Annotated in this window: 57 protein-coding genes and 1 tRNA gene (2 of these 58 cut by a window edge); 37 read left to right on the forward strand and 21 right to left on the reverse strand. The window is 69.2% G+C overall.

Translation table 11 applies throughout. From position 1 onward, the window contains the following. Positions 1-302, forward strand: the final stretch of a protein-coding gene (locus ACWDAG_RS34490) for a styrene monooxygenase/indole monooxygenase family protein (protein WP_450699483.1). 949 nt of this gene lie to the left of the window's left edge; 302 of the gene's 1251 nt are visible here — the last part of the coding sequence; the start codon falls outside the window, past its left edge; its stop codon occupies positions 300-302. On the opposite strand, the gene ACWDAG_RS34495 is transcribed toward ACWDAG_RS34490, so the two are convergent. The 4 genes from ACWDAG_RS34495 to ACWDAG_RS34510 all read right to left on the reverse strand — a co-directional run bounded on the left by ACWDAG_RS34495 (position 299) and on the right by ACWDAG_RS34510 (position 3505). Then, positions 299-1351 (reverse strand): NlpC/P60 family protein, encoded by a 1053-nt coding sequence (locus ACWDAG_RS34495; protein WP_450699484.1) that lies wholly within the window; start codon positions 1349-1351, stop codon positions 299-301. The genes ACWDAG_RS34490 and ACWDAG_RS34495 overlap by 4 nt on opposite strands. 104 nt (positions 1352-1455) lie before the next feature. Then, positions 1456-1770, reverse strand: a complete 315-nt coding sequence (locus tag ACWDAG_RS34500; RefSeq protein ID WP_450699485.1) for a hypothetical protein — start codon at positions 1768-1770, stop codon at positions 1456-1458. Positions 1771-1780: 10 nt separating this feature from the next. Then, positions 1781-2428 carry a TetR/AcrR family transcriptional regulator gene (locus ACWDAG_RS34505; protein WP_450699486.1) on the reverse strand — a complete coding sequence of 216 codons (648 nt, stop codon included), beginning with the start codon at positions 2426-2428 and terminating at the stop codon, positions 1781-1783. Positions 2429-2566: 138 nt separating this feature from the next. Further along, positions 2567-3505, reverse strand: a complete 939-nt coding sequence (locus ACWDAG_RS34510; RefSeq protein WP_450699487.1) for an AurF N-oxygenase family protein — start codon at positions 3503-3505, stop codon at positions 2567-2569. Between the two features lie 127 nt (positions 3506-3632). On the opposite strand from ACWDAG_RS34510, the gene ACWDAG_RS34515 reads away from it, so the two are divergent. Next, positions 3633-4748 carry a ferritin-like domain-containing protein gene (locus tag ACWDAG_RS34515; RefSeq protein WP_450699488.1) on the forward strand — a complete coding sequence of 372 codons (1116 nt, stop codon included), beginning with the start codon at positions 3633-3635 and terminating at the stop codon, positions 4746-4748. Here ACWDAG_RS34515 and ACWDAG_RS34520 read toward each other — a convergent pair. From ACWDAG_RS34520 to ACWDAG_RS34550, 7 genes are all read right to left on the reverse strand, one after another. After that, positions 4745-5254 carry a DUF3291 domain-containing protein gene (locus ACWDAG_RS34520; RefSeq protein WP_450699489.1) on the reverse strand — a complete coding sequence of 170 codons (510 nt, stop codon included), beginning with the start codon at positions 5252-5254 and terminating at the stop codon, positions 4745-4747. The two genes, ACWDAG_RS34515 and ACWDAG_RS34520, sit on opposite strands and share 4 nt — an antisense overlap. Positions 5255-5356: 102 nt before the next feature. After that, complete coding sequence (locus ACWDAG_RS34525) at positions 5357-6832, reverse strand: penicillin-binding transpeptidase domain-containing protein (RefSeq protein WP_450699490.1); 1476 nt, start codon at positions 6830-6832, stop codon at positions 5357-5359. Further along, positions 6832-8211: an FtsW/RodA/SpoVE family cell cycle protein gene (locus ACWDAG_RS34530; protein ID WP_450699491.1), complete on the reverse strand. Its 1380-nt coding sequence runs from the start codon at positions 8209-8211 to the stop codon at positions 6832-6834. Before ACWDAG_RS34530 ends, ACWDAG_RS34525 begins: the two co-directional genes overlap by 1 nt. 43 nt (positions 8212-8254) lie before the next feature. Further along, entirely contained in the window at positions 8255-8653 is a 399-nt protein-coding gene (locus ACWDAG_RS34535) for an SH3 domain-containing protein (RefSeq protein ID WP_450699492.1), read from the reverse strand. Positions 8654-8876: 223 nt separating this feature from the next. Continuing rightward, positions 8877-10124, reverse strand: coding sequence for an ATP-binding protein (locus tag ACWDAG_RS34540; RefSeq protein WP_450699493.1), 1248 nt, complete (start codon positions 10122-10124; stop codon positions 8877-8879). Beyond that, on the reverse strand, positions 10121-10852 hold the full coding sequence (locus ACWDAG_RS34545; protein ID WP_450699494.1) for a hypothetical protein: 732 nt from the start codon (positions 10850-10852) through the stop codon (positions 10121-10123). Before ACWDAG_RS34545 ends, ACWDAG_RS34540 begins: the two co-directional genes overlap by 4 nt. 69 nt (positions 10853-10921) lie before the next feature. Next, positions 10922-11428 carry a protein-tyrosine phosphatase family protein gene (locus tag ACWDAG_RS34550; RefSeq protein ID WP_450699495.1) on the reverse strand — a complete coding sequence of 169 codons (507 nt, stop codon included), beginning with the start codon at positions 11426-11428 and terminating at the stop codon, positions 10922-10924. A gap of 110 nt (positions 11429-11538) precedes the next feature. On the opposite strand from ACWDAG_RS34550, the gene ACWDAG_RS34555 reads away from it, so the two are divergent. Beyond that, positions 11539-12342 (forward strand): nuclease-related domain-containing protein, encoded by an 804-nt coding sequence (locus tag ACWDAG_RS34555; protein ID WP_450699496.1) that lies wholly within the window; start codon positions 11539-11541, stop codon positions 12340-12342. Positions 12343-12465: 123 nt separating this feature from the next. On the opposite strand, the gene ligD is transcribed toward ACWDAG_RS34555, so the two are convergent. After that, positions 12466-13347, reverse strand: a complete 882-nt coding sequence (ligD, locus tag ACWDAG_RS34560) for a non-homologous end-joining DNA ligase (protein WP_450699497.1) — start codon at positions 13345-13347, stop codon at positions 12466-12468. Positions 13348-13428: 81 nt separating this feature from the next. On the opposite strand from ligD, the gene ku reads away from it, so the two are divergent. Further along, positions 13429-14469 carry a non-homologous end joining protein Ku gene (gene ku / locus ACWDAG_RS34565; protein ID WP_450699498.1) on the forward strand — a complete coding sequence of 347 codons (1041 nt, stop codon included), beginning with the start codon at positions 13429-13431 and terminating at the stop codon, positions 14467-14469. A gap of 36 nt (positions 14470-14505) precedes the next feature. Here the strand turns inward: ku and ACWDAG_RS34570 are convergent, their stop codons facing one another. After that, complete coding sequence (locus ACWDAG_RS34570) at positions 14506-15789, reverse strand: MFS transporter (RefSeq protein WP_450699499.1); 1284 nt, start codon at positions 15787-15789, stop codon at positions 14506-14508. Between the two features lie 105 nt (positions 15790-15894). Here ACWDAG_RS34570 and ACWDAG_RS34575 point away from each other — a divergent pair, with 105 nt between their 5' ends. The 3 genes from ACWDAG_RS34575 (at position 15895) to ACWDAG_RS34585 (ending at position 17574) form a co-directional block, all read left to right on the forward strand. Further along, positions 15895-16287 (forward strand): ArsR/SmtB family transcription factor, encoded by a 393-nt coding sequence (locus tag ACWDAG_RS34575; RefSeq protein WP_450699500.1) that lies wholly within the window; start codon positions 15895-15897, stop codon positions 16285-16287. A 121-nt stretch (positions 16288-16408) separates the two neighbouring features. After that, positions 16409-16882, forward strand: a complete 474-nt coding sequence (locus tag ACWDAG_RS34580; protein ID WP_450699501.1) for a hypothetical protein — start codon at positions 16409-16411, stop codon at positions 16880-16882. Continuing rightward, complete coding sequence (locus tag ACWDAG_RS34585) at positions 16882-17574, forward strand: tyrosine-type recombinase/integrase (protein ID WP_450699502.1); 693 nt, start codon at positions 16882-16884, stop codon at positions 17572-17574. The genes ACWDAG_RS34580 and ACWDAG_RS34585 overlap by 1 nt, the downstream gene beginning before the upstream one ends. Positions 17575-17685: 111 nt before the next feature. Here ACWDAG_RS34585 and ACWDAG_RS34590 read toward each other — a convergent pair whose 3' ends face one another. Then, positions 17686-18387, reverse strand: a complete 702-nt coding sequence (locus ACWDAG_RS34590) for a hypothetical protein (RefSeq protein ID WP_450699503.1) — start codon at positions 18385-18387, stop codon at positions 17686-17688. 352 nt (positions 18388-18739) lie between these two features. Next, positions 18740-18811: transfer RNA gene (locus ACWDAG_RS34595), tRNA-Arg, on the reverse strand. A gap of 504 nt (positions 18812-19315) precedes the next feature. On the opposite strand from ACWDAG_RS34595, the gene ACWDAG_RS34600 reads away from it, so the two are divergent. The 26 genes from ACWDAG_RS34600 to ACWDAG_RS34725 all read left to right on the forward strand — a co-directional run bounded on the left by ACWDAG_RS34600 (position 19316) and on the right by ACWDAG_RS34725 (position 47259). Beyond that, positions 19316-19786 (forward strand): response regulator, encoded by a 471-nt coding sequence (locus ACWDAG_RS34600; protein ID WP_450699504.1) that lies wholly within the window; start codon positions 19316-19318, stop codon positions 19784-19786. A gap of 171 nt (positions 19787-19957) precedes the next feature. Further along, complete coding sequence (gene nrtL, locus ACWDAG_RS34605; RefSeq protein WP_450699505.1) at positions 19958-20935, forward strand: ArgS-related anticodon-binding protein NrtL; 978 nt, start codon at positions 19958-19960, stop codon at positions 20933-20935. Positions 20936-20951: 16 nt separating this feature from the next. Further along, complete coding sequence (gene lysA / locus ACWDAG_RS34610) at positions 20952-22343, forward strand: diaminopimelate decarboxylase (RefSeq protein ID WP_450699506.1); 1392 nt, start codon at positions 20952-20954, stop codon at positions 22341-22343. Positions 22344-22511: 168 nt separating this feature from the next. Further along, complete coding sequence (locus ACWDAG_RS34615) at positions 22512-23804, forward strand: homoserine dehydrogenase (RefSeq protein ID WP_390672202.1); 1293 nt, start codon at positions 22512-22514, stop codon at positions 23802-23804. 6 nt (positions 23805-23810) lie between these two features. Continuing rightward, a complete protein-coding gene (gene thrC / locus ACWDAG_RS34620) occupies positions 23811-24869 on the forward strand; it encodes a threonine synthase (RefSeq protein ID WP_450699507.1) in 1059 nt (352 codons plus the stop codon). Positions 24870-25141: 272 nt separating this feature from the next. Continuing rightward, a complete protein-coding gene (thrB, locus tag ACWDAG_RS34625; protein WP_450699508.1) occupies positions 25142-26059 on the forward strand; it encodes a homoserine kinase in 918 nt (305 codons plus the stop codon). 414 nt (positions 26060-26473) lie between these two features. After that, entirely contained in the window at positions 26474-28474 is a 2001-nt protein-coding gene (gene rho, locus ACWDAG_RS34630; protein ID WP_450699509.1) for a transcription termination factor Rho, read from the forward strand. Between the two features lie 123 nt (positions 28475-28597). Continuing rightward, positions 28598-30469 (forward strand): trypsin-like serine protease, encoded by a 1872-nt coding sequence (locus ACWDAG_RS34635; protein ID WP_450699510.1) that lies wholly within the window; start codon positions 28598-28600, stop codon positions 30467-30469. A gap of 211 nt (positions 30470-30680) precedes the next feature. Beyond that, the gene (locus ACWDAG_RS34640) at positions 30681-31820 is read left to right on the forward strand and encodes an LCP family protein (protein WP_450699511.1); all 1140 of its coding nucleotides are present in this window, start codon (positions 30681-30683) and stop codon (positions 31818-31820) included. A 199-nt stretch (positions 31821-32019) separates the two neighbouring features. Further along, positions 32020-32244, forward strand: a complete 225-nt coding sequence (gene rpmE, locus ACWDAG_RS34645) for a 50S ribosomal protein L31 (RefSeq protein WP_019753312.1) — start codon at positions 32020-32022, stop codon at positions 32242-32244. Between the two features lie 106 nt (positions 32245-32350). Continuing rightward, positions 32351-33427, forward strand: a complete 1077-nt coding sequence (gene prfA, locus ACWDAG_RS34650) for a peptide chain release factor 1 (protein WP_450699512.1) — start codon at positions 32351-32353, stop codon at positions 33425-33427. A 39-nt stretch (positions 33428-33466) separates the two neighbouring features. Continuing rightward, a complete protein-coding gene (gene prmC, locus ACWDAG_RS34655; RefSeq protein WP_450699513.1) occupies positions 33467-34312 on the forward strand; it encodes a peptide chain release factor N(5)-glutamine methyltransferase in 846 nt (281 codons plus the stop codon). 61 nt (positions 34313-34373) lie between these two features. Further along, positions 34374-35021 carry an L-threonylcarbamoyladenylate synthase gene (locus tag ACWDAG_RS34660; RefSeq protein WP_450699514.1) on the forward strand — a complete coding sequence of 216 codons (648 nt, stop codon included), beginning with the start codon at positions 34374-34376 and terminating at the stop codon, positions 35019-35021. Then, on the forward strand, positions 35018-35695 hold the full coding sequence (locus ACWDAG_RS34665) for an arsenate reductase/protein-tyrosine-phosphatase family protein (protein WP_450699515.1): 678 nt from the start codon (positions 35018-35020) through the stop codon (positions 35693-35695). The genes ACWDAG_RS34660 and ACWDAG_RS34665 overlap by 4 nt, the downstream gene beginning before the upstream one ends. Before the next feature lie 135 nt (positions 35696-35830). After that, complete coding sequence (locus tag ACWDAG_RS34670; RefSeq protein WP_450699516.1) at positions 35831-37069, forward strand: serine hydroxymethyltransferase; 1239 nt, start codon at positions 35831-35833, stop codon at positions 37067-37069. A gap of 150 nt (positions 37070-37219) precedes the next feature. Then, on the forward strand, positions 37220-38542 hold the full coding sequence (locus ACWDAG_RS34675; RefSeq protein ID WP_450699517.1) for an MraY family glycosyltransferase: 1323 nt from the start codon (positions 37220-37222) through the stop codon (positions 38540-38542). Between the two features lie 322 nt (positions 38543-38864). Further along, positions 38865-39302 carry a hypothetical protein gene (locus ACWDAG_RS34680; RefSeq protein WP_450699518.1) on the forward strand — a complete coding sequence of 146 codons (438 nt, stop codon included), beginning with the start codon at positions 38865-38867 and terminating at the stop codon, positions 39300-39302. 273 nt (positions 39303-39575) lie between these two features. Continuing rightward, on the forward strand, positions 39576-40346 hold the full coding sequence (gene atpB, locus ACWDAG_RS34685; protein WP_450699555.1) for a F0F1 ATP synthase subunit A: 771 nt from the start codon (positions 39576-39578) through the stop codon (positions 40344-40346). Between the two features lie 70 nt (positions 40347-40416). Next, positions 40417-40653: an ATP synthase subunit c family protein gene (locus tag ACWDAG_RS34690; RefSeq protein WP_310766993.1), complete on the forward strand. Its 237-nt coding sequence runs from the start codon at positions 40417-40419 to the stop codon at positions 40651-40653. Positions 40654-40692: 39 nt separating this feature from the next. Beyond that, positions 40693-41244: a F0F1 ATP synthase subunit B gene (locus ACWDAG_RS34695; RefSeq protein WP_450699519.1), complete on the forward strand. Its 552-nt coding sequence runs from the start codon at positions 40693-40695 to the stop codon at positions 41242-41244. After that, positions 41241-42056, forward strand: a complete 816-nt coding sequence (locus tag ACWDAG_RS34700) for a F0F1 ATP synthase subunit delta (RefSeq protein WP_450699520.1) — start codon at positions 41241-41243, stop codon at positions 42054-42056. The genes ACWDAG_RS34695 and ACWDAG_RS34700 overlap by 4 nt, the downstream gene beginning before the upstream one ends. A gap of 138 nt (positions 42057-42194) precedes the next feature. Further along, positions 42195-43784, forward strand: coding sequence for a F0F1 ATP synthase subunit alpha (atpA, locus tag ACWDAG_RS34705; RefSeq protein WP_450699521.1), 1590 nt, complete (start codon positions 42195-42197; stop codon positions 43782-43784). Between the two features lie 21 nt (positions 43785-43805). Next, positions 43806-44723 (forward strand): F0F1 ATP synthase subunit gamma, encoded by a 918-nt coding sequence (locus ACWDAG_RS34710; RefSeq protein ID WP_450699522.1) that lies wholly within the window; start codon positions 43806-43808, stop codon positions 44721-44723. Then, the gene (gene atpD / locus ACWDAG_RS34715) at positions 44723-46159 is read left to right on the forward strand and encodes a F0F1 ATP synthase subunit beta (protein WP_450699523.1); all 1437 of its coding nucleotides are present in this window, start codon (positions 44723-44725) and stop codon (positions 46157-46159) included. Before ACWDAG_RS34710 ends, atpD begins: the two co-directional genes overlap by 1 nt. A gap of 133 nt (positions 46160-46292) precedes the next feature. Beyond that, positions 46293-46670 (forward strand): F0F1 ATP synthase subunit epsilon, encoded by a 378-nt coding sequence (locus ACWDAG_RS34720; protein ID WP_123967497.1) that lies wholly within the window; start codon positions 46293-46295, stop codon positions 46668-46670. 142 nt (positions 46671-46812) lie between these two features. Further along, a complete protein-coding gene (locus ACWDAG_RS34725) occupies positions 46813-47259 on the forward strand; it encodes a DUF2550 domain-containing protein (RefSeq protein ID WP_450699524.1) in 447 nt (148 codons plus the stop codon). Between the two features lie 274 nt (positions 47260-47533). On the opposite strand, the gene ACWDAG_RS34730 is transcribed toward ACWDAG_RS34725, so the two are convergent. The 3 genes from ACWDAG_RS34730 to ACWDAG_RS34740 all read right to left on the reverse strand — a co-directional run bounded on the left by ACWDAG_RS34730 (position 47534) and on the right by ACWDAG_RS34740 (position 51292). Then, positions 47534-49357, reverse strand: a complete 1824-nt coding sequence (locus tag ACWDAG_RS34730; protein ID WP_450699525.1) for a glycosyl hydrolase family 18 protein — start codon at positions 49355-49357, stop codon at positions 47534-47536. 118 nt (positions 49358-49475) lie between these two features. Then, entirely contained in the window at positions 49476-50117 is a 642-nt protein-coding gene (locus ACWDAG_RS34735) for a response regulator (protein WP_450699526.1), read from the reverse strand. Further along, positions 50114-51292 carry a sensor histidine kinase gene (locus ACWDAG_RS34740; RefSeq protein WP_450699527.1) on the reverse strand — a complete coding sequence of 393 codons (1179 nt, stop codon included), beginning with the start codon at positions 51290-51292 and terminating at the stop codon, positions 50114-50116. The genes ACWDAG_RS34735 and ACWDAG_RS34740 overlap by 4 nt, the downstream gene beginning before the upstream one ends. A 152-nt stretch (positions 51293-51444) precedes the next feature. Between ACWDAG_RS34740 and ACWDAG_RS34745 the strand changes: the two genes are divergently transcribed. Then, positions 51445-51978, forward strand: coding sequence for a hypothetical protein (locus ACWDAG_RS34745; RefSeq protein ID WP_450699528.1), 534 nt, complete (start codon positions 51445-51447; stop codon positions 51976-51978). Between the two features lie 42 nt (positions 51979-52020). After that, a complete protein-coding gene (locus tag ACWDAG_RS34750) occupies positions 52021-52392 on the forward strand; it encodes a hypothetical protein (protein ID WP_450699529.1) in 372 nt (123 codons plus the stop codon). Here the strand turns inward: ACWDAG_RS34750 and ACWDAG_RS34755 are convergent. Genes ACWDAG_RS34755 through ACWDAG_RS34765 form a run of 3 tightly spaced genes read right to left on the reverse strand, consistent with a single transcriptional unit; the run spans position 52389 to position 54532 of the window. Further along, a complete protein-coding gene (locus ACWDAG_RS34755) occupies positions 52389-52976 on the reverse strand; it encodes a cob(I)yrinic acid a,c-diamide adenosyltransferase (RefSeq protein WP_450699530.1) in 588 nt (195 codons plus the stop codon). The genes ACWDAG_RS34750 and ACWDAG_RS34755 overlap by 4 nt on opposite strands. A gap of 13 nt (positions 52977-52989) precedes the next feature. Continuing rightward, positions 52990-53739, reverse strand: coding sequence for an ABC transporter permease (locus tag ACWDAG_RS34760; protein ID WP_450699531.1), 750 nt, complete (start codon positions 53737-53739; stop codon positions 52990-52992). A 10-nt stretch (positions 53740-53749) separates the two neighbouring features. Continuing rightward, entirely contained in the window at positions 53750-54532 is a 783-nt protein-coding gene (locus ACWDAG_RS34765; protein ID WP_450699532.1) for an ABC transporter ATP-binding protein, read from the reverse strand. 81 nt (positions 54533-54613) lie between these two features. Between ACWDAG_RS34765 and ACWDAG_RS34770 the strand changes: the two genes are divergently transcribed. Both ACWDAG_RS34770 and ACWDAG_RS34775 read left to right on the forward strand, forming a co-directional pair. After that, positions 54614-55255 carry a TetR/AcrR family transcriptional regulator gene (locus ACWDAG_RS34770; RefSeq protein ID WP_450699533.1) on the forward strand — a complete coding sequence of 214 codons (642 nt, stop codon included), beginning with the start codon at positions 54614-54616 and terminating at the stop codon, positions 55253-55255. A 137-nt stretch (positions 55256-55392) separates the two neighbouring features. Further along, on the forward strand, positions 55393-56111 hold the 5' portion of the coding sequence (locus ACWDAG_RS34775; RefSeq protein WP_450699534.1) for a 3-hydroxyacyl-CoA dehydrogenase family protein. 130 nt of this gene lie beyond the right edge of the window; 719 of the gene's 849 nt are visible here — the first part of the coding sequence; its start codon is at positions 55393-55395; the stop codon falls past the right edge of the window.

Below are 56111 nucleotides of genomic sequence, written 5' to 3' on the forward strand. Positions count from 1 at the left end.
CCTCCAAGTGCGCGGCTTCGTATCTCGCGTCGATCCTGGAGAACGGCGAGAAGGAGTTCGACGAGACCTGGATGCAGGCCACGTTCGACCGCTACTGGGACACTGCCCGGCACGTCACCAAGTGGACCAACGCGATGCTCGCCCCGCCGCCGGAGCACATCCTCAACCTGATCGGCGCCGCCGGCCAGCTCCAGCCGGTCGCCGACCGCTTCGCCAACGCCTTCAACGACCCGTCCGACTTCGAGAACTTCTTCTACGAGCCGGAGAAGACCGCCGCCTACCTCGCGGAAGTGACCGGCTAGGCGCCCTTGGGGCGCTGGTCCGGGCGCACGGCTCCCAGGATCGGGTAGGACGCGACCGGCGAGACCCTGACCGTCTCGCCCGTCCGCGGCGCCTGGATCATCATGCCCTCGCCCAGGTACATGGCCACATGCGTGGCATCGGGGAAGTAGATCACCAGGTCGCCCGGGCGCAGCTTCTTCAGCGGGATCCGCGGCAGCCGCGCCCACTGCTCCTGGCTGGTGCGGGGGATCGGCCTGCCGGCCCTGGCCCAGGCCTGAGAGGTCAGGCCCGAGCAGTCGTACGCCTTCGGGCCCTCGGCCCCCCACCGGTACGGCTTCCCGAGCTGCCGCACCGCGTACCCGAGGGCCCGGCCGCCCTTCTTCGAGGGACGGCGTTGGCCACGCAGCACCCCGGACGCCATGAGCTGCCGCTGCGCCTCGTCGGTGCCCTTCTTCTCCAACTCGCCGAGGGCGGCCAGCTGTCCGGGGGTGAGGGAGGCGAGGAGTTTCTCGACCTCCTTGAGACGCGCCTGTACGTCGTCGCGGTCCTTCTTCTGCCGCTCGGCGAGGGAGAGCTGGCCGTCGAGGGCCTTGCGCGCCGCGCGGTCCAGCGCACCGGCCCGCTTCTCGTTCTCGGTGAGCCGGCCGACCGCCTCGACCCGCTCCCGCGCCAACTGGCCGATCACATGGCCCTCGTCGAGCGCCTGCTGGGGGTTGCGGGCGAGCAGCAGGCGTACGTACGCGGAGATCTCGGTGCTGCCCTGGTACTGCTGCCGCGCCAGGCGTCCCGCGGCGACCCGGCTGTCGTGCAGCGAGCTGCGGGCCCGGGCCAGTTCGCGGTCGAGGCGGGCGACTTCCGCGCGCTGCTTCGTCAGTTTCTCCGCGGTGGCGTTGTAGGTCTCGGTGGCCTTCTCGGCCTCCCGGTACAGCCGCTGAAGATCCGTCAGCTGCGCGGCGACGGTACGCCCGCCCGGCTCCGCCCAGGGCACGGCCGCGGCGGGCGGCGGTACGAGGAGAGCGCCGGCGGCCATCGCCACCGTACAGACCAGGCGCAGCAGCTTTCCTGACACATCATCACCTCCGGTGCGGGGCAGCCCCTCTGCTCCGCACAGTCAGGTGTTGACGTCTCCGCCGCGAAAGACGCGCCGGGTGTGCGCTGATCAGCGCAACCTCGTCACCCGTCGGTGTCGTCCGGCTTGCGGCCCGGCGTGGCGTCTGGATCGGCGTCCGGCTTGGACCACGGCCACTTCAGCCGGTCGCTCGCCTTTCCCTCGGGGTCGTACTCGTACTTCCAGCCCTGAGGCAGCCCGAGCCGCTTGCTGTGGCCGCGCGGGACGCGCCGGTAGACGAGCACGGTGGGCGCGCCGCCTGCCGCGTCCGGTACGGGGATGCGGTACGTCTTGGGCGGGTGCCCGGTGGGGCCCACGAGGACGGGCAGCACCCGGCCGTCCATGGGCCCGCCCTCGAACGGTGTCTGTTCGCTCTTCACGGCACCAGTCTCAGACATCCTCGGCCAGCGCCTGCACCAGCGCGGCGGTCTGCGGGTCCCGGACCGCGGTCACCGAGAGGACGGCCACGAACTGCTCGACCAGCCAGTCCCGCAGTTCGTCGAGCGGCGGCCGCTTGTCCTCGTCGAGCCAGATCAGGGAGGCCGCCTCCACCGCGGTGATCCACATCCGCACGGTCATACGCAGCAGCAGCCCGGGGTCCGTGACCTCCAGATGGCTCAGGATGTGCTCGGCGGCGGCCCGCCGCACCCCGTCCACGATGGCGGTCGTCCGGGACGTCTCCACCACGCTGCCGCCCTGCAGCAGCGCACTGAACCCGGCGTCGTGCTGATCGACGAAGGCCAGATAGCGGTCGAGGGCGCGGGCCAGTCGGGGGAGCAGCGGCCCGACCCGCGCCTCGTCGAAGCACTGCCGCAGCTCGTCCGCGGCGGACCGCAGGGCAGCCTCGTACAGCTGCTGCTTCCCGCCGGGGAAGTACCGGTAGACGAGGGGGCGCGAGACCCCGGCTGCCTCGGCCACGTCGTCGAGGGAGACGTCCTCGGGGGCGCGGTGCGCGAAGAGGTTCAGCGCGGCTTCGAGCAGCTGGCTGCGGCGTTCCTCGACGCTGAGGCGGCGGTAGGCCGGCGCGGCAGGGGTCATGAGTGCAGCGTAGTCGGCGGCTGCGGGTGCGTCGTGGCTGGTCGCGCCCACGCGGCGGAGCCGCATATGTCACAGCCCCGCGCCCCTTCAGGGGCGCGGGGAACTGCGCGAGAAACCCCCACCGACCCGCAGACCGCATCAGGCCAGCAGCCCCGAGCTCTTCCAAAGCCGTCGGCCGACACCCCGCAGCACACCGATGTCGTCCAGGAAGTCCGTCAGCCTCTTCGCCCCGGTCTGCATGACCTCCCGCCGATGCCCACTGGCCCTCACCTGCGCCATGGCCTCCCGCCTGTCCAGCCCGACATTCGTGTACACCTCGGGGTTGACGAAGGCGACGGAGAACACCCGCGCGAACTCACCGGACGTCACCCTGGTGAACTCCTGCGACCACCGCGGCGCCGTCACCATCTGCCGCCGCAGCTCCTCCCGTGCGTACCGCACGTGCCGGGCCTCTTCCACGACATGGATCCGCGTGACCCCCCGGATCAGCGGCTGCACCCGCTCGTCCGGAAACGTCAGCCGCTGCATCCAGTCGAGCACCTCCTCGCCGAGGAGCGTGGCCGTGAAGGACCCGGGCGTGGTCGAGATCGTCTTGAACAGCCGCCCCAGGTTCTGGTGCACCCGGGCCACCGGATACCACGGTGCGTCCCCGCGGGAGATCAGCCGCGCGAACATCTTCGAGTGCCGGCACTCGTCCTCGATCTCGGTGAGCGCGTACCGCACATGCGCGCTCGTGGCCGCCTTGTCGTAGATGTGCCGTACCAGCAGCTGCATGAGGATCAGCTCGAACCAGATCCCGAGCGAGGCCAGCGCCGCCGACTCGTGCTGCGAGAGCAGGATCCGCTGCTCCTCGCCCATCCGCTTCCACAGGGGAGTGTCGTACAGCGACACCAGCTCCGGCGGCCAGAACCACTTGCCCTCCTCGAAGGGCGCGTCCCAGTCCAGTTCCTTGTCGGGGTCGAAGGAGTGCTTGGCGGAGGAGGCGAGGAGCCGTTCGGCCACCTGTTCGCGGTCCTTGAGCAGCCCGAGCGCGTCGCGCAGGCCCTCCAGCGCGTCGGCTTCCGTCAGGGTCGTCATGGTTCGTCCACCTCTGTTACCCGGGGTCACATCCTCCACCGCTTATGAGACTGCTTGTCAGCAAGCTCGTCAATCCCTTGTGCGCGACTTGTTGACCCGGCGTCTACCACGTGTGAGCCTGCGAGGCATGCCGACTTACGACCAGTACGTCACGGACGCGGGAGACCCCCTCTGGCAGGTGCCGGCGACCGGCGCGGCCCGCTTCAGCTGGGAGTACGACGACGGTCGCGACCGCCTGCTCGCCCTGTACCAGAAGGGCAAGGACAAGCAGTGGGACGGCCAGAAGCGCATCGACTGGGATCTGGAGGTCGATCCGTGCGACCCCCTCGGCACCCCCGACGAGTCGTTGTCCCTGTACGGCACCAAGCACTGGGCCAAGATGACCGACGACGACAAGGGTGAACTGCGCAAGCACTACGCCTCCTGGCAGTTCAGCCAGTTCCTGCACGGCGAGCAGGGCGCGATGATCTGCGCGGCGAGGATCGTCGAGTCCGTCCCCGACCTGGACGCGAAGTTCTACTCGGCGACCCAGACCATGGACGAGGCGCGGCACGCGGAGATCTACGGCCGCTTCCTGCACGAGAAGATCGGGATGCTCTACCCGATCAACGACAACCTCCAGTCGCTGCTCGGCGACACCCTCCGCGACAGCCGCTGGGACATGCCCTACCTCGGCATGCAGGTCCTCATCGAGGGCCTGGCCCTGGCCGCCTTCGGCATGATCAGGGACACCACCGACAAGCCGCTGCCCAAGCAGATCCTCGCCTACGTCATGCAGGACGAGGCCCGGCATGTGGCCTTCGGCCGGATGGCGCTGCGCGACTACTACAAGCAGCTCACCGACGCCGAACTGCGCGAGCGCGAGGAGTTCGTCATCGAGGGCTGCTATCTCATGCGTGACCGGCTGCGCGGGGTCGAGGTCCTGGAGAACTTCGGCATCCCGAAGGCCGAGGCAGAGGAGTACAGCGAGCAGTCCGAATTCCTCGCGCTGTTCCGGCAGTTGCTGTTCTCCCGCATCGTCCCCTGCGTCAAGGACATCGGACTGTGGGGCAAACGGCTGCAACAGGCGTACGTCGACATGGGCGTGTTCGAGATGGGCGACTCGAACCTGGACCTGTTGATGGCCCAGGACGAGGAGATCGCGGAGCAACTGGACGCGGAACGGTTCGCCGCGGAGGAGCAGGAACGGGTGGCCGAGGTGACGGACGCGATCGAGGCGGGCGCAGGCGCAGACGAGAGTTAGACCGAGCACCCCAGATCGTCCGGCACCTCCAACGGCACCGGCTCGGCTCCTTGCGCCGGGAACGACGTCCGCAGCGTGAAGGCGTACGGCGTGGGCCCGTTCGCCCGCAGATGCAGCAGCCGCTGCTCGGCCTCCGCGACCGTCGGCCGGTGCCCCGCCGGGACCCACCACAGGACCACCATCGCCTCCTGCACCCGCTCGAAGAACTCCCTGCGGCGGGCCAGCATCTCGCGGTGGCGGCCCTGGTACATGTACGCGGTCAGGGCGTTGCTGTCGCGCCACACCGACATGTTGATGATCAGCCACTCGTCGCCGAAGACTGGCACGTCCGTCGCGTTGCCCGAGTCGCTCTCGAGCCGCCAGACGAAACCGTCCGCCGCGTCGGCGTCGGCGTTCACGGGGTCGAGGTTGTCGACGAAGTCCTTCAACTGCGGCGAATCCAGCGGGGCTTTGAGGCGTCCGATGTTGACCTGGGCGAGGTGGTACGCGGCATCGGGTGTCGTCATGGACCGAACGATAGGTCGGGAGGGCCGGGCGCTCCCAGACCCCGTCTCAGCATGCGAGCGATGCCCGTCCCCCCGCCGGCCGATCCGCTCCGGGAGCAGCGCTCAACTGCCGGTGCCCGGTGGGGAGTTCAGCACCGCCCGCATCACGTCCCGGGCGATCGGCGCGGCCACCCCACCCCCCGTGATGTCGCCCCGCTCCGCCGACGCGTCCTCCACCACCACCGCCACCGCGACCCTCGGCAGCACCTCGCGCTCGCTCTGCGCCCAGGACACGAACCAGGCGTACGGCATGCCGGAGTTGCCGAGACCGTGCTGGGCGGTGCCGGTCTTGCCGCCGACGATCGCGCCGGGGATCGCGGCGTTCGTGCCGGTGCCGTCCGTCACGACGTCCTCCATCAGCTGCTTCATGACGTCGGCGGTCTCCGGGCGCATCGCCTGACGCACGGGGCGCGAGCCCGCCGTGGTCATCGTGGCGCCGTTGCCCGTGGTCGTCCGCTCCACCAGATACGGCGAGCGCACCTGCCCGCCGTTCGCCACGGCCGCCGCGACCATCGCCATCTGCAGCGGCGTGGCCCGCGTGTTGTACTGCCCGATCGACGACAGCGCGAGCTGCGCCCGGTCCACGGAGGTGTCGAAGGTGCTCGGCGCCACGGAGAAGGGGATCCGCAGCCGGGTGTCGTTGAAGCCGAAGGCCTTCGCCGCGGCCCCCATGCGCTTCACCCCCACATCCACCCCGAGCTTCGCGAACACCGTGTTGCAGGACCACGCGAAGGCCTCCCGCAGCGGGGCGTCCTCGCAGCCGTCTCCCTCGTTCATCAGCATGGTCGTGGTGCCCGGCAGCCGGTACGGGTCCGGCGAATCGGTCGGCCGGTCGATGTCCAGGACGACACCGGCGTCCAGCGCGGCCGCCGCGGTGACCACCTTGAACGTCGAACCCGGCGGATACGTCTGCCGCACCGCCCGGTTGAGCATCGGCTTGTCCGGATCGTCGTTCAGCCGGACCCAGGACCGCTCGGTGGCTGCGGCGTTCCCCGACAGCACCGCGGGGTCGTACGACGGGCTCGACACCAGCGCCAGCACCCGCCCCGTCGCCGGCTCGATCGCCGCCACCGCACCCCGGCGCCCGCCGAGCCCCTGGTACGCCGCCCGCTGCGCCGCCGGGTTGAGCGTCGTCACGACGTTGCCGCCCCGGCCCAGCGCCCGCGTGAGGTCGCCCACCAGGGGGAACGGCGAGAGCATCGGGTCGGTGCCGGACAGCACGGAGTCCCCGGTGTGCTCCAGCAGCGTGGTGCCGTACACCTGTGAGGCGAAGCCGGTGACGGGCGCGTACAGCGGGCCGTCCGTGTACGTCCGTTCGTAGCGGAGCTGCTCGCCGGAGTCCCGGGAGCCGGTGACGCTCTTCCCGCCGACCAGGATGTTGCCGCGCGGCCGCTCGTAACGGGCGATGGTGGCACGGCGGTTGGCGGGATTGTCGTCGAAGGACTTGGCGCTGAAGATCTGGATGCGGGCGGCGTTGACGAGGAGCGCCACGAGGAGGAGGGCGCAGAAGAAGGCGGCGTGCCGGATGTGCTTCGCCATCAGGGCGCCACCTGCCCGTCGTACTGACGCCGCGCCGAATGGCTCACCCGGATCAGCAGCGCCACGATCGCCCAGTTGGTGACCAGCGACGAGCCGCCCTGCGCGAGGAACGGCATCGCCATGCCGGTCAGCGGGATCAGCCCGGTCACCCCGCCCGCGATCACGAACACCTGGAGCGCCACGATCGAGGCCAGCCCCACCGCCAGCAGCCGGCCGAAGGGGTCGCGCAGGGCGAGGCCGGCCCGGTAACCGCGCTCCACCAGGAGGCCGTAGAGGAGGAAGAGCGCGGACAGGCCCGCCAGGCCCAGTTCCTCCCCGGCCGTCGCGAGAATGAAGTCGGACTTCGTCGCGAAGCCGATGAGGATCGCATGGCCGAGGCCGAGACCCGTGCCGAGGACGCCGCCCGCCGCGAAGGCGAACAGCGACTGGGCCACCTGGTTGGCTCCCTGCCCGGCCTCGATCGTCGCGAAGGGGTGCAGCCAGTCCTGGACCCGGCTGTTCACATGCGGCTCCAGCCAGCCGACGGCCACCGCGCCCGCGGCGGCCAGCAGCAGGCCGACGGCGATCCAACCGGTGCGTCCGGTGGCGACGTACAGCATGACCACGAACAGGCCGAAGAACAGCAGCGAGGTGCCGAGGTCCCGCTCCAGCACCAGCACACCCACGCTCACCAGCCAGATGGCGAGGATCGGACCGAGCGCCCGGCCCTTGGGCAGCTGGACCTTCCTGAACCGCCAGACCTGACGGCCCGTGTACGCGAGCGCGCTGCGGTTGGCCGCCAGATACGCGGCGAAGAACACCGCAAGCAGCACCTTCGCGAACTCGCCCGGTTGGATGGAGAATCCGGCGATCCGCACCCAGATACGGGCGCCGTTCACGGCCGGGAAGAGGATCGGGAGCACCAGCAGGAAGAGCGCGGCGACGACGAAGACGTACGCGTACCGCTGGAGCACCCGGTAGTCCCGGAGCATCAGGACGACCCCGATGAACAGGGTCACGCCGAGTGTGGACCACACGAGTTGGGTGGGGGCGGCCTGGTCGTGGGGGGTCTCCAGGTCGAGCCGGTGGATGAGCACCAGACCGATGCCGTTGAGCAGCACGCCGATGGGCAGCAGCAGCGGGTCGGCGTACGGCGCCCGCATCCGCACCGCCCAGTGGGCGAGCAGCGCGAGCACGCCGAGCCCGGCGCCGTAATGGGCGGCGCCGGGCGGGACGGTGCCGTTCCTGGCGAGGCCCACGGCGCAGTAGCCGTACACGCAGAGCAGTACGGCGACGACGATGAGGGCGAGTTCGATGCCACGGCGCCGGGGCAGGCGGGTCACGGGAACGGGAGTGTCCGGGGTGTCCGCCTGTGCCACGGTGGGTCCGGCGTTGGTCATGTCCGGAACCTACCCAAATAGTCGGTCTTGTGATCTCAGGGCCTCAGCACCAGCGCGGTTGTTCGTGGCTGGTGACGTCGATGAAGCGAGCCGCGCCCCACGCCCAGGTGCCGTCCGGGAGCAGGTACCAGATGTTGTCGCCGTCGACGCTCTGACCCGGGGTCTTGCAGAAGATGGAGACCACATCGCCCCGGTGGGCCACCCGGATCACCTGGCTGCCGCGGTTCGGCGCACTGCGCAGGAACAGCGTGCCCGCGGTGACGACGCCCCGCGCGAGCCGGTCGTGGTGATGGTCGTGGTCGTCCCCCTGGCCGAAGCCGGGGTCCCCGCCACCGTCACCCCACTCGTCGTCCGCAAGCGCAGGGGAGACGGCCACGGAACTGACGAGAGCACAGGCGGCGGTGGCGGTGGCCAGGCGTATGAGGGTGGAGCGCAGGGACATGGGGGATACCTCCATGAACGGGGGCGAAGCTGACTATTCGCCACATGTCCGCCACATTAGGAGGAGGCGGCGGGGGCCGCCTGTCCTGCTGGTCCATAGGAGCGGGTCGGCAGGAGCGCCCCTGAAGGGGCGCGGGGCTGTATCGATGTGCGGCTCCGCCGCGTGGGCGCGACAAGCCCCCACGTGCCCGCGCGTGACCAACGACCCGCAGTCCCGAGCTCTCTCAGTCCCCTGAACCCAGCGTCAAAGTCGCAACCGCCCCGCCATCCACCGCATTCGCGAACTCCAGCCGCGCCCCCAACACCTCCGCCTGCCCGACCGCAATGGTCAACCCAAGCCCGTGCCCCTTGGCACCACCCTCCGTGCGGAACCGCTGCGGCCCATGCTCGAGGAGATAGTCCGGGTACCCGTCCCCGTGATCCCGTACGGTCACGACGGCCCCGTCCACTGTCAGAGACACAGGCGCCCGCCCGTGCTTGTGCGCATTGGCGACCAGGTTCCCCAGCACCCGCTCCAGCCGCCGCCGGTCCGTCTCCACCCGGGCGTCCCGCAGGACGACGACCTCCGTGTCCGTTCCCGACGTCCGCACCACCCGCGTCGCCAGCGCGCCCAGTTCCTCCGTGTCGAGCTCCAGCAGCTCCCGCCCGGTGTCCAGCCGGGAGATCTCCAGCAGGTCCTCGGTGAGCGTGCGCAGTGTGGCCACCCGGTCCCGCACCAGCTCCGTCGGCCGGCTCGGCGGCAGCAGCTCGGCCGCCGCGTGCAGCCCGGTCAGCGGAGTGCGCAGCTCGTGCGCCACGTCCGCCGTGAACCGCTGCTCGCTCAGCAGCTTGCCCTGCAGCGAGGCCGCCATGGAGTCCAGCGCGGCGGCCACGGCGGCCACCTCGTCCTGGGGGTGTGTCGGATCCTTCGTACGGGGGTCGTCGACGCGGGCGTCCAGGTCGCCCGCGCTGATCCGCCGGGCCACCTGGGCCGTGGCGTGCAGCCGCCGCGTCACCCGGGTCACGGCGAACGCGCCCACCAACAGCGTCACCGTGATCGCCAGGCCCGAGGACCACAGGATCGCCCGGTCGAGCCCGGCGATCGTGCGGGACTGCTGCGAGTAGTCGACCTCGACGGCCAGTGCCCGGTTCCGGTCCGCGGGACCCGCCGCCCACATCGTGGGATGCCCACGGTGCTCGGAGACCATCGTGCCGCGGTCCCCGTCCGCTGCCAGCCTCCGCAGCGCCGTCGGCAGCCCCGGCGGATCGACGCCCGCGCCCGGCAGCAGCGAGTCCCCGGCCTCGTACGCCTTCGTCGCGTCCGTCAGACGCGACAGCGCGAGCTCGCGGGCCTGGCCGACGGTCTGGTTCGTCACCGAGACGTGCACGAGCACGCCGAGCAGCGCGGCGAGCGCACAGCACATCACGGCGATGAAGACGGCGGCCTTGAAGGCGAGCGTGCCTGCCCACTGTGGGAGCGCGAGCCTCCTCATGGGGTCGCCGAGGGGGAGGGGGAGGCGGAGGGTGATGCGGAAGGCCTCGTCAGGCGCTCGCGCTTGCCCATGTGCAGCATCTCGTCCTGGGTCAGCAGCATCACGCGCTGGTTCGGGTCCCAGGTCCACTGGAAGCGGTACTCGTAGTCGGCGAGATCGGAGGGCGCGTGGATGATCACGGAACGCCCGGCCAGCTCGACGCCGCTCACCGCGTCGTTGTTGGACATGACCTGGACCACCCGGCCCGCCTCCACGGTGTAGACGCGCACGGCCGTCTGGTTGCCGGGCTGCAGCCGGAAGCCCAGTGTGAGGTCGGGGCGCCCGTCACCCGTGATGTCGCGGTAGTACGCCTTGAGCAGCGGACACTTCGGGTTCGCCGGCTGCCTGCCGCAGTAGGCCATACGGCGGGCCGTCTCGCGGTACGGCGCCTTGGAGCCGGAGTAGTCGTCCGGGTGCTGGGACATCTCGGCCCTGACGACGGCCACCGGATCCACCTTGCGGATGTCGTCACCAGGCGCGGTGATCCCCTTCATGGCCTCGGACTCACCGTTGTCGTAGTTCCAGGCAGGGCTCGCCGCGGGGCTCAGACTCGGCCACAGCTTGGCCGGGCTGGTCGCGGTCGGCGTCGACCCGGCGCCCTGCAGTCCGCCCGCGTCACCGCAGCCCGCAGCCAGCAGCGCGAGAGCGGCGGTGGCCAGGGCTGTGCAGACGGCGCGAGTGCGGAGCACTGTACTCCTGTGGCTGAGAACGATCGGTGACCCGGTACACCCTATTCGTCCGGCGAAACGATTACCTCGCTACTCGGCCAGCTCCTCCAGCAGCCGGGCGGTGGGCAGCCCCGCCCGCAGATAGTCCACGAACAGTTCGTTGTGCAGCGCCCAGGGCGAGCGACGGGACCGTATCAGCCGTATCGCTTCCTCGGTGGAGCGGCCCCGGCGGACCAGGGTGTGCGCGACGACCAGTCCCGAGCGGTTGTACCCGTGGTAACAGCGGACGAGGACCTTGCGGCCCTCGTCCAGTGCCTCGCCCGCAGCCTGCGCCAGGCGCATCACGCCCGCGAGCTGGGTGCCGTCCAGCGGCCCGTCCGGTATCGCCCACACATGGTGCTCCACACCGGGGTCGGGCCCGTGCCCCGGCAGTCTCAGCAGGGTCTGCACGAGATCGAACTCGCCCCGCACGACGGCGAACTCCAGTTGCCCGGTGCGACCCCTGAACTCGTGCCCGCCCATCCACAGTCCGGGCACGATCTCGCTCCATGGACTGTCCGGAGCCGGTACGTCGGGCTGCTTCCTGCGGGTACGCAATCACGCCTCCCCAAAGCGCCGCTTCCGTCGAGCCCAACCCTCTTCAAAGGTAGCCGGGTTCTTGCCCGGGGAGCACCCCGCCTGTTCCCATGGTCAAGGGGTGATGGTGCATGACCGGACTGCGTGTCGTACCGTCCTGGCGGCACGGCCAGGAGCGGCTCTACGTATGCCTCACGGACGGGCGGAACGTCGCCTGGTACGACAGGGAGGCCGCCAGGGTCAACCTGCTCAGCGAGGACGAGCGGGAGGGGGTGCTGCAGGCTCTGGGGCCCTTCCTCACCGGCCCGGTGACCGTCGGCCCGCCGCCGGTCCCGACCCCGGCCGAGCTGGCCCGGCTCTCCCTCCACCCGGACGACGACCTGGCGCCCAACCGCCCCGGCGAGGCCCTGTTGGTCGCCCTGGACCGGGAACCCGGACCACCGCGCCGGCTGCGCCCGGACCCCCGCCGCAGGGCGCTGGTGGCGGAACAGGCGGTCGGCGAGGCCCTGGACCGCCTCGACGGTGCGGGCTGGCACGCTCTGCACTCGATCCCGCTGCCCGGCGGCGACCGCATCCATCACCTGGCGATCGGCCCGGGCGGCCTGTTCGCCGTCCACACGGTGTACGCCCGTAAGCAGAAGGTGACCGTCGCCGACCCCATGGTCACTCTGGGCCGCCACGAGCCCCACCCCCTGCTGCGCCGCGTCCGCGCGGACGCCGACCGGGCGTCGTACGCGCTGACGGCCGAGGTCCACCCGGTCCTGGCCCTCGCGGAGCCCGCGGAGCTCGCGATCCCGGCCCCGCTCCGCGAGGTCCGCGTCCTGAAGGACACGGACATCGAGGGCCTCACCCGCCTCGGCGGCGTCCTCAAGCCGGCGGACGTGGAGGCACTGCACGCGATGGCGCGGGATCGGGGGACGTGGACGCGGGTGTGATCCCTGCCGGTCAGCAGCACCATCTCAGCCCGCCCGGCGTTTGAGGACGAGGCCGTTCAGGCCGAAGCGGGGGTCTGGGGGCGGCAGCCCCCAGGGACGGCACCCGTGCGACCAGGCGGCGACTCAGGGCAGGGGCGCCGCACCGGCAGGGTCAAGCAGTGGGGCGAGCAGATCGCCGTAGTCCTGAAGGCGGGGCGCGAGGTCGGGTGCCCGGAAGGAGAGCTGCGCAGCTGACCCGCACTCCTCGACCTCACTCCAGGTGACCGGCGCGGAGACGGTGGGCTCGGGCCGGGCGCGCAGGGTGTAGGGCGTGGCGGTGGTCTTCCGGGCGGCGTTCTGGCTCCAGTCGACGAAGACCTTCCCGGGCCTCAGGCTCCGGGTCATCCGGTGCAGAGCGAGCCGGGGCATGGCCCGCTCGGCCTCGACGGCGAGCTGCTTGGCGTACTCGCTCACCTGCTCGGACGGGGTGGGCCGTACCGCTGCGAGCAGGTGCAGCCCCTTGGACCCGGAGGTCTTGGCGTAGGCGTCGATGCCGTCGGCCGCGAGCCGTTCCCGCAGCCAGAGGGCGACCTCACAGCAGTCGACGACGGTCGCGGGCGCCCCCGGATCGAGATCGAAGACGATCCGGTCGGCGACACCGGCGTCCTGGACGACCCACTGAGGCGTATGGAACTCGGTGACGAGATTCGCGGCCCACATCAAACTCGCCAGATCCTGTACGAGCACCATCCGCGCCGACCCCTCCATCCGCGGCACCTCGGCGGTGGTGACCCAGTCGGGCGTACCCGGGGGCACGTTCTTGGCGAAGAACACCTGCCCGCCCGGCCCGTCGGGATACCGCAGAAAGGAGACGGGCCGATCGCGCAGATGAGGGAGGAGGTGTTCGGCGGTGGTGGCGTAGTAATGCAGCACCTCGCCCTTGGTGAACCCGGTCGCGGGATACAGCACCTTCTCGAGGTTGCTGAGCGCGAGCCGTCTCCCCTCCACCTCTGTGATCGGCGTCATACGATGAGAATCTCACGCAAAACGCAATGAAACTTCCGTAACTCTGTAAATCGATCAAAACAGACCGAAAGGGTGCTGCACGTGCGATCCATATGGAACGGCGCCATCTCGTTCGGCCTGGTCAGCATCCCGATCAAGCTGGTGAACGCCACCGAGAGCCACTCGATCTCCTTCCGCCAGATCCATGTGGAGGACGGCGGCCGCATCCGCTACCGCAAGGTCTGCGAGCTGGAGGACAAGGAGGTCAGCGGGGCGGAGATCGGCAAGGGCTACGAGGACGCGGACGGCACGATCATCCCGATCACGGACGAGGACCTGGCTCATCTGCCGCTCCCCACGGCGAAGACGATCGAGATCGTGGCCTTCGTTCCGGCGGACAGCATCGACCCCCTCCAGTTGGACGCGGCGTACTACCTCGCCGCGGGCGGCGCACCGGCCGCCAAGCCGTACATCCTCCTGCGTGAGGCCCTGAAACGCAGCAACAAGGTGGCGATCGCCAAGTACGCCCTGCGCGGCAGGGAACGGCTGGGCATGCTGCGGGTGGTGGAGGACGCCATAGCCATGCACGGCCTCCTGTGGCCGGACGAGGTCCGCGCCCCCGAGGGTGTGGCCCCCGACGCAAAGGTCAACATCAACGACAAGGAACTCGACCTGGCGGACGCCCTGATGGACACCCTGGGCGGGATCGAACTCGACGAACTCCACGACGAGTACCGCGAGGCGCTTGAGGAGGTCGTGGCGGCAAAGGCGGCCGGGGAGGCACCACCGGAGGCCCCGGAGCCGGCGAAGGGCGGCAAGGTCCTGGACCTCATGGCAGCACTGGAAAAGAGCGTGAAGGCCGCCAAGGAGTCGCGCGGCGAGGAGGAGCCGGCGGAGGTCAGAGCCCTCCCGGCCCGCAAGTCGGCTCGAACGGCCCCGAAACAGGCGGGCGGAAAGAAGTCGACGTCCACGGCCCAGAAGACGACCGCGAAGAAGACGACGGCATCGACACCAGCGAGGAAGTCGACGGCGAAGTCCACACAGGGAACGAAGAAGACGGCGGCCAAGACAACCACCGCAAAAAAGACGGCCGCGAAGAAGACCACGGCAAAGAAGACGACGTCCCGCAAACGCACGGCCTGAACGCACGGCCTGATGCTCGCTGCCTCCCCTCGCAGTTCAGGCGGGCTCCGGGACCCGGCGGCGGGCGGCGACGACCACCAGGCCGCCGACGACGGCGAGGCTCATCAGGACGGTGCCGAAGACGGTCGCGCCGTTGGTCAGTCCCACGGCGTCGCTGAGGTAGCCGGCGGAGACCGGCAGCAGGCCGGCCGGGAGGTAGCCGCCCACGTTGAGCGCCGCGTTGGCCTCGGCGAGCCGCTGCGGCGGAACGGTGGAGTTGAGCAGGGAGAGCCCGCCGAGCTGCCCCATACCCTGCCCGGTACCGGCCAGCAGCGCCGAGGTGATGAGCACCGGCACCGACGAGGTGTGCACGGCGACGATCAGTGTGATCATGCTCAGGCTGGTGCTGACCGCGCCGGCGGTGAGGATGGTGCGTCGACGCAGCCGCTGAACCGCGAACTGCACACCGGTGGCGGCCAGGAACATCACGAACGCCATGGCCCCGGCGACGATTCGGCTGGTGGTGCCGAGCAGGCCGGACAGCAGCGACGGACCGAGCGAGAGCACGAAGGACGTCGCGGTGATGCCGGGGGCGAACACCGCTATGCCGAAGGTGAGTTGCAGACCCTGGCCCCGCGGTACACCGGGCACCCGCAGCCATGCCCCCTTGGCGGGAGCGGCGGGACGCTGCACGGGCATGCGCAGCACGGCGAGGACCGCGGTGGCGAGCAGCACCATCTCGACGAGGAAGACGGTGACCGTGGGGGCCGGCAGGGCCTCGGACAGAATGCCGGCGAGGAGCGGCCCGAGGCCGGCCCCGAAGACCATGGCGCACGACGCGAGCAGGGCGGCGAGCCGCTTGCGGTTGTGCCCGGCGACGTCCGTCACGGCGGCCATGCCCGCGGAGACGACGGCACCGACGGCGATACCGGTGAAGAGCCGGGCCACGATCAGCGCGGCCACGCTGGACGCGGTGGCGAAGATGAGGCAGGCGGCGAGGGCGAGCCCGAGGGCGGGCAGCAGGACGGGCTTGCGCCCCAGCCGGTCGGACACGACGCCGGACACCAGCAGGGAGCCGAGCAGGCCCACGATGTAGAAGGCGAACACGACGGTCAGGGTGCCCTTGGAGAACCCGATGTCGCGCTGCCACAGCACATACAGCGGAGTCGCTGCGTTGGACAGCACGAAGACGGCCGTCACCGGCCACGCGGCCAGCCACACCCACCAGGTGGGAGCGGAAGAGGGGACAGCGCCGGGGGCGGAGCCTGCCGCGGCCCGATGCTCCGTCCCGGAACGCTGCTCTCCCACCACCTTCACGGGTGCCGTTCGACTCTCCGGCATGACAGATCCTCCCTGCATGGACAGTACGAGTTTTCTCGAACATAGCATGCAGTACGATTGAAGTCGTACATAGGATTCGGGACATGAGGAGCTGAGGAGCTGTCTATGCCTTCGACGGCGCGTGCGGTGCCTGTACAGGCACCGACGGTCAAGGTCCTGCCGGAACCCGCCGGCCTGCCTGAGCCGCTCCCGGAACCGGCTGTGGAGGACCTGCGTCTGGAGACGGTGCTGGGTGCCCTGAGCGACCCACTGCGCCTGCGCATCGTGCACAAACTCCTCCTGGAGTCGGAGCACTTCGACCACTCCTGCGGTTGGTTCGGTCTCGACCGCCCCAAGTCCTCCCTGACCCACCACTTCAAGGTCCTGCGCGAGGCGGGCATCACCCGCCAGCGCCAGTACGGCCTGGAACGCCGCAGCCACGTCCGCGTCGACGACCTCAACGCCCGCTTCCCCGGCCTCCTGGACCTGGTCGCGGCCTGGACACCGGACGAGCCCTGAGCCAACGCAATCCGAGCCTGCGGCGAGCAGGCCGGAGCGGATCGGATGTCACCTCTCCCGACGCTGATGCCTGAACTGCAGATCCGGGCCCGGTGCACGCCGAGGAGCCGAACTGGCGGTCTTGCGCGAGGCGTCCGACCGCGCATTGGACGGACGGCTGCAGACAGCGGCCGGGCGGTGGCATACGGCTGCGGCCAAGACCCGCGAGGGCATGGCTGATGGTCTCGCGGCCAGGACGCTCGCCATGGTCAAGCGCGGGGACGGCACCCCCGAGGATGAGTCCCTTCGGCTGGCCTTCCGCTGGGGGGTTGTGCCCGCGAACGAGGGGGAGGACCCGCCGGCCGCACTCAAGGCCGCATACGAGTGGGTCACAACGACCGACCGGCCCTTGCACGACCTTGCCGATGCCGAGGTGTTCGAGGATGTGCTGTACCGCGTCTGCTACAAGCTGGACGGAACCCCAGCCGCGGGCGATACGTACAAGCGGCGCCGCCGGGCTCTGAACACCGCACTCGAACACGCTGTGCCACGGGACAGCTCCCGGAGAACCCACTTCAGCGGACCCGCCGGAAGCACGTGGGCTCCAATGACGTAGTGGACCCGCGCGTCCTGGTGAACGCCGTACAGGCCCGGCAGTTGCTGACGTCCGTCTCCTACGTCGGTTCTTGGGATCGCTGCCGGGGGCGGCGCCTGGTGGCTTTCTGCGCGGTCCTGTACTACGCGGGACTACGCCCTGCTGAGGCGGTCGGGCTACGGCTGTCGGACTGCGATCTGCCAGGGAGGGGCTGGGGCACACTGACGCTGCGAGAGACACGTCCTGTCTCCGGCAAGCAGTGGACCGACTCCGGGGAGCGCCACGACCGGCGGGGCCTGAAGGCGCGAGAGGCGTCCACCGACCGGCCGGTTCCCATCCCGCCGGTCTTGGTCGCCATCCTCCGGGCGCACCTGAAGGAGTTCGGGACCGCCATGGAAGGGCGTGTGTTCGGCAACGAGCGAGGGGGAGTGGTCGGCTCATCTACCTACTGGCGGGTGTGGGAGGAAGCGCGGGAGTATGCGCTCCCTCCGGAGCGCATCGACTCGCCGTTGGCCGGGCGCCCCTACGACCTGCGGCACGCCTGCATAACGCGGTGGTTGAACGCTGGGGTGCCGATCGCTGAGGTGGCCCGGCGGGTCGGCAACTCGCCTGAGGTTATCCACCGCCGCTATCACGGCTGCATTGATGGTCACGAGGAAGCCGCTAATACAAAGATCGAAAGCGCTTTGGAACAAGAGGGAGATGGCATCTAGCGAGCCGTTTGCTCTCCTAGGGTGACCGCGTGGCCGGGCACCTTAGGAGAGTTAGGCGCAGTGCATCGTCCTGTGCTGTGGGCGAGTAGAAAGGTGAGTACCGACGCACCGTCAAATGTTGCGCAATGAGATCCCGAACCGCTCTGTTATCGACTGAAGCAAGCTCTCGACCATGGCGCTCCGAGCCTGGTTCGCGCGACGCACCATTCTTTCTAGCTCGACTACGGTGTGAACCTCTAGGTGCTGCTCTGTCGCGCTGAGGATGGCCTTACGTATTCTCCGTGTCGCTTCGGTCGCTTCCCGTAGAAATGTGCTTACCGCTGATGAGGATGCGGTTTCTTCATCCAGTGATGAAATTGGAGCAGCAGTTCCGGGTGGCGTTGGGCCAGGCGACGGCTGGCTAATAGTAGCGTCTGGTGCTGGGTTGATTGATGATTCAGATTCCTCGAGGAAAGCTCGATATGGCCTCAAGTCCATACTGGAGATGTGCACTTCATCTCTGAGGGTCTGAGAAACAGCTGTGCGCGCTTTTGATGTATGTTCCTCTACTCGCGCGGTGAAAATATCCAGGGTTACATTGTGGCCATGCTCAAGGTCCTGGATGGTGTTGCTTAAGCATTCTAGCCAAAGAGCGCTGGTCACCCTTAGATCAGCGGCACGGCCGAGCGCGGATGTCATCTCAGACTTTCGATTTTGGTCATCGAGATGCGCGATCCGATTTCGCTCCACCCGTAGCGGCGCGAAGTAAGTGCCTAATGCTCCAAGGAGTGCCCCGCCAAGGGCGCCGAGGGTACCAACCCACGCTGCATCCATGGTGAGCACTGTCTTACTTGCCCAGCCTCTTGCCAAGCCCAACCGGTGTGATCGCGATTGCGGACTCGGGGTTACGCAGGTGGGATCACGTCGGAAGGAACTGAGGCTCTTGTATCCGGAGAAGGGCGGTGGCGGACGGGCCTCCTCTTTAGGGCGTGTCGGACGCCTCCGCGAGACGGTCCCTGCCCTGCCGTCACATCACCGAGGTCGCGAGCGCTGCTGGTGTGTCGGAGATGTGTCGCGAACGCTGAGAGACAACGAGAGAGGGCGGGAGTCAGTGAGACTGACTCCCGCCCTCTTCTGTCGGCATCCGCCCTGGTCAGCTCCCAAATTTGGGAGGTGGGTGGGCGAGTGCCCCCGGCAGGATTCGAACCTGCGCACACGGCTCCGGAGGCCGTTGCTCTATCCCCTGAGCTACGGGGGCGTGCGCTGCGCTGTGCGCGGCGACGGGTAGAACCCTACCAGCTGATCCGGGGTGTTCATGAACGGGTTTTCCGGCGTCGGCCCAGGCATCGTGCCGCGCCGTAGTGCCCGGTGGAGGCACGTCCCCCGCAAGGGCCGGGAGTAGAGGAAACCGGGCTGCGGTGGCCGGTTCCGGCAAGATGTTGCTGCTCGCCCGGCAGTCGGCGTAGCCAGGATCCCCGTCCCCCGCAGGGGCCGCGAGCAAGGGATACCGCGATGCGGTGTCCGGTCCGGCAAGGTGTTGCCGCTCCCCCCGGCGGCCCGTGGAACCCCCTCCCCCGCAAGGGTGGGGAGTGGAGGAGATCGGATGCGGTGGCCCGTTCGGCAGGGGTTGCCGCTCGCCCCGGCGCCCGACCGAGCCCCGCCCCCCCGCAAGGGCCAGAAGTACCGAGCCCCGCCCCCCCCGCAAGGGCCAGAAGTAGGGAAAACCCGGACGCGGTGGCCGGTCCGGACCTACTCTCGAGTTGTGCCAGGCGCGTCGGGCCGGGTGCTTGTTGTGGACGACAACAAGGTCATCCGGCAGCTGATCAGGGTCAATCTCGAGCTGGAGGGTTTCGAGGTGGTGACCGCGGCTGACGGTGCCGAGTGTCTGGATGTCGTTCATCAGGTGCGGCCCGATGTCGTGACCCTTGATGTCGTCATGCCCCGGCTGGACGGTCTGCGGACCGCCGCCCGGCTTCGCTCCGATCCGCTGACCCGTGACCTTCCTCTTGTCATCGTCAGTGCCTGTACTTCGTACGAGGTCGAGACCGGGCTGGATGTGGGGGTCGACGCGTTTCTCGCCAAGCCCTTCGAGCCTGCCGAACTCGTGCGCCTCGTACAGCAGTTGATCGAGCGGGGGAGGAGTGCGAGGGGCAGGGGAGAGCGCGGTGAGTCCGGGCTCGGGAGTGTTCTCGGGTTCGGGGAGGCCGAGCGGGCCGGGCGGGCCGGCGGCTGATCCGGGCCGACGTCCTTTCGTTCATGCGCCTGCTCCGGGCCGACGTCCTTTCGTCCATGCGCCTGCTCCGGGCCGACGTCCTCGCGTTCATGCGCCTGCTCCCCGTCCACATCCCGGACCCTCGCCAAACCGGCTCGCCTACCCACCCCCCTCCTCCCATACGCTTGTGCCGTGACCCCCGTCGAGCTCTCCCGTACCGTGCTGCGCGCGGTGCGTCGTGCTGTCGACGAGGGGGAGCTGAGCGTGGCCGTGCCGCAACGGGCCGTTGTCGTGCCGCCCGGTCCGGGCGGCTGTGGCGACTACGCCACCAACATCGCCCTGCAGCTCGCCCGGCCCGCCGGGCAGCCGGCCCGGCAGGTGGCCGAGATCCTGCAGCAGCACCTCGCCGGGACGGACGGCGTCGCCGACGTCGTCGTCACCGGGCCGGGGTTCATCAACATCAGCCTGCAGGGGGCAACCGCATCCGCGGCCGCGCTCACTCGCGAGATCCTCCGGGACGGTGCGACGTACGGTCACAGTGACGCCCTCGCCGGGCAGGTCGTCGAGTTGCGTATCCCGTACGAGGTCCGGGCCGAAGTCGTCGCCGACGCACTCGTCCGCATCGTGGGTTCCCAGGGCGGCCGCGTCGAGGTGGACCATCGCGAGCCGGTGAATCTCCGGCCCGTCCCTGCCCCCGACGACCCCGCCCTCCTCGGCCCGGACGCCGCCCGCTGGGCGCTGCTGCACCCCGCCGCCCACGACCGGCCCCGTATCACCGCCGATCATCTGGTCCAGCGCGAGAGCAACCCTCTCTTCCGGGTCCGTTACGCCCACGCCCGCACCCGGGCCCTCAGCCGTAACGCCGCCGACCTGGGCTTCACCCCCGAGCCCGGAGACGTACGAGAGGACATGGCCGTTCTGCTCGCCGTCCTCGCCGACCACCCCCGCGTTCTCGCCCGTGCGGCTGCACAGCGCACGCCCGACAGCCTCGCCCGGCACCTCGTCACCGTCGCCGACGCCGTTCTCGCCGTCCTTCCCGTGGTGCTGCCGCGCGGTGACGAGAAACCCTCGGCCGCCCACCGCGCCCGGCTCGCACTCGCCGAAGCCGCCGGGGCGGTGCTGGCCGGTGGCCTGTCCCTGCTCGGCATCGACGCACCCCAACACCTCTAGAGAGCCAGCAAAGAAGATGAGCCGTTCCGCACACCCCGCCGGGCCCCGTCACGCCGACGTCCTCCCCGAGGGCCACTACTCCGCCCCGCCGACCGATCTCAACGTCCTCGACCCCAAGGTCTGGGCCCAGACGGTCACCCGCGACGAGGACGGGGTGACCACCGTCGGCGGTATCGACGTGAAGAGCATCGCCGAGCAGTACGGCACCCCCGCCTACGTCCTCGACGAGGCCGACTTCCGGGCCCGGGCGCGGGCCTGGCGCAGCGCCTTCGGGGCCGACGCCGACGTCTTCTACGCCGGCAAGGCGTTCCTGTCGCGTGCCGTCGTGCGCTGGCTGCACGAGGAAGGGCTCAATCTGGACGTGTGCTCCGGCGGCGAGCTCGCCACCGCTCTCTCCGCCGGCATGCCCGCCGACCGCATCGCCTTCCACGGCAACAACAAGTCGGTCGAGGAGATCGAGCGGGCCGTCCGCGCCGGTGTCGGGCGGATCGTCCTCGACTCCTTCCAGGAGATCGTCCGCGTCGCCCACATCGCGCAGGAACTCGGCAAGCGGCAGCGCGTGCAGATTCGTATCACCGTGGGTGTGGAGGCGCACACCCACGAGTTCATCGCCACCGCCCACGAGGACCAGAAGTTCGGGATTCCGCTGGCCGGGGGGCAGGCCGCCGAGGCCGTGCGGCGGGCGCTTCAGCTCGACGGGCTGGAGCTCATCGGGATCCACAGCCACATCGGGTCGCAGATCTTCGACATGTCCGGGTTCGAGGTCGCCGCGCACCGGGTGGTCGGGCTGCTCAAGGACATCCGTGACGAGCACGGCGTCGAGCTGCCCGAGATCGACCTCGGGGGCGGGCTCGGGATCGCGTACACGAGCGACGACGACCCCCGCGAGCCGCACGAGATCGCCAAGGCGCTCACCGAGATCGTCACGCGTGAGTGCGAGTCCGCCAAGCTGCGTACGCCCCGCATCTCCGTCGAGCCCGGGCGCGCCATCGTCGGCCCGACGGCCTTCACTCTCTATGAGGTCGGCACCATCAAGCCCCTCGACAACCTCCGTACCTACGTCTCCGTCGACGGCGGTATGTCGGACAACATCCGCACCGCGCTCTACGACGCCGAGTACAGCGTCGCGCTCGTGTCGCGCACCTCCGACGCCGAACCCATGCTCGCCCGGGTCGTCGGCAAGCACTGCGAGAGCGGCGACATCGTGGTGAAGGACGCGTTCCTGCCCTCCGACCTGGCACCGGGTGACCTCATCGCGGTGCCCGCCACGGGTGCGTACTGCCGGTCCATGGCCAGCAACTACAACCACGTGCTCCGGCCGCCCGTCGTCGCCGTGAACGACGGCGAGGCCCGCGTCATCGTCCGCCGTGAGACGGAGGAGGACCTCCTTCGTCTCGACGTCGGGTGAGCCGCCCATAAAAGGCCATAAAGAAAAGAAACAAAGGGGTGGAAGATCTCCTGTCTCCCACCCCCGCACAAATGAAATAGATGTCTCACGATCCGGACATGGGATAGAAACTCCCGTCCGGTGAGTGAGACTGGTCCAACCGTAGACGGTATGAGGAAACGAGGTCGGATGATGCGTACGCGTCCGCTGAAGGTGGCGCTGCTGGGCTGTGGGGTTGTCGGCTCAGAGGTGGCGCGCATCATGACGACGCACGCCGACGACCTCGCCGCCAGGATCGGGGCGCCCGTCGAGCTGGCGGGGGTGGCCGTGCGCCGGCCCGACCGGGTCCGTGAGGGCATCGATCCGAGCCTTGTCACCACCGACGCCACCGCGCTCGTGAAACGCGGGGACATCGACGTCGTGGTCGAGGTCATCGGCGGTATCGAGCCCGCCCGCTCCCTCATCACCACCGCCTTCGAGCACGGCGCGTCCGTCGTCTCCGCCAACAAGGCGCTGCTCGCCCAGGACGGGGCCGCTCTCCATGCCGCCGCCGAGGAGCACGACAAGGACCTCTACTACGAGGCCGCCGTCGCCGGTGCCATCCCGCTGATCCGGCCCCTTCGTGAGTCGCTCGCCGGTGACAAGGTCAACCGGGTGCTCGGCATCGTCAACGGGACGACCAACTTCATCCTCGACAAGATGGACAGCACGGGGGCGGGCTATCAGGAGGCCCTCGACGAGGCCACCGCCCTGGGGTACGCGGAAGCCGACCCCACCGCCGACGTCGAGGGCTTCGACGCCGCCGCCAAGGCCGCCATCCTCGCCGGCATCGCCTTCCACTCGCGGGTGCGTCTCGACGACGTCTACCGCGAGGGCATGACCGAGGTCACCGCGGCCGACTTCGCCTCGGCGAAGAACATGGGCTGCACCATCAAGCTGCTCGCCATCTGCGAGCGGGCACAGGACGGCGGCTCGGTCACCGCGCGCGTGCACCCCGCCATGATTCCGCTGAGCCACCCCCTCGCCTCCGTGCGCGGCGCGTACAACGCCGTGTTCGTCGAGTCCGACGCGAGCGGGCAGCTCATGTTCTACGGACCCGGTGCCGGCGGTGCGCCCACCGCGTCCGCCGTGCTCGGCGACCTCGTCGCCGTCTGCCGCAACCGGCTCAGCGGGGCAACGGGGCCCGGCGAGTCGGCGTATGCCGCGCTGCCCGTGTCGGGCATGGGTGACGTCGTCACCCGCTATCACATCAGCCTCGACGTGGCGGACAAACCGGGTGTTCTCGCCCAGGTCGCGACCGTCTTCGCGGAGCACGGTGTGTCGATCGATACGGTTCGGCAGCAGGGCAAGGACGGCGAGGCATCGCTCGTCGTCGTCACCCACCGCGCGTCCGACGCCTCCCTCTCCGGGACCGTCGAGGCGCTGCGCAAGCTCGACACCGTGCGGGGTGTCGCCAGCATCATGCGGGTTGAAGGAGAGTAACCAGCAATGACCCACCAGTGGCGCGGAATCATCGAGGAGTACCGGGACAGGCTGCCGGTATCCGACACCACGCCGGTCGTGACGCTCCGCGAGGGCGGCACGCCCCTCGTGCCCGCGCAGGTGCTCTCCGAGCGCACGGGCTGCGAGGTCCACCTGAAGGTGGAGGGTGCGAACCCCACCGGGTCCTTCAAGGACCGCGGTATGACCATGGCCATCACCAGGGCCAAGGAGGAGGGCGCGAAGGCTGTGATCTGCGCCTCCACCGGCAACACCTCCGCCTCCGCCGCCGCGTACGCCGTACGGGCCGGCATGGTTTCCGCCGTTCTCGTCCCGCAGGGCAAGATCGCGCTCGGCAAGATGGGGCAGGCGCTGGTGCACGGCGCCAAGATCCTCCAGGTCGACGGCAACTTCGACGACTGCCTCACGCTGGCCCGCGCGCTGAGCGACAACTACCCCGTGGCACTGGTGAATTCGGTCAACCCGGTGCGCATCGAGGGCCAGAAGACGGCCTCCTTCGAGATCGTCGACATGCTGGGCGACGCCCCGGACATCCACGTCCTCCCGGTCGGCAACGCGGGCAACATCACCGCGTACTGGAAGGGCTACAAGGAGTACGCCGCCGACGGCGTCGCCACGCGCACCCCGCGCATGTGGGGCTTCCAGGCCTCCGGCTCCGCGCCCATCGTGCGCGGTGAGATCGTCAAGGACCCCTCGACGATCGCCACCGCCATTCGCATCGGCAACCCCGCCTCCTGGCAGTACGCCCTGGCCGCGCGGGACGAGTCAGGCGGCCTCATCGACGAGGTGACGGACCGTGAGATCCTGCGCGCCTACCGGCTGTTGGCCGCGCAGGAGGGCGTTTTCGTCGAGCCGGCGTCCGCCGCGTCCGTCGCCGGTCTGCTGAAAGCCGCCGAGCAGGGCAAGGTCGACCCGGGGCAGCGCATCGTGTGCACGGTGACCGGAAACGGCCTCAAGGACCCCGACTGGGCCGTCGCCGGCGCCCCGCAGCCGGTCACCGTCCCGGTCGACGCGGTGACGGCGGCCGAGCGCCTCGGTCTGGCCTGACGTCCGGCCCGACGTCCGGCCGGACGGGGAACTCCCTCCGAGGGGTGCACAGGGGGCTTACGGCACGCATCGTGCGCCTCCTGTGCGCCCTATGTCGCCACAGAAGCATCCTTCGATAGGCTGTACCGAACCCGCCCGCCGCATATGCCTCCGCCCATGGAGCGTCTGGACGGTGCCGCGCCGTCTCCGCGGCCTGAGGGTCTCCCCGTACGTAGCCGATGTCGTATCGAATGTTTTCGACCATCACGCAGCTCAAGGAGAGTCATCGAGAGATGGCCGGTCCCGCCTTCCGCGCCGCCGCCGTAAGGGTGCGCGTCCCCGCCACCAGCGCCAACCTCGGCCCGGGCTTCGACGCCCTGGGCCTGTCGCTGGGGCTCTACGACGACGTCGTCGTCAGGGTGGCAGACTCCGGGCTGCACATCGACATCGCGGGCGAGGGCAGCGAGACGCTGCCGCGTGACGAGAAACACCTTCTCGTACGTTCCCTGCGCACCGCCTTCGACCTGCTCGGCGGGCAGCCGCGCGGCCTCGAGATCGTCTGCGCCAACCGCATTCCGCACGGCCGGGGCCTCGGCTCCTCCTCTGCCGCCATCTGTGCCGGCATCGTGGCCGCGCGCGCCGTGACCATAGGCGGCGAGTCGAAGCTCGACGACACGGCCCTGCTGGAGCTCGCGACCGAGATCGAGGGCCACCCCGACAACGTGGCGGCCTGTCTGCTCGGCGGTTTCACGCTCTCCTGGATGGAGGCGGGCGCCGCCCGCGCCATCAGGATGGATGCCGCCGATTCCATCGTTCCGGTGGTTTTCGTGCCCGGAAAGCCGGTCCTCACCGAGACCGCGCGCGGCCTGCTCCCGCGTACCGTGCCGCACGTCGACGCCGCGACCAACGCGGGCCGTGCCGCCCTGCTCGTCGAGGCCCTCACCAGGCGCCCCGAGCTGCTGCTGCCCGCCACCGAGGACCGTCTCCACCAGGAGTACCGTGCGCCCGCCATGCCGGAGAGCGCCGCGCTGGTGGAGCGGCTGCGGGCCGACGGAGTCCCGGCAGTCATCTCAGGTGCAGGACCCACTGTGCTGGCGCTGGCCGACGCCGACAGCGCCGACAAGGTCGCCCATCTGGCAGGCGAAGGGTGGGCCGCGAACCGGCTCGAACTCGACGCCCAGGGAGCGAGCGTGCTGCCGCTTGCGACCTGACACACGGTTGCCGGATTTCGAGAGGGGGAATGTTTGTTGGATCCGGTAGTGTTAATCTCAAGTCTGCACCCGACCCCACCATGGCGAGGTGCTTCGTGTCCCCGTCCGGGACAGACATTCTTCCGGGAGCCTCCCAAGCCGCACTGTGTTCCGTACGACGTACGCGGGCAGTACCTCGTACGCGGGCACTGAGCGACTTGCCGGGCACGCTCCGGAACCGGTGCGACCAAGCCACGTGACACCGACACTCGGTGCCACGACCACGGCTTTGGGAAGCGCCATCCCAAGATATTGCCTCCGCCACCTTTGGCGGACCACCGCCCCGGCACGGTCCACACAGCAAGGACCGAAGCCGGAAGCACAACCGGTCGCCGAGCCAGACAGGCCGACGTCCGCTCCAGGGAAGGACCCTTCGTGAGCGACACCACCGATCTGATGGGCGCACGTGTCGAGGAGACCGCTGCCGCGCCCGCCACGGACGCCTCCGCGCCTGCCACCGGTGCAGGCTCCCGGCGGCGCCGCGGTACCGGCCTCGAGGGCATGGTGCTGGCCGAGCTGCAGCAGGTCGCATCCGGCCTCGGCATCAGGGGCACCGCGCGCATGCGCAAGAGCCAGCTGATCGAGGTCATCAAGGAGGCGCAGGCGGGTGGTGGTGCCCCGGCGAAGGCCGAGGCCGCCGCCGAGACCAAGCCCAAGCGCCGCGCCACCTCCAAGGCTCGTACGGGCGAGGACGCCGCTCCCGCCGCCGAGAAGAAGGCGGCCGCCCCGGCCGAGAAGGCCGTGGCCCAGCAGCAGATCGAGATCCCCGGCCAGCCGGCCAGCGAGGACGCTCCCGTCGAGCGCCGTCGTCGTCGTGCCACCGCCGAGGCGGGCAGCCCCGAGACGGTCGCCGCCGAGGCGAAGAGCGAGCCGAAGGCCGAGACGCCCGCCCCGCAGGCGCAGGGCGACGCCGGTGACGGCGAGGGCCGCCAGGGCCGCCAGGGCCGCAGGGACCGCGACCGCGGAGGCCGTGACCGCGACCGCCGCGGCAACAAGGGCGACGAGCAGCAGGGCGGCCAGGGCGGTGGCCAGCAGCGCCAGGACCGTCAGGACAGGCAGGACCGTCAGGACCGCCAGCAGGGCGGCGCCCGCCAGGACCGCCAGCAGCGGGACAACGGCCCGCAGGACGACGACGACTTCGAGGGCGGCCGCCGCGGCCGTCGGGGCCGTTACCGGGACCGTCGTGGCCGTCGTGGCCGTGACGAGATGGGCAGCGAGCCGCAGATCGGCGAGGACGACGTCCTGATCCCGGTCGCGGGCATCCTCGACATCCTGGACAACTACGCCTTCATCCGTACGTCGGGCTACCTGCCGGGCCCCAACGACGTGTACGTCTCCCTCGCCCAGGTCCGCAAGAACGGCCTGCGCAAGGGCGACCACGTCACCGGCGCGGTCCGTCAGCCCAAGGAAGGCGAGCGGCGCGAGAAGTTCAACGCGCTGGTCCGCCTCGACTCCGTCAACGGCATGGCGCCCGAACACGGTCGCGGCCGCCCGGAGTTCAACAAGCTCACCCCCCTGTACCCGCAGGACCGCCTCCGCCTGGAGACGGACCCGGGTGTGCTCACCACCCGCATCATCGACCTGGTCTCGCCCATCGGTAAGGGCCAGCGCGGTCTGATCGTGGCCCCGCCGAAGACCGGTAAGACCATGATCATGCAGGCGATCGCCAACGCGATCACGCACAACAACCCCGAGTGCCACCTGATGGTCGTCCTGGTCGACGAGCGTCCGGAAGAGGTCACCGACATGCAGCGGTCGGTCAAGGGCGAGGTCATCTCCTCGACCTTCGACCGTCCGGCCGAGGACCACACCACGGTCGCCGAGCTCGCCATCGAGCGTGCGAAGCGCCTGGTGGAGCTGGGTCACGACGTCGTCGTGCTGCTCGACTCGATCACCCGTCTGGGCCGTGCCTACAACCTGGCCGCGCCCGCCTCCGGCCGCATCCTGTCCGGTGGTGTCGACTCGACCGCGCTGTACCCGCCGAAGCGCTTCTTCGGTGCGGCGCGGAACATCGAGGACGGCGGCTCGCTGACCATCCTCGCCACCGCCCTGGTGGACACCGGGTCCCGCATGGACGAGGTGATCTTCGAGGAGTTCAAGGGCACCGGCAACATGGAGCTCAAGCTCGACCGGAAGCTCGCCGACAAGCGCATCTTCCCGGCGGTGGACGTGGACGCGTCCGGTACCCGTAAGGAAGAGATCCTGCTCGGCAACGAGGAGCTCGCGGTCGTCTGGAAGCTGCGCCGGGTGCTGCACGCGCTCGACCAGCAGCAGGCGATCGAGCTGCTGCTCGACAAGATGAAGCAGACGAAGTCGAACGTCGAGTTCCTGATGCAGATTCAGAAGACCACGCCCACGCCTGGTAACGGCGACTGAGGCACAGCCTTCACGCAGATCGCCCCCCGTTACTCCGGTAACGGGGGGCGATCTTTTGGCGCAGTTAGGGAGGGGCGCACGCTGCGCCCCTCCCTAACTTGTGTCTCACTGGGGGGACTTCCCTTGACTACACCCCTGTCCGGCGGTCGTCACAGACGCCGGATACGCATCGCCCTGCCCGTCGCCGCCGCGGGTGTCGCGGCCGCGGTCGCCGCCCTGCTGACGGTCTCGTCCGCGGGCGCGGCGACGGCCTCGGCGGACCCGACGGTCAAGCCCGGCAAGAGCTCGGCATCGCTGACCGACCTGACGGACCGCGTCGCGGGCGCACTCGCCACCGACAAGGACTTCAAGAAGGCGTCGAAGACCAAGGACACGAAGACGGACGGCTCGGCCACGTCCGCCACGTCTTCGACCCCGTCCGGGTCCTCGTCGGCCTCGACCGTCAGCCCGATGGTCATCGGCGGCACCACCACGAGCATCACCTCGGCGCCGTGGATGGCCCAGCTCTGGTACTACGACGACAAGGGCACCAGCGACACCGGCGACGATGTCGGCTTCTTCTGCGGTGGCACCGTCGTGGCGCCCACGAAGATCCTCACCGCCTCGCACTGCGTCCACGGCTACAACTGGCACGCGTACGGAGCGATCGTCACCGGCACCGACCAGCTGCCCACCACCGACAGCTCGGGCAACACCGACCTGCACGGCGGCACGGTCTCCGGCGTGTGGCGGCAGTGGAACCACCCGTCGTACAACTCGACGACCGTCGACAACGACGTAGCCGTCCTGACCCTGGCCGCCCCGATCACCGCCACGCCGATCCGCATGGCGACGTCGACCGACACGGCGTCCTACGCGGCCGGCACCAACGCCAAGGTCTACGGCTGGGGCCGCACCAGCTCCACCAGCAACGACATCTCGCAGACCCTGCAGAGCGCCACGCTGCCCATCCAGTCCGACAGCACCTGCTCCGGCTACTACAGCAGCGACTTCATCGCGGGGCACATGGTCTGCGCGGGCAACCCGGCGACCGGCAGCGACTCCGGCACCACCACGGCCTGCAACGGCGACTCCGGTGGACCGCTGATCGTGGGCAACCGCATTGTGGGCATCGTGTCGTGGGGCGTGCAGGACTGCGTCGCCAAGGGCGCGTACAGCGTGTTCACCAAGGTGAAGGCGTACGTCGGCGCCGCCTACCCGCGCATCGACGACACCAACCTCAGCGACGGCTCCACCTCCACCCCTGACGGCAAGGCCGACCTGTTCGTGCGCGAGCACTCCACGAACACCGGCTACGAGAAGGACTCCAAGGGCACCTCGTTCGCGGCCCGCGTCTCCTGGGGCAGCTTCAGCGGCTACAACACGATCCTGCAGACGGACCTCAACCGGGACGGCTACCAGGACTTCGTTCTGCGCCGCAGCAGCGACGGGGCGGTCTTCTGGCTCCACTACATCCCGTCCACCCAGAGCTGGAGCAAGAGCCTGCTCTTCAGCAACTGGTCCACCCGCAAGTTCACCGTCGCCCCCGGTGACGTCACCGGCGACTACCTGCCCGACCTGCTCTCGGTCGACTCCGGCGGCACGCTGTGGATCTACCCGGGCAAGGGCAACGGCACCTTCGCCAGCCCCGTCAAGGTCGGCTCCGGCTGGGGCCAGTACAACTCCCTGCGCGGCCACGGCGACTTCAACGGCGACGGCAGGGCCGACCTGATCGCCCGCCAGAGCAGCACCGGCGACGTGTACCTGTACCGGGGCACCGGCACGGCCGGCTCGGGCGCCTTCGCCTCGCGGATCAAGGTGCGCAGCGCCTGGACCGGCTACAACACCTTCGACGCGGTCGGCGACATCACCGGTGACGGCAAGGCCGACTTCCTGGCCCGTACGTCCGCCGGCACGCTTTATCTGTACCCGGGCACCGGTAAGGCCACGAGCGAGATCTTTGCCACAAGGATCTCGGTCGGTACCGGTTTCCAGGCATACGACCTCTTCGGCTGAAACAGCAGGTGAGCGGGTTACGCCCGTAAAGCTCTGTGACGCTCTGTGCCCAGCCTTCCACGGGTTGGGCACAGAGCGTCGTGCAACCCTTTCTCGAGTTCCTCCGTCTGACCCGACGGAGTGACGATGGTGCGGTACGACGCGCATCCGAGTACCGACAGGCCTGTCCCTGAACGCAGGGGGTAACCGACCGGACGAGAACGAGGAGCACATGTCCGCCGAGAGCACGCCGGAACCCGGCATACCGGGAGAGTCCGGCACCCACGGCACACGCGGCCGCGCCAAGGGCCGTCGCCGCAAGCCCCGCAGCAAGCGCCGTAAAGGCCTGCTGATCGCGGCGTGGACCGCCGCGGGCATCGTCGTGCTGGGCGGCACCGGAGCCGGATACCTGTACTTCAAGCTCAACGGCAACATCAAGAGCGTCGACATCGACTCGGCCCTGGGCACGGACCGGCCGACGAAGGTCGACAACGGCTCCGAGAACATCCTGGTCCTCGGCTCGGACAGCCGCTCGGGCAGCAACAAGAAGCTCGGCGGCGGCACCGACGACGGCAGCGCCCGCTCCGACACGGCGATGATCGTGCACGTCTACAAGGGCCACAAGAAGGCCAGTGTGGTCTCCATGCCCCGCGACACCCTCATCGACCGCCCCGAGTGCACCGACACGAAGGGCAGGACGTATCCCGCCGCCTCCGGCGTCATGTTCAACACCGCGTACTCCACCGGCGGCGCCGCCTGCGCCGTGAAGACGGTGGAGTCGATCAGCGGGCTGCGCATGGACCACTACCTCGAGGTCGACTTCAGCGGCTTCGAGAAGCTCATCGACGAGCTCGGCGGCGTCCCGGTCACCACGACCAAGAACATCAAGGACTCCCAGAGCCATCTGAACCTCAAGGCCGGCACGCACAAGCTCGACGGCGAGCAGGCCCTCGGCCTGGTCCGCACCAGGCACGGCGTCGGCGACGGCTCCGACCTCGGCCGCATCCAGCTCCAGCAGGCCTTCATCAAGGCCCTGGTCAACCAGGTCAAGCACGTCGGCATCTTCACCAGCCCGAAGAAGCTCTACGACCTGGCCGACACCGCCACCAAGGCCGTGACGACCGACTCCGACCTGGGTTCGGTCAACTCCCTCATGGGCTTCGCGAACGGCCTCAAGAGCATCAGCTCGAACAACATGCACATGATCACGATGCCGGTCCAGTACGACCCGTCGAACCCGAACCGCGTGATCGTGGAGAAGACCAAGGCCCAACAGGTCTGGACGGCTCTCAAGAACGACCAGCAGATCCCGAGGTCGGCCACGCAAGGTACGGCCACGGGCGAAGCCAAGGGCGTGGTCACCGCCGGGTAGTCAGGGGCGCGGGGCTGTGTCGATTTGCGGCTCCGCCGCGTGGGCGCGATCAACCCCCACCGGCCCGCAGGGAATAGATCACCCGAACCCCCGGTTTTGGGGGATGGCCCCAGTCCTGGCAGACTGGTACGTCGGCCCCGGTTCACGCGCCCGCACCCCGCGGAAGCGACCCGGCGCCCTCCCGAAACTAGGAGACACCTTGAAGCGCGACATCCACCCCGAGTACGTCGAGACGCAGGTCAGCTGCACCTGTGGCGCGTCGTTCACCACCCGCAGCACGATCTCCAGCGGCACCATCCGCGCCGAGGTCTGCTCCGAGTGCCACCCGTTCTACACGGGCAAGCAGAAGATCCTCGACACCGGTGGCCGCGTGGCCCGCTTCGAGGCCCGCTTCGGCAAGGCTGCTGCCGGCTCCAAGAAGTAGCTGGCTCCCATCCGCCGGTCCACGGCCACGCCCTTCACAGGCGTGCCGGGACCGGCGTTTTTGGTCGCCCGCCTTCCCCCTTTTCCACGCAGTACAGGAGCCCAAGATGTTCGAGGCCGTCGAGGAACTCGTCGGTGAGCACGCCGACCTGGAGACGAAGCTCGCCGACCCGTCGGTCCACGCCGACCAGGCCAACGCGCGCAAGCTGAACAAGCGCTACGCCGAGCTCACCCCGATCGTCGCCACGTACCGCTCCTGGAAGCAGACCGGCGACGACATCGAGACGGCGAAGGAATTCGCCGCCGACGACCCGGACTTCGCGGCCGAGGTCAAGGAGCTGGAGAAGCAGCGCGAGGAACTCACCGAGAAGCTGCGCCTGCTGCTCGTGCCCCGGGACCCGTCCGACGACAAGGACGTGATCCTCGAGATCAAGGCCGGCGCCGGCGGCGACGAGTCCGCACTCTTCGCCGGCGACCTGCTGCGCATGTACCTCCGGTACGCCGAGCGCGTCGGCTGGAAGACCGAGATCATCGACGCCACCGAGTCCGAGCTGGGCGGCTACAAGGACGTCCAGGTCGCCGTGAAGACCAAGGGCGGCCAGGGCGCCACCGAGCCCGGGCAGGGCGTCTGGGCCCGACTGAAGTACGAGGGCGGCGTGCACCGCGTGCAGCGCGTGCCGGCCACCGAGTCCCAGGGCCGTATCCACACCTCCGCGGCCGGTGTGCTGGTCACGCCCGAGGCCGAGGAGGTCGACGTCGAGATCAACCCGAACGACCTCCGCATCGACGTCTACCGCTCCTCCGGACCCGGCGGCCAGTCCGTCAACACCACCGACTCCGCGGTGCGCATCACGCACATTCCGACCGGAGTCGTCGCCTCCTGCCAGAACGAGAAGAGCCAGCTGCAGAACAAGGAGCAGGCGATGCGTATCCTGCGCTCCAGGCTGCTCGCAGCGGCGCAGGAGGAGGCGGAGAGGGAAGCCGCCGACGCCCGCCGCAGCCAGGTCCGCACCGTCGACCGCTCCGAGAAGATCCGCACGTACAACTTCCCGGAGAATCGCATCTCGGACCACCGCGTCGGCTTCAAGTCCTACAACCTGGACCAGGTCCTGGACGGCGACCTCGACGCGGTGATCCAGGCATGCGTCGACGCCGACTCGGCGGCGAAGCTGGCGGCTGCATAAAGGCGCCTGCGCACGACCCAGTACGACACGGAGGAATGCGTGAACCTGCTGCTCGCAGAGGTGGCACAGGCCACCCAGCGGCTGGCCGACGCCGGCGTGCCCTCGCCGCGCAACGACGCGGAGGAGCTCGCCGCGTTCGTGCACGGCGTGAAGCGGGGCCAGCTGCACTCCGTGAAGGACTCGGACTTCGACGCCCGCTACTGGGAGGTCATCGCCCGGCGCGAGCAGCGTGAGCCGCTGCAGCACATCACCGGGCGGGCCTACTTCCGCTACCTCGAACTCCAGGTGGGACCGGGCGTGTTCGTGCCGCGGCCCGAGACCGAGTCCGTGGTCGGATGGGCCATAGACGCCGTACGCGCCATGGACGTCGTGGAGCCCTGCATCGTCGACCTGTGCACCGGCTCCGGCGCCATCGCGCTCGCCCTCGCCCAGGAGGTCCCGCGCTCGCGCGTGCACGCCGTGGAGCTGTCCGAGGAAGCCCTCCAGTGGACCCGCAAGAACGTGGAGGGCTCGCGCGTCGACCTGCGCCAGGGCAACGCCCTGGACGCCTTCCCCGACCTCGACGGCCAGGTCGACCTGGTCATCTCCAACCCGCCGTACATCCCGCTGACCGAATGGGAGTACGTCGCTCCCGAGGCGCGGGACTACGATCCCGAACTCGCCCTGTTCTCGGGGGAGGACGGCCTCGATCTCATCCGCGGTCTGGAACGGACCGCACACCGGCTCCTGCGCCCGGGCGGTGTCGTCGTCATCGAGCACGCCGACACCCAGGGCGGCCAGGTGCCGTGGATCTTCACCGAGGAGCGGGGCTGGGCCGACGCGGCCGACCACCCGGACCTCAACAACCGCCCCCGGTTCGCGACGGCCCGCAAGGCACTGCCGTGACCGCCCCGACGACCCACTTCCCGATGTACGTGTACTTCGTGTACGAGGAGGCCCGCTAGACATGGCTCGGCGATACGACACCAACGACGCGACGGACCGCACGACCGGTCTGCGCGAAGCCGCGTCCGCCGTCCGCCGTGGCGAGCTCGTGGTCCTCCCGACCGACACGGTGTACGGCATCGGCGCCGACGCGTTCTCCTCGGAGGCGGTCGCCGACCTGCTGGACGCCAAGGGCCGGGGCCGCAACATGCCCACCCCCGTGCTGATCGGGTCCCCGAACACGCTCCACGGTCTCGTCACCGACTTCTCCGAGCTGGCCTGGGAACTCGTCGACGCCTTCTGGCCGGGCGCGCTCACCCTCGTCGCCAAGCACCAGCCGTCCCTGCAGTGGGACCTGGGGGACACCCGGGGCACGGTCGCCATCCGGATGCCGCTGCACCCGGTCGCCATCGAGCTGCTGACCGAGGTCGGCCCCATGGCCGTCTCCTCGGCGAACCTGACCGGCCACCCCGCTCCCGAGGACTGCGACGCCGCGCAGGAGATGCTCGGCGACTCGGTCTCCGTCTACCTCGACGGCGGCCCGACCCCCGGCAACGTGCCGTCCTCCATCGTCGACGTCACCCGCCCGGTGCCGGTGCTGCTGCGCGAGGGCGCGATCTCGCCGGACGAGCTGCGGAAGGTCGTACCCGACCTCGAGGTGGCGAATTGACGGCCCCTGACGCGGGGCGTGGCATAGGCAACGGGGTAGAGAAGGGGAACCTGTTCGAACAGGGCCTTCCCATGACCAACTTCCGCATCCTCCACGTCAGCACCGGCAACGTGTGCCGCTCGCCGATCACCGAGCGGCTGACCCGTCATGCCCTGGCGGCCCGGCTCGGCGACCCCCTGTGGGGCGGGCTGATCGTGGAGAGCGCGGGCACCTGGGGGCACGAGGGCGCGCCCATGGAGGCCAACGCGGAGGCGGTCCTCGCCGACTTCGGCGCGGACGCCTCCGGCTTCATGGGCCGCGAACTCCTCGACGAGCACGTCATCATGGCCGACCTCGTCCTGACGGCGACCCGCGACCACCGCTCCCAGGTCATCTCCATGGGCCATTCGGCGGGCCTGCGCACCTTCACCCTGAAGGAGTTCACCCGCCTGGTGATGGCGATAGACCCCGCGACCCTGCCGCCCCTGGAGGACGGCGTGGTGGCACGCGCGCGTGCGCTGGTGCGGGCTGCGGCGGCTCTACGCGGGTGGCTCCTGGCCCCGACCGCCGAGGCGGACGAGGTGTACGACCCGTACGGCGCCCCGCTGACCTTCTTCCGGTCCATCGGGGAGGAGATACACCAGGCGCTGGATCCGGTGGTGACGGCGCTGACGGGGGTGCCTGCGCGCGCCTGACGCCGGACGCGTCGGGATGGGGCTCCGGTCGTCACAGCGCTCACCGGGGTACCTGCGAAGGCGTAACAACCGAGCACCTCACCGGTACCGGGCCTACATTGGTCGTACGTCACCGTCGACGCCCCGGAGCCCATCATGCCGGTCACTCATACCCTCGAGGCCGATGTCCTGCGCCGGCAGGACCCGGAGCTGGCCGAGATCCTGCTCGGCGAGTTCGACCGGCAGTCGACGACGCTGCAGCTCATCGCCGCCGAGAACTTCTCCTCGCCCGCGGTGCTGGCCGCGCTCGGCTCGCCGCTGGCCAACAAGTACGCCGAGGGGTACCCGGGCGCCCGCCATCACGGCGGCTGCGAGATCGTCGACGTCGCCGAGCGCCTCGCCGTGGACCGCGCGAAGGCGCTGTTCGGCGCCGAGCACGCCAATGTGCAGTCGCACTCCGGGTCTTCGGCCGTCCTCGCCGCGTACGCGGCACTCCTGCGGCCCGGCGACACGGTCCTCGCCCTCGGCCTCCCGTACGGCGGCCACCTCACGCACGGCTCGCCCGCGAACTTCTCCGGCCGCTGGTTCGACTTCGTCGGCTACGGCGTCGACGCGGAGACCGGGCTCATCGACTACGACCAGGTGCGCACCCTCGCCCGGACGCACCGCCCCAAGGCGATCGTGTGCGGCTCCATCGCCTATCCCCGGCACATCGACTACGCCCTCTTCCGTGAGATCGCCGACGAGGTCGGGGCGTATCTCATCGCCGACGCCGCCCATCCCATAGGGCTCGTCGCCGGGGGAGCGGCGCCCAGCCCGGTGCCGTACGCCGATGTCGTCTGCGCGACCACGCACAAGGTGCTGCGGGGGCCGCGCGGCGGGATGATCCTGTGCGGCGCCGAGCTCGCCGAGCGGGTCGACCGGGCGGTTTTCCCCTTCACCCAGGGCGGCGCGCAGATGCACACCATCGCCGCCAAGGCCGTCGCGTTCGGCGAGGCGGCAACACCGGCGTTCAGGTTGTACGCCCATCAGGTGGTCGCCAATGCCCGCGCACTGGCGGCTGTGCTGGCCGCCGAGGGCATGGTCGTCACCACCGGCGGCACGGACACCCATCTGATCACCGCCGACCCGGCGCCCCTCGGCGTCGACGGACGCACCGCGCGCGGACGCCTCGCCGCGGCCGGAATGGTCCTGGACTGCTGTGCACTGCCGCACGGGGACGCCCGCGGCCTGCGGCTCGGCACGGCGGCCGTGACCACCCAGGGAATGGGAGAGGAGGAGATGGCGTACATCGCCGCACTCTTCGCGGGCGTGCTGCGCGGCGAGGTCGAGAGCCAGAAGGCGCGTGATCAGGTGCGTGAGCTCACCGGTGGATTTCAGCCGTACACCGGCTGACCGGGGGTAGACGCACCTGCGTACCACTGGGTGCAGCCTGCGTGCACAGGCACGCGTGCAACCATCGTGGCTACCCGGCAGTCCCCATTGATATGCGTGCGTCGCTAGGGTGTGGGGCTGAGATGGCCAGCGAGACCTGTGGGGAAGCCTGTGCGTGAATACCTGCTGACGCTCTGTATCACGGCCGCGGTGACGTATCTGCTGACAGGGCCGGTACGTAAGTTCGCGATCGTGGCCGGAGCCATGCCGGAGATCAGGGCCCGTGACGTGCACCGGGAGCCCACTCCGCGCCTCGGCGGGATCGCCATGTTCTTCGGTCTGTGCGCGGGCCTGCTGGTCGCGGACCATCTCACCAACCTCAACGAGGTCTTCGAGAAGTCCAACGAACCGCGGGCGCTGCTCTCCGGAGCGGCGCTCATCTGGCTCATCGGCGTCCTGGACGACAAGTTCGAGATCGACGCGCTGATCAAGCTCGGCGGCCAGATGATCGCCGCGGGCGTGATGGTCATGCAGGGTCTGACCATCCTGTGGCTGCCGGTCCCCGGCGCCGGCACCGTCGCCCTGACCCAGTGGCAGGGCACCCTGCTGACGGTGGCGCTGGTCGTCATCACCATCAACGCGGTCAACTTCGTCGACGGCCTGGACGGCCTGGCCTCCGGCATGGTGTGCATCGCCGCCGCGGCGTTCTTCATGTACGCCTACCGCATCTGGTACTCGTACGGCATCGAGGCCGCCGCCCCCGCCACGCTGTTCGCGGCCATCCTGATGGGCATGTGCCTGGGCTTCCTGCCGCACAACATGCACCCCGCGCGCATCTTCATGGGCGACTCGGGCTCGATGCTGATCGGACTGGTCCTGGCCGCGGGCGCGATCTCCATCACGGGGCAGGTCGACCCGGACAGCCTGTTCGGCGGGTCCCAGCGGCAGACGGTGCACCACATGGTCCCGGTCTACATCCCGCTGCTGCTGCCGCTGACGATCATCGCGATCCCCGCCGCCGACCTGGTGCTGGCCATCGTGCGCCGCACCTGGCGCGGCCAGTCGCCGTTCGCCGCGGACCGCGGCCATCTGCACCACCGCCTGCTGGAGATCGGCCACTCGCACAGCAGGGCCGTTCTCATCATGTACTTCTGGTCGGCGCTGATCGCCTTCGGTGCCCTGGCGTACTCGGTCAACTCGGCGTCCATGTGGATCGTCCTGGGCATCATGTTCCTCAGCGCCGTCGGCCTGCTGCTTCTCCTGCTGCCGCGCTTCACCCCGCGCGCCCCGCGCTGGGCCGAGCACTTCGTGCCGCCGCGCTACCGCCGCGGCAGGGCCGTCGCCGAATCCGCCTCCACCCCCGCGCACGCGGCCGCGCTCGAAGAGGAGCAGCGCGCACCGGTCGCGGCAGGGGTGGCAGGGGTCAACGGTGCGACCGCCCTCGGCGCCCGTCCGCGCTTCCTGGACCGGCGCAAGGCCGGTACCCCTCGCTGACCGTGCCTGACCGTGCACTGACCTGAGCAAGGTAAGAATCTGACTAGAGCATTGCCAACTCGTGGGGGAGCAAAGCTCCCCAATACCAGACAAGTCGGTTCTGTTTCTGCACAGACGCGCACTGTCACTCTCATGTGTGACAGCAAGCACACCGACTAGGTAAAGACCGCATCAAATAGTTTGTGATACGGTTCACGAGAACCCCGGAGAGAGCTGAAGGACCGTAGTGCGACGGTCCATTGGCCGTGAGTTCCCCTCTCGATCCGGGACTACGCTCGTCCATGACGACACCCTGCCCCCCTGCGAAAGCGGAGTTGCCGCCATGCCGTCCAATGACGCCCGGAACCTCTTGCAGACCGCTGTACCCACAGCGGCTGTCGGCGCGATCGTCGTCGCCGTCAGCGCTGGGGTCGCGGGCGGCAAGGGTGCGCTCGGCGCGGTGGTCGGCACGCTGCTCGCGATCCTGTTCATGGGAATCGGTCTGTACGTCCTGCAGTGGACGGCAAAAACGCTCCCGCAGTTGTTCCAGGCCATGGGGCTGATGCTCTACGTCGCTCAGCTCCTGCTGCTCCTGATCTTCGTGGCCGTCTTCAAGGACACCACCCTCTTCAATGCGAAGACGTTCGCCGTCTCGCTCGTTGTCGCGACTGTCGTGTGGATGGCTGCGCAGGCTCGTGCGCACATGAAAGCCAAGCTCTTCTACATCGACCCCGACTCCGAGAAGAGTGGAAAGTCCGAGAAGACAGGGTCGTCGTCGTGAGGGACAGGGGCGGGAAAAAGGCTTGTGAGATCTCCTGCTATCGTCCGGTGCCAACTGCGGCATCGCGGGCGCGGGCATCTGAGCTGACGCCTGCTCAATCGCGAGGCTTGATGCCCCCCAGCCGCCCTCACATCCGTAACACCAGTCCAGTGCCGACCCGCGGCTGCGCGCCGCGCCGACACAACGAGGTTGCCGTACCCATGCGTCACGCCGAAGGAGCCCGCGGTGAGTGCTGACCAGACCCAGCTCGCCTTTGACTGGAGTTGTCGGATCATGTCCGACAACGGGTGTGGCTTCCCGGCTCCGGGTCTGCACTCGTTCCTCTTCAAGCCGATCGCCACGGTCGGAGGGGTCGAGTTCAACAAGGTGATGCTGCTTGCGCTCATCACCAGCCTGCTCGTCGTCACCTTCTTCTGGGCGGCCTTCGGCAAGGCGAAGGTGGTCCCGGGCAAGCTGCAGATGGTCGGCGAGGCCGGTTACGACTTCGTGCGCCGCGGCATCGTCTACGAGACTCTCGGCAAGCGCGAGGGCGAGAAGTGGGTGCCGCTCATGGTGTCCCTCTTCTTCTTCATCTGGATCATGAACATCTGGTCCGTGATCCCGCTGGCACAGTTCCCGGTGTCGTCGGTCTTCGCCTTCCCGGTCGTCCTGGCCGGGGTCGTCTGGCTCCTGTGGGTCGGACTCACCTTCAAGCGCCACGGCTTCGTCGGCTTTTTCAAGAACATCACGGGCTATGACAAGTCGCTCGGCGCGGTGTTGCCGCTCGTCATGGTCATCGAGTTCTTCTCGAACCTCTTCGTCCGCCCGTTCACGCATGCGGTGCGACTCTTCGCCAACATGTTCGCGGGTCACCTGATGCTGGTGATGTTCACCGTCGCCTCCTGGTACCTGCTGAACAGCTACATGATCCCGGCCGCCGGCGTCTCGTTCGTGATGACCGTGATCATGATCCTCTTCGAGCTCTTCGTGCAGGCCGTCCAGGCGTACGTCTTCGTGCTGCTGGCCTGCTCGTACATTCAGGGTGCTCTCGCCGAGCACCACTGAGCCCCACCCCCAACCCCCAGCCGTCCGGTGGTCAACCCCCACCGGTCCGTAAAGAGAAGGAAGATTCAGCATGGCTGCCACTGAGACCCTCGCCGCTGTCTCCGGTTCCATCGGTTCGGTCGGTTACGGCCTCGCTGCCATCGGCCCCGGCGTCGGCGTCGGCATCATCTTCGGTAACGGCACCCAGGCCCTCGCCCGTCAGCCCGAGGCTGCCGGCCTGATCCGTGCCAACCAGATCCTCGGCTTCGCCTTCTGCGAGGCGCTCGCCCTCATCGGCATCGTTATGCCGTTCGTGTTCGGTCAGTAATTCACTCCTGACCCACACGAAGCGACGAAAGGCACTGATGTGATCGCCAACCACTTGGTACAGCTCGCGGCCGAGGAGAAGCAGAACCCCCTCGTCCCGGCTGGTCCCGAGCTGCTCGTCGGCGCCATTGCCTTCGCCATCGTGTTCTTCTTCTTCTGGAAGAAGCTGCTCCCGAACATCAACAAGGTTCTGGAGGAGCGCCGCGAGGCGATCGAAGGTGGCATCGAGAAGGCCGAGGCCGCTCAGGTCGAGGCGCAGAGCGTCCTTGAGCAGTACAAGGCCCAGCTCGCCGAGGCCCGGCACGAGGCCGCGCGTCTGCGCCAGGAGGCGCAGGAGCAGGGTGCCGCGCTCATCGCCGAGATGCGCGCCGAGGGCCAGCGGCAGCGCGAGGAGATCGTCGCCGCCGGTCACGCGCAGATCGAGGCCGACCGCAAGGCCGCCGCGTCCGCGCTGCGGCAGGACGTCGGTCACCTCGCGACCGAGCTGGCCGGCAAGCTCGTCGGCGAGTCCCTTGAGGACCACGCCCGACAGAGCCGCGTCATCGACCGCTTCCTCGACGAGCTCGAGGAGAAGGCCGAGGCCACCCGATGAACGGAGCGAGCCGCGAGGCCCTGGCAGCCGCACGCGAGCGTCTCGACGCGCTGACGGACTCCACGTCCGCCGACGCGACGAAGCTCGCCGACGAGCTGTCCGCCGTCACCGCGCTGCTCGACCGCGAGGTGTCGCTGCGTCGGGTCCTCACCGACCCGGCGCAGGCCGGTGAGGCGAAGGCCGAGCTGGCCCAGCGCCTGCTCGGCTCCCAGGTCGGCGGGGCGACTGCCGACCTGGTGTCCGGCATGGTGCGCTCCCGCTGGTCGCAGTCTCGTGACCTGGTGGACGCGCTGGAGCAGCTGGCGGACACCGCCGAGCTCACCGCCGCGCAGAAGAGGGGCGCGCTCGACGACGTCGAGGACGAGCTGTTCCGCTTCGGGCGGATCGTCTCCTCGAACACCGAGCTGCGCGCCGCGCTGACCGACCGCGCCGCCACCACCGCGGCCAAGACCGAGCTGCTGCACCGGCTGCTCGGCCGTCGGGCCGTCCCGTCGACCGAGCGTCTGGTGACGCGCCTTGTGACCGCGCCGCGGGGACGTAGCCTGGAGGCGGGACTTGAGTCCCTGTCCAAGCTCGCCGCCGAGCGCCGGGACCGGCTGGTCGCCGTCGTGACCTCGGCGGTGCCGCTGAGCGACGCGCAGAAGCAGCGCCTGGGCGCCGCTCTCGCGAAGCTCTACGGCCACACGATGCACCTCAACATCGACGTGGACCCCGAGGTCCTCGGTGGGATGCGGGTGCAGGTCGGCGACGAGGTCATCAACGGCTCGATCGCGGACCGCATCGAGGACGCCGGCCGCCGCCTGGCGGGCTGAGCAGCAACTTCATAAGCAGAACAGCAGTACAGCAGTACGTACCTACGGCCCGGTTGGGTCGTGCAGAGGATTCCTGGGGGTCGCCCCCAGACCCCCAAGTTGAAACTTCGGGCCCAACAAGGAGAGCAGGGAACCCAGATGGCGGAGCTCACGATCCGGCCGGAGGAGATCCGGGACGCGCTGGAGAACTTCGTCCAGTCGTACAAGCCGGACGCGGCCTCGCGCGAGGAGGTCGGTACGGTCACCCTTGCCGGCGACGGCATCGCGAAGGTCGAGGGTCTGCCCTCGGCCATGGCCAACGAACTGCTGAAGTTCGAGGACGGCACCCTCGGCCTCGCCCTCAACCTCGAGGAGCGCGAGATCGGTGCCATCGTGCTCGGCGAGTTCGCCGGCATCGAGGAGGGCCAGCCGGTCACCCGCACCGGTGAGGTCCTGTCCGTCGCCGTCGGCGAGGGTTACCTCGGCCGCGTCGTCGACCCGCTCGGCAACCCGATCGACGGCCTCGGCGAGATCGAGACCACCGGTCGCCGCGCCCTCGAGCTGCAGGCCCCCACGGTCATGCAGCGCAAGTCGGTGCACGAGCCGATGGAGACCGGCTACAAGGCCGTCGACGCGATGACCCCGATCGGCCGTGGCCAGCGCCAGCTGATCATCGGTGACCGCCAGACCGGCAAGACCGCCCTGGCCGTCGACACCATCATCAACCAGCGCGACAACTGGCGCTCGGGCGACGTGAACAAGCAGGTCCGCTGCATCTACGTCGCCATCGGCCAGAAGGGCTCGACCATCGCGTCGGTCCGCCGCGCGCTGGAGGAGAACGGCGCGCTCGAGTACACGACCATCGTCGCCGCCCCCGCGTCGGACCCGGCCGGCTTCAAGTACCTGGCGCCGTACACCGGTTCGGCCATCGGTCAGCAGTGGATGTACGAGGGCAAGCACGTCCTCATCATCTTCGACGACCTGTCGAAGCAGGCCGACGCCTACCGCGCCGTGTCGCTGCTGCTGCGCCGCCCGCCGGGCCGCGAGGCCTACCCGGGTGACGTCTTCTACCTGCACTCCCGTCTGCTGGAGCGCTGCGCGAAGCTCTCCGACGACATGGGCAAGGGCTCGATGACGGGTCTGCCGATCGTCGAGACCAAGGCCAACGACGTCTCGGCGTTCATCCCGACCAACGTCATCTCCATCACCGACGGCCAGTGCTTCCTGGAGTCGGACCTGTTCAACGCCGGTCAGCGCCCCGCGCTGAACGTCGGTATCTCCGTCTCCCGAGTCGGTGGTTCCGCGCAGCACAAGGCGATGAAGCAGGTCTCCGGCCGTCTGCGCGTCGACCTCGCCCAGTTCCGTGAGCTGGAGGCGTTCGCCGCCTTCGGTTCCGACCTGGACGCCGCGTCGAAGGCGCAGCTGGAGCGCGGTCAGCGCATGGTCGAGCTGCTGAAGCAGGCTCAGTACCAGCCGATGTCGACCGAGGACCAGGTCGTCTCGGTGTGGGCCGGCACCACCGGCAAGATGGACGACGTCCCGGTCGCCGACATCCGCCGCTTCGAGAAGGAGCTCCTGGAGTACCTGCACCGCAAGGAGCAGGGCCTCATGACCTCCATCCGCGAGGGCGGCAAGCTGTCGGACGACACCCTCACCGCTGTTGCCGACGCGATCGCCGACTTCAAGAAGCAGTTCGAGACCTCGGACGGCAAGCTTCTCGGCGAGGACGCCCCGGCCGCCGCCAAGTGACGTAAGGAAGGGACCTGACTCATGGGAGCCCAGCTCCGGGTCTACAAGCGTCGCATCCGATCCGTCACCGCGACCAAGAAGATCACCAAGGCGATGGAGATGATCGCCGCCTCGCGCGTCGTCAAGGCGCAGCGCAAGGTGGCGGCCTCCACGCCGTACGCGCAGGAACTGACGCGTGCGGTCACGGCGGTCGGTACCGGCTCGAACACCAAGCACCCGCTGACCACGCAGGCCGAGACGGTCACGCGGTCCGCGGTGCTGCTCCTCACGAGCGACCGTGGTCTCGCCGGTGCCTTCAACTCCAACGCCATCAAGGCGGCGGAGCAGCTCACCGAGCGGCTGGAGCGCGAGGGCAAGGAGGTCGACATCTACATCGTCGGCCGCCGCGGTCTCGCCCACTACAACTTCCGTGAGCGCAAGGTCGCGGAGTCGTGGACCGGCTTCACCGACGAGCCCACGTACGCGGACGCCAAGAAGGTCGCGGCCCCGCTGATCGAGGCCATCGAGACCGAGACGGCCGAGGGCGGCGTGGACGAACTCCACATCGTCTTCACCGAGTTCGTGTCGATGATGACGCAGACGGCCCTCGACGACCGTCTGCTGCCGCTCAGCCTCGAAGAGGTGGCGAAGGAAGCAGCCCCCCAGGGCGAGATCCTTCCGCTGTACGACTTCGAGCCCTCGGCGGAGGACGTCCTCGACGCCCTGCTGCCGCGCTACGTGGAGAGCCGCATCTACAACGCGCTGCTCCAGTCGGCCGCCTCCAAGCACGCCGCCACGCGGCGCGCGATGAAGTCGGCCACCGACAACGCGGGCGAGCTGATCACCACGCTCTCCCGACTTGCCAACGCGGCCCGCCAGGCCGAAATCACCCAGGAAATCAGCGAGATCGTCGGTGGCTCCGCAGCCCTGGCCGACGCGACCGCGGGGAGTGACAGGTAATGACGACGACAGTTGAGACGGCCGTTGCCACGGGCCGCGTCGCCCGGGTCATCGGCCCGGTCGTCGACGTGGAGTTCCCCGTCGACGCGATGCCGGAAATCTACAACGCCCTTCACGTCGAGGTGGCCGACCCGGCCAACGCCGGCGAGAAGAAGACGCTGACCCTGGAGGTCGCCCAGCACCTGGGTGACGGCCTGGTCCGCACGATCTCCATGCAGCCCACCGACGGTCTGGTCCGCCAGGCCCCGGTGACCGACACGGGCAACTCCATCACCGTGCCGGTCGGCGACTTCACCAAGGGCAAGGTGTTCAACACCCTCGGTGAGGTGCTGAACGTCGACGAGAAGTACGAGGGCGAGCGCTGGGGCATCCACCGCAAGGCCCCGAACTTCGACGAGCTCGAGTCGAAGACCGAGATGTTCGAGACCGGCGTCAAGGTCATCGACCTGCTGACCCCGTATGTCAAGGGCGGCAAGATCGGTCTGTTCGGCGGCGCCGGCGTCGGCAAGACGGTGCTCATCCAGGAGATGATCTACCGCGTCGCCAACAACCACGACGGTGTATCCGTGTTCGCCGGTGTCGGCGAGCGCACCCGTGAGGGCAACGACCTCATCGAGGAGATGTCCGACTCGGGCGTCATCGACAAGACCGCGCTGGTCTTCGGTCAGATGGACGAGCCCCCGGGCACCCGTCTGCGCGTGGCCCTCGCGGGTCTGACCATGGCGGAGTACTTCCGCGATGTGCAGAAGCAGGACGTGCTGTTCTTCATCGACAACATCTTCCGCTTCACGCAGGCCGGTTCCGAGGTGTCGACCCTGCTCGGCCGTATGCCCTCCGCGGTGGGCTACCAGCCGAACCTGGCCGACGAGATGGGTCTCCTCCAGGAGCGCATCACCTCGACCCGTGGTCACTCGATCACCTCGATGCAGGCGATCTACGTCCCCGCGGACGACCTGACCGACCCGGCCCCGGCCACCACCTTCGCCCACCTCGACGCGACGACGGTTCTGTCCCGTCCGATCTCCGAGAAGGGTATCTACCCGGCCGTGGACCCGCTGGACTCCACGTCCCGCATCCTGGACCCGCGCTACATCGCGCAGGACCACTACGACGCCGCCATGCGCGTCAAGACGATCCTGCAGAAGTACAAGGACCTCCAGGACATCATCGCGATCCTCGGTATCGACGAGCTCGGTGAGGAGGACAAGATCGTCGTCCACCGTGCCCGTCGCGTGGAGCGCTTCCTGTCCCAGAACACCCACGTCGCCAAGCAGTTCACCGGCGTCGACGGGTCGGACGTCCCGCTGGACGAGTCGATCGCGGCCTTCAACGCGATCTGCGACGGCGAGTACGACCACTTCCCGGAGCAGGCGTTCTTCATGTGCGGTGGCATCGAGGACCTCAAGGCCAACGCCAAGGAGCTGGGCGTCTCCTGAACTCCCTGAGTTCGAATTGAGCCCTACGGCTCATGTGTGAGGGGGCGGGGCACGTCCCGCCCCCTCTCTCACGCCCACTAGACTTGTAACCAACACCCGGCCGAACCGCCGGGTGGTGACCCGAGGAGCCACCTTGGCTGCTGAGCTGCACGTCGCGCTGGTCGCGGCCGACCGAGAGGTCTGGTCCGGCGAGGCCACCCTGGTCGTCGCGCGCACCACGTCCGGCGACATCGGCGTCATGCCCGGTCACCAGCCGCTGCTCGGTGTGCTGGAGTCGGGCCCGGTGACCATCCGTACGAGTGATGGTGGAACGGTCGTCGCCGCGGTGCACGGCGGTTTCATCTCGTTCGCGGACAACAAGCTGTCGCTGCTGGCCGAGATCGCCGAGCTGTCGGACGAGATCGATGTCCAGCGCGCGGAGCGCGAGCTGGAGCGCGCGAAGGCGGAGGGCGATGCCTCTGCCGAGCGTCGCGCGGACGTACGACTGCGTGCGGCGACGGCGACCCGCTGAAGCCGTACACCGTGTGAAGACGTCACTCAGCCGCGGCCGGCACCGGAGCAATCCGGAGCCGACCGCGGCTGAGGCAGATATAAGGGTTTTTTCCGTTCCGTTACCTATTTTCGGTACCTAGGAGACGAGGAGGTCGGTGTCGATGGTCCTCGCTCTGACTGTGTGTGGAGTCGTGGTCGCCCTTGTGGTGCTGGGGTTGTTCGTCTTCGGCCTGCGCCGCAGACTGATCCAGCGCTCGGGCGGCACCTTCGACTGCAGCCTGCGCTGGGACGTCCCGGAGAAACCCGACACCAGCGGAAAAGGCTGGAGCTACGGAGTCGCCCGCTACAACGGTGACCGCATCGAGTGGTACCGCGTCTTCTCCTACGCCTACCGCCCGCGCCGCATCCTGGAACGCGCAGCGATCGAGGTCGCCGGCCGTCGCCTCCCCGAGGGCGAGGAGGAGCTGGCGCTGCTCTCCGACGCGGTGATCCTCACCTGTATGCACCGGGGCACGCGTCTCGAGCTCGCGATGAGCGAAGACGCGCTGACCGGGTTCCTCGCGTGGCTGGAGGCAGCTCCGCCCGGGCAACGGGTGAATGTCGCCTAATTCCCTGCCCGTTGCATGGGGGTGCCCCCGGACGAAGTCTGGGCGAGCGTCAACGTGGCCTGACGGACCGGGTGTTGGGCGTCGGCCTGACCGACGACGACGGTGTGCGGCTCGGGGCTGAGCGACACCGTGACGTTGATCGGCCAGCCGGCCAGGAGATACGGACTGTCCCCGGGCGGGGGCCCACTGTCACCCGCCGTTCTGAGCACAGAGAGGCCCGCCGCGGACGGGCTCGTGGACCGTCCGCGGCGGGTGCGGGGCGAGGCTCGGACGATCAGCTCAGCCCGCTGCTGATGGCGCTCACCAGCTCGCCGTTGCCGGTGTCACCGCTGAACTCCCAGAAGAACGCGCCGCCGAGACCCTGGGACTTGGCCCAGCTCATCTTTCCGGCGATGGTCGACGGGGTGTCGTACGACCACCAGTTGCTGCCGCAGTGCGCGTACGCCGTGCCGGCGACGGTGCCGGTGGCCGGGCAGGACGTCTTGAGCACCTTGTAGTCCTCGATGCCCTGCTCGTACGTGCCCGCGGCCGGGCCCGTCGCGGTGCCGCCGGGGGCGTCCTGGGTCACGCCGGTCCAGCCGCGCCCGTAGAAGCCGATACCGATCAGCAGCTTGCTCGCGGGGACGCCGGCCGCCTTGTACTTGGCCATCGCGTCGGCCGTGGTGAACCCGGCCTTCGGGATACCGCTGTACGAGGTGAGCGGGGAGTGCGGGGCGGTCGGGCCCTGGGCGTCCCAGGCGCCGAAGAAGTCGTACGTCATCACGTTGTACCAGTTGACGTACTGTGAGGCGCCCGCGTAGTCGGCGGCCTCGATCTTGCCGCCGGACGAGCCGTCAGCGGTGACCGCGGCCGTGACCAGCGCGCCGGAGCCGAACTTGGCGCGCAGCGCCGACATCACGTTCTTGAAGGCCGCCGCGCCGCTGGTGTCGCAGGACAGGCCGCAGGCGTTCGGGTACTCCCAGTCGATGTCGATGCCGTCGAACACGTCCGCCCAGCGCGGGTCCTTGACCAGGTTGTAGCAGGAGTTGGCGAAGGCGGTCGGGTTGGCCGCCGCCTGCCCGAAGCCGCCGGACCAGGTCCAGCCGCCGAAGGACCACAGCACCTTGATGTTGGGGTACTTGGCCTTCAGCTCACGCAGCTGGTTGAAGTTGCCGCGCAGCGGCTGGTCCCAGGTGTCGGCCACGCCGCTCACCGACTGGTCGGCGGTGAAGGCCTTGTCGTAGTCGGCGTAGGAGTCGCCGATCGCGCACTGGCCGTTCGTCACGTTGCCGAAGGCGTAGTTGATGTGCGTGATCTTCGACGCGGATCCCGACGTCACCAGGTTCTTGACGTTGTAGTTGCGGCCGTAGATGCCCCACTCGGTGAAGTAGCCGAGCTTGACCGTGGAGCCGGAGGTCGGGGGAGTGGTCGTGCCACCCGTGGTGTGCACGGCGACCGAGCCGCTGACCGGGCCGGTCTGGCCCGCGGTGTCACGGGCCTGGACGGTGTAGGAATAGTCGCTGCCGGCGGTCAGGCCGGTGTCGGTGTACGAGGTCGTGGTGACCGTCGAGACGACCTTGCCGTCGCGCAGGACGTCGTAGTTCTTGATGCCCTTGTCGTCGGTGGCCGCCGACCAGGACAGCTTCACCGAGGTGTCGGTGACGGAGGAGGCAGTCGGGGTGCCCGGAGCGGAGGGGGCCGCGTCGCCGGGGACCGTGGTGCCGTCGCAACTGTCGCCGTTCAGCTTGCAGTTGGAGGGGGAGCCGGAGCCCGCGCCGTTGAAGCCGAAGGAGACGGAGGCGCCGGGGGCTATGGAGCCGTTGTAGGACTTGTTCTTGGCGGTCCAGTGGGTGCCGGAGGACGTGACGTCCGCGTCCCAGGCCGAGGTGACGGACGTACCGGAGGGGAAGTCCCACTCGACCGTCCAGGAGCTGATGGCCGTGGTGCCGGTGTTCTTCACCGTCCACTTGCCTTCGAAGCCGGTGCCCCAGTCCTGGGTCTTGGCGTAGGTCGCCGTCGCGGTGGTCGCGGCCTGGGCGGGGCCTGCGAGGCCGACCAGACCGGCCAGCGGCAGCAACAGGGTCGCGAAGCCTGCCGCGGCTCTGTGTCCGAAGCGCATGGTGCGCCTCCTATGGGGAGTTGGGGGGCATGACTGAGCCTTCACGCCCACAGTGCCGCGAGAATAGAAAGGTCTGGACCATCGGTCAATAGGTCTGGACCACTCTGGGGCAACCGTGCTAGATCCCCAACTCCTGGGCCAATACGGCCGCTTGGACCCGGCTGCGCAGCTCCAGCTTCCCGAGAAGGCGGCTGACGTGCGTCTTCGCCGTCGCCTCCGCCATGTCGAGACGGGCCGCGATGGCGGCGTTGGACAGGCCCTCGCCGAGGCAGGACAGGACCTCGCGCTCGCGGCGGGTGAGGCTGTCGAGCACGGCCGGATCGGCCTTCGGCTCGCGTACGGACGTGGTGGCGAACTCGGCGATCAGACGGCGGGTGACGGCCGGGGCGATCAGCCCCTCCCCGCGCGCCACGGTCCGTACCGCCTCCAGCAGGTCCTTCGCCTCGGTGTTCTTGAGCAGGAAGCCGGCGGCGCCTGCGCGCAGCGCCCCGAAGACGTACTCGTCGAGGTCGAAGGTGGTGAGGACGAGGACGTCGGCCAGGCCCTCCCCGACGACCTGCCGAGTCGCCGACACTCCGTCCAGCCGTGGCATCTGGACGTCCATGAGTACGAGATCCGGCCGCAACTCCCGTGCCAGCGCCACGGCCTGTTCCCCGTCCGGGGCCTCCCCCACCACCTCGATGTCGGGTGCGCTGCCCAGGATGAGGACCAGTCCGGCGCGGACGGCGGACTGGTCCTCGGCGACGAGGACGCGGATCATTCGGAATCTCCTTCGGGCAGGGGGAGCGTGGCGTGTACGGTCCACAGCGTTCCGTCGGGTCCGGCCTCGAACGTGCCACCCAGCAGCCCCGCCCGCTCCCGCATGCCGACCAGTCCGGCACCGGAACCGGGCGCGCGGGGTCCGTCCCGATGGCCGTACGGGCTGGTCACACGGACGTCGAGGGCGCCGTCCCGCTGTGCGAGCGCGACGGTGACTCGTCCGGGGCCGGCGTGCTTGAGGGCGTTGGTCAGGGACTCCTGGACGATGCGGTAGGCGGCGAGTTCGACCGGTGCGGGGACCTTGCCGTGGTCGGTGTCGAGGCCGATGTCGAGACTGACGTCGAGGCCGTTGGCGCGGGCGCCGTCGACGAGGGCGGTGAGGCCGTCGAGGGTCGGCACCGCGCTCGGCTCACCGTCGCCGTCGCGCAGGATGCCGATCAGCCGCCGCATCTCCGCGAGCCCCTCGACGCTGTTCTCGCGGATGACGGAGAGGGCCTGTCTCGACGTGCCGGGATCGTCGATGGACAGTGCGGCCGTGGAGTGGATGGCGATCGCGGAGAGATGGTTGGCGACCATGTCGTGCAACTCCCTCGCCATCCGGGCCCGTTCCGCAATGACCGCCTGGCTGCGGTCCATCTCGGCGAGCAGCGCGGTCTGTTCGGCGCGCAGCCGCTCGGCGTCGGCGGTGTCACGGTGGTCGCGCACGACCCAGCCCGTCGCCGCGGGCGCCAGGGTGACGAGCGCGACGCCCGCCCCGATGAGCAGGGCCTGCGGTACGCGCCAGGCCACGTACGGGACGACGGTCCCGATCACCGTGAGCAGGCCGGTGATCCAGGTGATGCGGCGGGCCGAGGCGAGCGTGCCGTACAGGACGGCCGCATAGACGAGGTCCGTGAACATCACGATGGTGGCGAGGTTGCCGCGGGTCACCAGGTCCGCGGTGATCGCGACCGTGCCGACGAGCAGGGCGGTGCGCGGGCGGGTGCGGCGCAGCAGTTCGCAGGCCGCGGTGACGACGAGCGGCCCGAGGACCGCCCAGCGGGCGTCGACCACGGCGATCGGGTCGTTGGCCGTGCGGCTGTAGAGCCCGACGGCACAGAGCAGCAGCCCGCCGACCAGTCCGCCCACGGCGATGAGGACGTCGTCGCGGTGCGGGCGGGTGAGTCGTGCGGCCATGGCTCCATCCAACACGCCCCGCGCACCGCCTGCGTGCTTCCGGGGGAGGGTCCCGAACTGCATCTTTCGATGTAGGGCGACTTCGTCATCGACGACGACGAAAGCCACCGGCCCGGTCAGGAGCCTGGAAGGGGGACCGAGAGGAGCGAACCGTGGTCGTCACGCTGATCATCGCCTGCGAGGTGGGATTCTGGGTGCTGCTCGCGGCCGGGCTGGCCGTCCGCTACCTGCTGAAGTGGCGCCGGACGAGCGTGGCGCTGCTGCTGTGCGAGCCGCTGCTGGAGGTCGTGCTGTTCGTCGTCACGGCCGTCGACCTGAAGAACGGGGCGAAGCCCGGCTGGGAGCACGGCCTGGCCGCCCTCTACATCGGCTTCACCATCGCCTACGGCCACTCCACGATCCGGTGGCTCGACGGGCACGCGGCGCATCGGCTCGCCGGGGCACCGAAACCGCCGGGGCCCCCGCGCTACGGGCTGCCCCGAGCCCGCCACGAGGGCGTCCTGTGGCTGCGCACGCTGCTGGCCGCCGCCGTCGCTCTCGCCCTGCTCCAGGGTGCGATCTGGTACGTCGGCGACGGCGACACCTCGTCCCTGCGCTCCTGCCAGTGGACGGCGCTGCGGGTTGTCGTCATCCACGGGCTGATCGCGCTGACCTATCTGCTCTGGCCCAAGAAGGCCCCGGCGTAGACGCCCTGAGGGTCGCACCCTGACCGAACGCCGAGGGGAGGGGTGCATGACCGAGACGGGCAGCCCCGGGCCGTACCGGTCGTCGACGACGACCCGGCCATCCGCCGTTCGCTGGAACGCGGGCTGCGGCTGAGCGGCTTCCGGGTGCGTACGGCGGACAGACGCGGCTCGATCGCCCGCCTGCGGCAGCGCGTCGACAACGCCAAGGCAGCCGGCCACAACGAGATCGCCACATATCTCCAGGACCGGCTGACCTTCCGAAAGTCCCTGGTGAGGGCAGACGCAGGTGTTACGGCGTCGCAGCAGGCACCGGCCACCCCCTCCGGCTACTCGGAGATGCAGAAGAAGGTGGCCGCCGCCGAGTCCGCGGTCGCCCGCGCCGACCAGGACGCGGCCCAGGACACCGAGCGCTAGCGCTCCCCGCCCGGCACCCACAGCACATCGCCGACGTCCTTGTTGGCCGTGCGGGCCAGGATGAACAGGAGGTCCGACAGACGGTTCAGGTAGGTCGCGGTGAGGGGGTTCATGCTGCCGTCTTTTCCTTTGGCACCGTGCACCTCCAGCGCCGCCCACGTCGACCGCTCGGCCCGCCGAACGACCGTGCAGGCCTGGTGCAGCAGGGCCGCACCCGGCGTACCGCCCGGCAGGATGAAGGACCGCAGCTTCTCCAGCCGCTCGTTGAAGCGGTCGCAGTCCGCCTCCAGCTTGTCGACGTAGAACTGCTCGACACGGAGGGGAGGGAACTCCGGGTTCTCCACGACCGGCGTGGACAGGTCCGCTCCGACATCGAACAGGTCGTTCTGCACGCGGGTGAGGACCGCGACGATCTCCTCGTCGAGCCCGCCCAGCGCGATCGCCGTGCCGATCACCGCGTTCGCCTCGTTGGCGTCCGCGTACGCGGAGATCCGCAGGTCGGTCTTGGCGACCCGGCTCATGTCGCCGAGGGCGGTGCTGCCCTGGTCGCCGGTCCTGGTGTAGATGCGCGTCAGATTGACCATGTGACCAGCGTAGTTATGCTCCGGCCGTACGGAACACGCGTGTGCCCACTGTCACGGCCACAGTCGCGAAGCCGACGGCGACCAGGACGCCGTACAGCATGTGATCCGTCGCGTACGAGCCGACGTACGCGTCCCGCACCGCGTCCACCAGATAGCGGAACGGCATGAAGTGCGAGAGCAGGTCCAGCCAGGCCGGTGCGAGGGACATGGGCAGCATCAGACCGGACAGCAGCATCGACGGCATGGTCATGGCGTTGATGAGCGGGCCGAACTCCTGCGGGGTGTGCACCTTCATCGCCAGGGCGTACGACAGCGAGCCGAGCGAGACCGTGAGCAGGGCGACGAACCCGAAACCGATCAGGACCCCGGCGAGCGGCGCCCGCAGCCCCATCGCCACGGCCGCGACCACCAGCAGCACCGCCTGGAAGACGAACACCGTGGCTTCGCGCAGCACACGGCCAAGCAGGAGCGCGAGGCGGCTGACGGGCGTCACGCGCATCCGCTCGACCACCCCCTGGCCCTGCTCGATGATGATCGAGAACCCGGCGAACGAGGCGCCGAACAACCCGAGTTGAAGCAGCAGCCCCGGCACCAGCAGCTGCCAGGAACTGCCCCGCCCGCCGAGCGGCAGACCGGTCAGCAGCGGCCCGAAGAACAGCAGATACAGCAGCGGCATCAGCACGCCGAAGAGCAGCGCGAAGCGCGAGCGCAGGGACTGGCGCAGATAGCGGCCGTAGATCAGTGTGGTGTCGTGAAGAAGCATCGTGGCGGTCCTATACGGCTACGGAGGCGGCGTCGGCCGGGGCGGGACCGCGGCCGGTGATCGCGAGGAAGGTGTCCTGGAGGCTCGCGTCGATCGAGCCGCCGTACCGCAGCTTCAGCGCGCTCGGCGTGCCCTGCGCCACGACCACCCCCTTGTCGACGATCACCAGGCGGTCGGAGAGGGCGTCGGCCTCGTCCAGGTAATGGGTGGTCAGGAAGACGGTCGTGTCGTGCTCGTCGCGCAGGCTGCGGATCAGGTCCCACAGGTCGGCGCGGCTGCCGGGGTCGAGGCCGGTCGTCGGTTCGTCGAGGAAGAGGACCTTCGGGCGGTGGGTGAGGGCCATCGCGATGTCGAGACGGCGCCGTTGACCTCCGGAGAGCGCGGACGTCCTGCGGTCGAGGAGGTCGGCGAGGCCCAGGTCGCGAGCCAACTCCTCCGCGCGTGCGATCGCCTGGGGCTTCGTCAGGCGGTAGAGGCGGCCCTGGGTGACGAGTTCCTCCCGCACGCTGATCTGCGCGTCGACCCCGCCCGACTGGGCGACGTAACCGCAGGCCCTGCGTACGCCCGCGGGGTCGGTGGCGAGGTCGTGGCCGGCGACGGTGGCCGCGCCGCCGGTCGGGGCGAGCAGCGTCGTGAGCATGCGCAGGGTCGTGGTCTTGCCGGCCCCGTTCGGGCCGAGGAAGCCGAGGATCTCGCCCTCGCGGACGGTGAGGTCGATACCGCGGACGGCCTCCACCGGGCCGCGTTTGGTCTGGAAGGTGCGGGCCAGTCCGGCCGCGCTGATGACTGCCATGCCCTACAGAAAAACAGAGGCTCACCAATTTTGCAATGACTCTAAGTTTTCAGTGGGCCCAGCGAAAGCTAGGATTCGGACATGGCAGAGGGGCTCAGGGAGCGGAAGAAGCGGCAGACCCGGCAGTACATCTCGGACGTCGCCACCGGGCTGTTCGTCGAGCGCGGCTTCGACGCGGTCACCGTCGCGGAGATCGCCGAGGCCGCCGACGTCTCCGTCAACACCGTCTACAACTACTTTCCGGCGAAGGAGGACCTCTTCTTCGACCGCTCCGCCGGCATGGTCGACCGGATGGCCCGATGGGTCCGGGGCCGGAACAAAGGGGAGTCCGTCGCTGCCGCCGTTCTGCGGGAGCTGCGCGAGGAGGTCGAGGCGGTCTCGCCGAGGGTCGGACTGATCCCGGGGTACGCCGCGTTCATGCGCGTCATCGAGAACGCACCCGCCCTGCGCTCCCGGCTGTGGGCGATCGGGCAGGAGGTTCAGGCCAATCTCGAACAGGCCCTGCGCGAGGACACCGGCGCAGCCGACGACGACCCGATGCCGCATCTGATCGCGGGTCAGCTCGGCTGGGTGCACAGCTGTGTGATGGGCGTCATCGGCCGTGAGATGGTCAAGGGGCGCAACCCGGGCGAAGTATCACGAGAGGTACTCGTCCTCCTCGACGACATCGAGGAGCTGTTGGGCGAGAAGGTGCTCAACTACGCCGTCCGAGGCATGGAATGACCCGCCCCGGTGTGATGTCCGTCAGATGAGACGTGACGCGCATTACTTACCGGTCACACAGCACCTCACGAGCGCTAAGGTCCGCCGAAGAAGCAACGTAAACAGGGTGTAAGGCGTTTCAAAGGGGAGTCGCAAACGTGGCACGGAAGCTTGCCGTCATCGGCGCCGGCTTGATGGGTTCCGGGATCGCCCAGGTCTCCGCTCAGGCGGGCTGGGACGTCGTCCTGCGTGACGTCACCGACGAGGCGCTGAAGCGTGGCACCGACGGCATCAAGGCCTCGTACGACAAATTCGTGAGCAAGGGGAAGCTGGAGGCGCACGACGCCGACGCCGCCCTCGGCCGCATCACCGCGACCACCGACCTGGACGCCGCCGCCGACGCGGACATCGTCGTCGAGGCAGTCTTCGAGAAGCTGGAAGTGAAGCACGAGATCTTCCGGGCGCTCGACAAGATCGTCCGCCCGGACACCGTGCTCGCCTCCAACACCTCCGCGATCCCGATCACCAAGATCGCGGCGGCCACCGAGCGTCCCGAGCGGGTCGTCGGCGTCCACTTCTTCTCGCCGGTGCCGATGATGCAGCTCGTCGAACTCGTCCGCGGCTACAAGACGAGCGACGAAGCCCTCGCCACCGCGCGGGAGTTCGCGGAGTCCGTCGGCAAGACCTGCATCGTCGTCAACCGGGATGTGGCCGGCTTTGTGACGACCCGTCTGATCTCGGCGCTCGTCGTCGAGGCGACCAAGCTCTACGAGTCGGGCGTGGCGAGCGCCGAGGACATCGACCTCGCCTGCAAGCTGGGCTTCGGCCACGCGATGGGACCGCTCGCCACGGCGGACCTGACCGGCGTCGACATCCT

The organism is Streptomyces sp. NPDC001157, assembly GCF_053598255.1.

Excerpts from the sequence above, each read along its gene's own strand:
- thrC (WP_450699507.1), top strand. The coding sequence starts at position 23,811 with ATGACCCACCAGTGGCGCGGAATCATCGAGGAGTACCGGGACAGGCTG.
- ACWDAG_RS34710 (WP_450699522.1), top strand. The coding sequence starts at position 43,806 with ATGGGAGCCCAGCTCCGGGTCTACAAGCGTCGCATCCGATCCGTCACC.
- ACWDAG_RS34535 (WP_450699492.1), bottom strand. The coding sequence starts at position 8,653 with ATGTCCCTGCGCTCCACCCTCATACGCCTGGCCACCGCCACCGCCGCC.
- ACWDAG_RS34690 (WP_310766993.1), top strand. The coding sequence starts at position 40,417 with ATGGCTGCCACTGAGACCCTCGCCGCTGTCTCCGGTTCCATCGGTTCG.
- ACWDAG_RS34680 (WP_450699518.1), top strand. The coding sequence starts at position 38,865 with ATGCCGTCCAATGACGCCCGGAACCTCTTGCAGACCGCTGTACCCACA.
- ACWDAG_RS34740 (WP_450699527.1), bottom strand. The coding sequence starts at position 51,292 with ATGGCCGCACGACTCACCCGCCCGCACCGCGACGACGTCCTCATCGCC.
- ACWDAG_RS34725 (WP_450699524.1), top strand. The coding sequence starts at position 46,813 with ATGGTCCTCGCTCTGACTGTGTGTGGAGTCGTGGTCGCCCTTGTGGTG.
- ACWDAG_RS34660 (WP_450699514.1), top strand. The coding sequence starts at position 34,374 with ATGGCTCGGCGATACGACACCAACGACGCGACGGACCGCACGACCGGT.
- prfA (WP_450699512.1), top strand. The coding sequence starts at position 32,351 with ATGTTCGAGGCCGTCGAGGAACTCGTCGGTGAGCACGCCGACCTGGAG.
- ACWDAG_RS34615 (WP_390672202.1), top strand. The coding sequence starts at position 22,512 with ATGATGCGTACGCGTCCGCTGAAGGTGGCGCTGCTGGGCTGTGGGGTT.
- ACWDAG_RS34505 (WP_450699486.1), bottom strand. The coding sequence starts at position 2,428 with ATGACCCCTGCCGCGCCGGCCTACCGCCGCCTCAGCGTCGAGGAACGC.
- ACWDAG_RS34700 (WP_450699520.1), top strand. The coding sequence starts at position 41,241 with ATGAACGGAGCGAGCCGCGAGGCCCTGGCAGCCGCACGCGAGCGTCTC.
- ACWDAG_RS34730 (WP_450699525.1), bottom strand. The coding sequence starts at position 49,357 with ATGCGCTTCGGACACAGAGCCGCGGCAGGCTTCGCGACCCTGTTGCTG.
- ACWDAG_RS34590 (WP_450699503.1), bottom strand. The coding sequence starts at position 18,387 with ATGGATGCAGCGTGGGTTGGTACCCTCGGCGCCCTTGGCGGGGCACTC.
- ACWDAG_RS34755 (WP_450699530.1), bottom strand. The coding sequence starts at position 52,976 with ATGGTCAATCTGACGCGCATCTACACCAGGACCGGCGACCAGGGCAGC.
- atpA (WP_450699521.1), top strand. The coding sequence starts at position 42,195 with ATGGCGGAGCTCACGATCCGGCCGGAGGAGATCCGGGACGCGCTGGAG.
- ligD (WP_450699497.1), bottom strand. The coding sequence starts at position 13,347 with ATGACGCCGATCACAGAGGTGGAGGGGAGACGGCTCGCGCTCAGCAAC.
- ACWDAG_RS34770 (WP_450699533.1), top strand. The coding sequence starts at position 54,614 with ATGGCAGAGGGGCTCAGGGAGCGGAAGAAGCGGCAGACCCGGCAGTAC.
- ACWDAG_RS34760 (WP_450699531.1), bottom strand. The coding sequence starts at position 53,739 with ATGCTTCTTCACGACACCACACTGATCTACGGCCGCTATCTGCGCCAG.
- ACWDAG_RS34640 (WP_450699511.1), top strand. The coding sequence starts at position 30,681 with ATGTCCGCCGAGAGCACGCCGGAACCCGGCATACCGGGAGAGTCCGGC.
- ACWDAG_RS34515 (WP_450699488.1), top strand. The coding sequence starts at position 3,633 with ATGCCGACTTACGACCAGTACGTCACGGACGCGGGAGACCCCCTCTGG.
- atpD (WP_450699523.1), top strand. The coding sequence starts at position 44,723 with ATGACGACGACAGTTGAGACGGCCGTTGCCACGGGCCGCGTCGCCCGG.
- ACWDAG_RS34520 (WP_450699489.1), bottom strand. The coding sequence starts at position 5,254 with ATGACGACACCCGATGCCGCGTACCACCTCGCCCAGGTCAACATCGGA.
- ACWDAG_RS34575 (WP_450699500.1), top strand. The coding sequence starts at position 15,895 with ATGCCTTCGACGGCGCGTGCGGTGCCTGTACAGGCACCGACGGTCAAG.
- ACWDAG_RS34530 (WP_450699491.1), bottom strand. The coding sequence starts at position 8,211 with ATGACCAACGCCGGACCCACCGTGGCACAGGCGGACACCCCGGACACT.
- ACWDAG_RS34765 (WP_450699532.1), bottom strand. The coding sequence starts at position 54,532 with ATGGCAGTCATCAGCGCGGCCGGACTGGCCCGCACCTTCCAGACCAAA.
- thrB (WP_450699508.1), top strand. The coding sequence starts at position 25,142 with ATGGCCGGTCCCGCCTTCCGCGCCGCCGCCGTAAGGGTGCGCGTCCCC.
- ACWDAG_RS34735 (WP_450699526.1), bottom strand. The coding sequence starts at position 50,117 with ATGATCCGCGTCCTCGTCGCCGAGGACCAGTCCGCCGTCCGCGCCGGA.
- ACWDAG_RS34540 (WP_450699493.1), bottom strand. The coding sequence starts at position 10,124 with ATGAGGAGGCTCGCGCTCCCACAGTGGGCAGGCACGCTCGCCTTCAAG.
- ACWDAG_RS34670 (WP_450699516.1), top strand. The coding sequence starts at position 35,831 with ATGCCGGTCACTCATACCCTCGAGGCCGATGTCCTGCGCCGGCAGGAC.
- atpB (WP_450699555.1), top strand. The coding sequence starts at position 39,576 with ATGTCCGACAACGGGTGTGGCTTCCCGGCTCCGGGTCTGCACTCGTTC.
- ACWDAG_RS34570 (WP_450699499.1), bottom strand. The coding sequence starts at position 15,789 with ATGCCGGAGAGTCGAACGGCACCCGTGAAGGTGGTGGGAGAGCAGCGT.
- ACWDAG_RS34555 (WP_450699496.1), top strand. The coding sequence starts at position 11,539 with ATGACCGGACTGCGTGTCGTACCGTCCTGGCGGCACGGCCAGGAGCGG.
- ACWDAG_RS34525 (WP_450699490.1), bottom strand. The coding sequence starts at position 6,832 with ATGGCGAAGCACATCCGGCACGCCGCCTTCTTCTGCGCCCTCCTCCTC.
- lysA (WP_450699506.1), top strand. The coding sequence starts at position 20,952 with ATGAGCCGTTCCGCACACCCCGCCGGGCCCCGTCACGCCGACGTCCTC.
- ACWDAG_RS34510 (WP_450699487.1), bottom strand. The coding sequence starts at position 3,505 with ATGACGACCCTGACGGAAGCCGACGCGCTGGAGGGCCTGCGCGACGCG.